This window comes from Streptomyces sp. NPDC020983 (assembly GCF_044333485.1).
Taxonomy (GTDB): domain Bacteria; phylum Actinomycetota; class Actinomycetes; order Streptomycetales; family Streptomycetaceae; genus Actinacidiphila.
Map to the genome: position 1 here is coordinate 391,760 of NZ_JBIRRA010000008.1, position 54,552 is coordinate 446,311.

The window sequence follows — 54,552 nt, forward strand, 5'->3', positions numbered from 1 at the left end:
TCGGCCGCTCGGAGTCCGCGGCGCAGGCCGGCGGCGTCAACGTCCGGAAGATGGTCGTCATCAGCATGGTGCTGTCCGGCGCGATGGCGGGCCTCGTCGGCATGGCGACGCTGCTGAACGACGCGCACCAGTACAGCACCGAATTCCCCACCGGCATCGGCTTCACCGGTATCGCGGTCGCCCTGCTCGGGCGCAACAACCCGATCGGCATCGCCGTCGGCGCCCTGCTGTGGGCCTTCCTGGAGCGCTCCTCCAACGGCCTGGAGTTCGAGGGCTACGACAAGGAGATCGTCGGCGTCATCCAGGGCGCGATCGTGCTCGCCGTCGTCATCGCCTACGAGCTGGTCCGCCGCTACGGCCTGACCCGGCAGCAGCGCCAGGTCGGCGCGGAACTCGCCGCCGCAAGCACCCCGACGAAGCAGCAGGAGGTGACGGCGTGAGTGCCACCGCCGTACAGACCCCGCCGCCCGCGGCGCCGCGCGCGCCCGGCGCCAAGGCCGGCCGCCGCAGGCTGTCCGTGCCCGTGCTCCTGCTCGTCATCGCCGCCGCGGTCATTGTGGTCTCCGCGGTGCGCGCCGTCGCCGGCGCCGACGACGTCACGTCCTCCGGGCAGATGGCCGGAACGCTCACCGGCGCCGTACCGATCGCGCTGGCGGGCCTCGGCGGCCTGTGGGCGGAGCGGGCGGGCGTCGTCAACATCGGCCTCGAGGGCATGATGATCCTCGGCACCTTCTTCGGTGCCTGGGCCGGCTGGGCGATGAACCCGTGGATGGGCGTGCTCGCCGGCGTGCTCGGCGGCATGGCGGGCGGTCTGGTGCACGCGATCGCCACCGTCACCTTCGGCGTCGACCACATCATCGCCGGTGTCGCGATGAACATCCTGGCCGCGGGCGTCACCGCCTACATGGCCAAGCGGATCTTCAACGTCGGCAAGGCCGCGTCGGAGGGCGGCACGCCCAAGCAGTCGCCTCCGATGGAGGACATGAAGACCTTCACCGTGCCGGGCCTGTCGAGCGGGCTGGCGAAGCTGGAGAAGCACCACTGGTTCGTGGTGTCCGACGTCGCCGGGGTGCTCGGCGGCCTCGTCACCCGCATCTCGTCGCTGACGCTGCTGACCGTGGTGCTCTTCGTCGCGACCTTCTTCGTGCTGTGGCGCACGTCCTTCGGCCTGCGGCTGCGCTCCTGCGGCGAGAACCCGGTGGCCGCGGAGTCGCTGGGCGTCAACGTCTACCTCTACAAGTACGTCGCGGTGATCGTCTCCGGCGGCCTCGCCGGGCTCGGCGGCTTCTTCCTCTCCGTCGGCACGCACTTCTACCTCGAAGGCCAGACCAGCGGCCGTGGCTACATCGGCCTCGCCGCGATGATCTTCGGCAACTGGCGGCCCGGCGGCCTGGCCATGGGCGCGGGCCTGTTCGGCTACACCGACAGCCTCCAGCTGCGCAGCGGCACCGACTCCGTGCACGCGCTGCTCCTGCTGCTGGCGATCCTGCTGCTGGCCATGGCGGTGTGGAAGTACCTCCGCAAGGCTTACGTCTCGGCGGGCTTCGCGCTGGGCTTCGCGGTGCTGCTGGCACTGTGGTACGTGACCACCGACTCCGTCCCCTCCGAGGTCGTCCAGGCCTCGCCGTACGTCGCCACGCTGCTGGTGATGGGCCTGTTCTCGCAGCGGCTGCGGATGCCGAAGGCGGACGGGCAGCCGTACCGGAAGGGGCAGGGCGGATGAGCCAGGACAGCGGCGCGTGCGGTGACCGCGGCGCCTCCGCCGTCACCGATGTGGACTGGAAGGCGCTGCGCGCCGCCGCCCGGGAGGTCATGGAGAAGGCCTACGCGCCCTACTCCGGCTTCCCGGTCGGCGCCGCGGCGCTCGTCGACGACGGGCGCACCGTCGTCGGCTGCAACGTCGAGAACGCCGCGTACGGGGTCGCGCTGTGCGCCGAGTGCGGCCTCGTCTCCGCGCTGCACGCCACCGGCGGCGGCCGGCTCACCGCCTTCGCGTGCGTCGACCGGCGCGGCGAGCCCCTCATGCCGTGCGGGCGCTGCCGCCAGCTGCTGTGGGAGAACGGCGGCCCCGCGCTGCTGGTCGACACCGCGGCCGGGGTGCGCCCGATGAGCGAGATCCTCCCCGACGCCTTCGGGGCCGACGACCTCGGCCGCTAGGGCGCAGAACCAGGACCGGTCCGCGCGGGGCACCCCCGCGCGGACCGGGCACGTCACCCGTCACCGGCCGCCACGCGCGGCGAGGAGCATCCCCATGGACGTCATTTCCGTCATCCGCGCCAAGCGGGACCGCGCCCAGCTCAGCGACGAGCAGATCGACTGGGTGGTGGACGCGTACACCCGCGGCGAGGTCGCCGACGAGCAGATGTCCGCGCTCGCCATGGCGATCCTGCTCAACGGCATGGACCGTGCCGAGATCGCCCGCTGGACGGCCGCGATGATCGCCTCCGGGATGCGCATGGACTTCTCCGCCCTCGACCGCCCGACCGCCGACAAGCACTCCACCGGCGGTGTCGGCGACAAGATCACCCTGCCGCTCGCCCCGCTGGTCGCCGCGTGCGGTGCCGCCGTGCCGCAGCTGTCGGGCCGCGGCCTCGGCCACACCGGCGGCACGCTCGACAAGCTGGAGTCGATTCCCGGCTGGCGGGCGGCGCTCAGCAACGCCGAGATGCTGGACGTGCTGCGCGGCACCGGCGCCGTCATCTGCGCCGCGGGTGACGGCCTCGCGCCCGCCGACCGCAAGCTCTACGCGCTGCGGGACGTGACGGGCACGGTCGAGTCGATCCCGCTCATCGCCTCCTCCATCATGTCCAAGAAGATCGCCGAGGGCACCGGCTCGCTCGTGCTCGACGTCAAGGTCGGCTCCGGCGCCTTCATGAAGACCCTGGAGGACGCCCGCGAGCTGGCCGCCACCATGGTGGGCCTGGGCACCGACCACGGGGTGCGCACGGTCGCGCTGCTCACCGACATGTCCGTACCGCTGGGCCTGACCGCGGGCAACGCCCTCGAAGTGCGCGAGTCCGTGGAGGTGCTGGCCGGCGGCGGCCCCGCCGACGTCGTCGAGCTCACGCTCGCGCTGGCCCGCGACATGCTCGACGCCGCCGGGCTCCCCGGCGCCGACCCGGAGAAGGCCCTCGCGGACGGCTCGGCGATGGACGTGTGGCGCCGCATGATCCGCGCCCAGGGCGGCGACCCCGACGCCCCGCTCCCCACCGCTGCCGAGCAGCACGTCGTCCCGGCCCCCGCCACAGGTGTCCTGACCGCGCTGGACGCCTACGCGGTGGGCGTCGCCGCCTGGCGCCTCGGCGCGGGCCGCGCCCGCAAGGAGGACGCCGTCCAGGCGGGCGCGGGCGTCGAGATCCACGCCAAACCGGGCACCCTGGTGCGCGAGGGCGAGCCGCTGCTGACCCTGCACACGGACACTCCCGAGCGCTTCCCTTACGCCGTGGAGGCGCTGGACGGCGCGGTGACGGTCGCGGCGGAAGGCACGGATTTCACGCCGGGCCCGATCGTCCTGGACCGTATCGCCTGAAAACCCTTGCGCGGAGAGCCCGTTCGGCGGCGAAACGGAACCGGACCGCGGGCGTGTGACATCCTCTCTGCCAGTACGGCGCCGGCCTCGGCACGCGCGCAGCATCCACAACGGGGAGGAAAGAACACGTGGGTGAGTTCTCGGGCATAGACGCGACAGCCCTGCAGAAGATGACGGACTCCTTCAAGAAGGACAAGGACCACCTCCGGGACCGGGCCTCGTCCTACAAGTCGGATTTCGCGGGCCACGGGCTGGACACGTCGCCGTTGTCCGAACTGGTCGGGATCTGCGGCTGGCTGGACGACCAGATGCCGATGCTGACACGGCGCTACCATCTGGCGATCGCCGCCGACAAGCCGTACCCGGGCCAGAAGGGCATGGTGGAGATCGACGAGAGCATGGTCGGCACCACCGCCCAGTCGCAGAAGGACGGCAAGGCGCTCGCTGACCAGTTCGACAAGTCCCTCGACGACGGCGACGACCCGGGCGAGGACCTGTTCGCCGCGCTGAAGGCGCACGCCGACGACCCGGACTTCCTCAAGGCCTTCTACGACCAGCTCGGCCCGCAGCGGCTGATGCAGCTCACCAACGACCAGGCGGGCACCCCCTACGGCCGCTACGGCGACCACAAGGACCAGGCCGCGGCCGACCGCGACATCATCGCGAAGACCTTCGGCACCTACACCAAGGTGGCCTTCGAGGGGCAGACGGCGGAGCAGAAGCAGGCCAGCTGGAACAAGTGGTTCGACAAGTCGATGTTCCCGAACCAGGCCTTCCGCGCGGACTACATGACCGCGCTGCTGCCCGGCGGCTCGCAGGACAAGGACTTCCTGGTCGCCCTCGGCAACCGCGTCTGGGACGACAAGCACCCGACCCAGAGCGGCAGCCAGTGGATGGGCGGCAGCGGCGGCAAGGGCCCCTTCGACGGCGACCACTACACGCAGCTCTTCAACGCCATCGCCGGCAATCCCGAGGCGTCCGGCGAGTTCATGGACCACAACTACGACAGCCTCCAGGTCGTCATGTACCCGCACGGCCCCTGGGACCTCGGCCAGCCGCCGTCCCGCGCCCAGGCGTTCGCGGACATGCTCAAGTCCGGCACGATCGACCTGAAGTCCACCAACCGGCCGCTGGCGGAGAAGCTGACCGGCCGCATCATGATGGACAACTACCGCCACCAGAACGGCTCCAGCAAGGACATCCACACCTACGACCCCATCGACGTCTACTACGGCCAGCTGGTCACCGCCAACTGGAGCGACATGGTCTACGGGATCACGTCGCCGACCGGCAACAAGCTGTGGGGCGCCGACGCCACGGCGGGCGGCTTCAACGAGAAGATGTCGAAGTGGGACGAGAAGGCCTTCCTCGCCGGCCAGGACCCCAACCGGCCCGGCCTGGAGGTCGGCGCGCCGCTGTGGCAGGCGCTGCTCAACGAGTCGGCCCGCAACCCCACCGTCGCCGGGCAGGAGAGCGCCCTCTTCGACTCCTTCCGGACGCAGATCACCAACGAGGTGGGCAGCGCGGAGCGGGACACCGACGAGCACGCGCAGGACTACCGCATGATGGAGAGCGGCATGATGATGAAGGCCTACAGCCAGGCCTTCGAGTACGCCAAGGGCACCATGGCGGACGACGCCGCGAAGTGGGCCGAGGGCGTCAACAGCGCGCGGACGGCACTTATCTCGGGCGCCGCCGACCTGGTGGAGGCGGGCGCGACCGGCGGCACCACGGCCATCACCGAGCTCGGCACGGCGAAGGCCGGTGAGCTGGGCGGCACCGCCAAGGACCTGCTGGTGAACTTCATCGCGAGCGGGATCTCGGTCAAGCCCGAAGAGGCTCCCGGCGGCCTGGCCGACAAGTACAAGAAGATCAACGACTCCAAGCTGGACACCAGCTGGCAGAACAACTACCAGTCCCTGGCCAACGCGCAGCTCCACAACGGGGGTTTCAGCCCCACGGTGACCGCCCCGGTCACCATCCACCCGCGCGACGGCAAGGCGGTCACCTACACGGGCGACCCCAAGGGCTACATCAAGGCGCCGGAGGACAACTTCCTCGACGACAACGGCGAGGCCAAGAACATCGACGACATGACGCCCCGGCAGCGGACCGCGTACAGCAACTGGCTCATGGACCCCGCGGTCGTCAACCACGTGGACTCGCGCGGCTTCACGCAGCAGGAGCAGTTCCAGCACCTCCAGGAGTAGCCGGTCCCGGGAAACACGTGAGCGCCGCCCGGAAGGTCGACGGGCGGCGCTCGGGGGCTCTTCGGCTCAGGACTTCTTCGGCTCGATCTTCAGGGCGGCGAGGAAGGCTTTGAGGTTCGCGGCGGTGTCGTGATCGACGGTGATTTTGCCGTTGACGGCCGGTTTGAAGGTGACGGTGGCATCTTTGCCCTGCCAGGCGCAGGTCGTGTAGGTGATGGTCCGGAAGGTTTGGTCGACGCACTGGATCGTGCCGCCGGACGTGCCCGCCGGGTAGTCGTGGACCCCCTTCATGTTCTCCACGCCCAGGAGCATTTCGGTCATGCTGTCCGACCCGCGGTTGTAGTCGATGCCGTCGTGCGTGGCGAAGTACGCCGGGTCGAGGTCGATCGAGACCCCGATGTCCTTGCCGCCCGGGGCGAGGTAGGTGAGGCGCACTTCCTGCTTCGACTGGTCGAGTTGCTCGCCCCCGATGGACTTCCAGTGGGATTCCTCGGGCTTCGTCGCCTGCGTGTACTCCCCGAACGCCTTCGGGATCACCGCCGTGTGCTTGACGGGCTCGTCGTCACCGCCGCCCGCGACCACCACCCAGGTCGTGATGCCTGCCGCGATGACGACGACGGCCGCCACGATGCCGATGACGCGGTTGCGGCGCCGGCCGCGCTCGCGGTCGGGAACGGTGAGGGGGGTGAAGGCGATGGGCTCGTCGGAACCGCGTTGCGTGCCCGCGCCCCCGCTACCCGCCCTGTCCCCTGTGGCGTTGTCGGTCACGGCATCCTCCTGGGAAACGGCTGGCGCTATGATATGCGTGGCGCAATAGCGCTCGTACAGAGCAACTTCAGCAAGCGGCGGACAAGCGGCGGACAACGCCACTACGGGGGTAGTGACATGGGCGGACCGGCTCAGCAACAGGCGACGGTACCCAATCCGGCGATCACCGATCTCAAAAGCCTCAAATCCCGGCTCATGGGTGAGATGGCCACGCTCAACGACACGCTGAAGCAGACGAATTCCGACATGGGCGGAAAGACGGTGTGGGTCGGGAAGACCGCCGACACCTGGGCCTCGGACATCTCGGGCCGCCGCAACCGCATCCAGCAACTGCTGGGCAAGCTCGTGCCCATCATCGACGCCGAGATCAACAGCCTCCCGGAGAAGGTCACTCCGACCGAGGCGAAGCTCTACAACATGGACCGCTACCGCTGACCGCGCCCGCCCACCGGCGCCGCCCGGCCGGACTCCCGCGCTACGCGCGCAGAGCGCGGCCGAAGCCCGACGCCAGCGGCATCCGCAGGCCCAGCGGCGGGGGAGCGGCGAGCGCGTCCGCCACGGGGCGGGCGTAGGGGCGGTCGAGGAGCGAGCCGAGGACGAAGTCGGCGGCCAGCGCGAAGACCTCGGAGCGGTGCTGGTGCAGGCTGTGCCCGTCGGAGTGCACCTCGAAGCGGCAGACCTCGCGGTTGATCTTCTTGGCCCGCTCGGCGAAGCGGAAGGACAGCTCGGGGTCGGTGGACTCGTCCTGCGTACCGTGCACGAGCAGCACCCGGCGGCCTATCAGCTGCTTGACCGGCTCCGGTTCCGGATCGTCCGGCAGCCACGGGGACAGCGCCACCACCGAGCCCACCGCGGGGTGCGCGGCGGCGTGCAGCGCGGCGCGCGCGCCCATGCCCGTGCCGACCAGGCACACGGGCACGTCGCCGTAGCGCCTCACGGCCTCGCCCACGGCCCACTCGGCGTCCTCCGCGGGATGCGCGTGGCCGCCGTTCCAGCCGCGGAAGCGGTAGTGGACGACATGCGCCGCGACCCCGCCGTCCGCCCCTTCGCGCACCAGGTGCCGGGCCAGCGGCCGGATCACCGCGGCGGCCAGCGGCGAGCGCCGCCGTGTGCTCAGGGCGTCGCCGCCGGGCAGGACGAGCACCACCGCGCGCACGGTGCCGTCGTCCGCGCCCTCGCCGTCCCGCTCTCTGCGTCCCGCGCGCTGCCCCCACCGGGGCGCCGGCACGAGACCGGGCGCCACCGGGTGCCCGAGGCGTGCGCCACGCGCCGGTAATGCTTGTGAAGCCATGGCGTAACGATGGCAGACGCAGGCGTGTGCGCAGTATGGCCGAGCGGAAAATACTTGCCCCGGCCGCGAATTCTACGCGCGTAGGGACTATCGTTCCGACCATGCAGAAGCCGAAACCCGGCACACCGTCCCGGGACCAGATCCGCCGCGCCCCGAAGGTGCTGCTCCACGACCACCTGGACGGCGGTCTGCGGCCCGGCACCATCGTCGACATCGCCCGCTCGACCGGCTACGAAGACCTGCCCGAGACCGATCCCGACAAGCTGGGGACGTGGTTCCGGCAGGCCGCCGACTCCGGCTCGCTCGAACGCTACCTCGAAACCTTCACCCACACGTGCGCCGTGATGCAGACGCGTGACGCGCTGGTCCGCGTCGCCGCGGAATGCGCCGAGGACCTCGCCGCCGACGGCGTCGTCTACGCCGAGGTGCGCTACGCCCCCGAACAGCACCTGGAGGGCGGCCTGACGCTCGACGAGGTCGTCGAGGCCGTCAACACCGGCTTCCGGCTGGGGGAGCGGCGCGCCCGCGAGGACGGCAACCGCATCCGCGTCGGCGCGCTGCTCACCGCCATGCGGCACGCCGCCCGCTCCCAGGAGATCGCCGAACTCGCCAACCGCCACCGCGACTCGGGCGTCGCCGGCTTCGACATCGCCGGAGCGGAGGCCGGTTACCCGCCCACCCGGCACCTCGACGCCTTCGACTACCTCAAGCGCGAGAACAACCACTTCACCATCCACGCCGGCGAGGCCTTCGGGCTGCCGTCGATCTGGCAGGCCCTCCAGTGGTGCGGCGCGGACCGGCTCGGCCACGGCGTCCGCATCATCGACGACATCGAGGCCGGCCCGGACGGCGAGGTGTCGCTCGGCCGCCTGGCCGCGTACGTCCGCGACAAGCGCGTGCCGCTGGAGATGTGCCCGACGTCCAACCTCCAGACGGGGGCGGCCACGTCCTACGCCGAGCACCCCATCGGGCTGCTGCGGCGGCTCTATTTCCGCGTCACGGTCAACACGGACAACCGCCTGATGTCCGGGACGAGCATGAGCCGCGAGTTCGAGCACCTGGTCGAGGCGTTCGGCTACACGCTCGACGACATGCAGTGGTTCACCGTCAACGCGATGAAATCGGCGTTCATCCCTTTCGATGAACGTCTTGCCATGATCAACGAGGTGATCAAGCCCGGTTACGCCGAGCTCAAGGCGGAGTGGCTCTTCGAGCCCGGCGGCCTCGAAAGGCCGCTGGCCAGCGGTTCCGCGTCCCGCGAGGGCTGAGTCACGGGCGCCGCCCGCGTTCTTCGCCGGGCGGGCGGCGCGCGCCACGCCGTTTGCACGCGGTGTGATCGCGTCGATACGTTCCGATGTCATGCAGACTCGAACCAAGAAGACCCTCGCGACCGGTGCGCTCGGACTCGCCTTCGCCGCCGCCGCGGCCGGCACCGCAAGCGCGGCCGCCCCCACCGACGTCCTGGCCGGCCTGCCGGTCGGCTCCGCCGCCAACCTCGTCCCCGGCGCCGGCAGCACCGCCGCCGGGGCGCAGAACGCGCTCGCCAACGGCACGAACGCCCTGCCGGCCAACCCGCAGAGCCTCCTGCCCTCCGGCAACCACCTCGACGGCAACCAGATCGCCCCCGTCGGGGGCCTCCTCGGCGGCCTGCCGCTCGGCGGCTGAACAACCCGGCCCGGGCGCGGTCGCCCTGCCGGGAGGGCCGGGAGCGCGGGGTGCCGCGCGAGCAGCCCGGTGGGGGCCGGTGGTCCGGCACGGACCGGGACTCCCCGCCGGGCCGGTGACGGCCCGCAGCCCGGTGGGGCCGGCCGCGCGGTTCCCCGCGCCCCCGCGGACGCTCATGCGGCGCGGCGGCGCGAGCGCCCGCCCCGCAGGGGCCCTTGCCTGCGCACGGCGACGGGCCCCCGGGCGGCATCCCCCTTGCCGCCCGGAGGCCCGTTCCCCCGTTACCCCCCCCGATCCGGAAAACCGGTGAACCTGTCAGGCCACCAGCTCACCGAAGACGTCGGCCTCGTTCCGGCCGAAGGCCAGCGCCTCGTCGTCGCGCAGGCGGCGCAGGGACCGCCAGATGCTGCTCTTGACCGTGCCGACGCTGATGCCGAGGATGTCGGCGATCTCCGGGTCGGTGCGGCCCTCGTAGTAGCGCAGCACCAGCATGGTGCGCTGCTGCTCGGGGAGCCGGGCGAGCGCCTGCCACAGGACGGCGCGCAGTTCGGTGCCGCCCATCTCGTCCGTGTCGCCGACCGTCTCCGGCAGCTCCTCGGTCGGGTATTCGTTGAGCTTGCGCCGCCGCCAGGCGCTGATGTGCAGGTTGGTCATGGTGCGGCGCAGGTAGCCGCCGACCGCGGCCTTGTCGCTGATCCGGTCCCACGCCCGGTAGGTGGAGAAGAGCGCGCTCTGGAGCAGGTCCTCCGCCGCGTAGCGGTCGCCGGTGAGGTGGTAGGCCGTCGCGTACAGCGACGCGCGCCGCTCCTGGACGTAGGCGGTGAACTCGGCCGCCGAGTCCTCGGAGGGCTGCGCAGGCCTCCCGGCCGGCTCCAGCGGCGTGATGTAGGCGGGACGCTGCCGGACCACCGACGTCGACGCGGTGGCGGACGTGCGTCCGGCGCCGCGGGCGTACCCCCGTCCGTTCGCGGCGCCGGACAGTTCGGTGGACCTGGCAGCGCGGTGCGTCGTCGCTCGCGGCGAGTGGACCGCGGCGGTCGCGGTACCCAGCAGTGCGTTCATGTCGCGCCCCCCTCAGTGGAACCTTCGGCCTAGCTCTCGGCGTCGCAGCTTGTGCGTCCTGCGCTCTCCCGATGTGACCAAAGCCTGCCGGGCCAGTTTCATGGGGACGTCCGTCGAGTGTCACAGGCCCGTCACAGAGGTCCGGCGCCCCGTGACCCCGGACGCGGTCCGGGTACGGGCCCGGGGTGAAGGTGCCGGGTACGAGTTGTCCCCACGCTTCATGCGGCCGCCCGCGGTAGGCAACAATGTCACGGTGCCTTTCCTGTTGCTGATCGAGGATGACGACGCCATCCGCACCGGTCTCGAACTCGGCCTGTCCCGGCAGGGTCACCGCGTGGTGGCCGCGGCGACGGGCGAGGACGGCCTGAAGCTCCTCAAGGAGCAGCGTCCCGACCTGATCGTGCTCGACGTCATGCTGCCCGGCATCGACGGCTTCGAGGTCTGCCGCCGCATCCGCCGCACCGACCAGCTGCCGATCATCCTGCTCACCGCGCGCAGCGACGACATCGACGTCGTGGTGGGCCTGGAGTCGGGCGCCGACGACTACGTCATCAAGCCGGTGCAGCCGCGTGTGCTGGACGCCCGGATCCGCGCCGTGCTGCGCCGCGGCGAGCGCGACAGCACGGACTCCGCCGCCTTCGGCTCGATCGTGATCGACCGCAGCGCCATGACCGTCACCAAGGACGGCCGCGACCTCCAGCTCACCCCGACCGAGCTGCGGCTGCTGCTGGAGCTGAGCCGCCGTCCCGGTCAGGCGCTGTCCCGCCAGCAGCTGCTGCGGCTGGTGTGGGAGCACGACTACCTGGGCGACTCGCGTCTGGTGGACGCGTGCGTGCAGCGGCTGCGGGCCAAGATCGAGGACGTGCCGTCCTCGCCGGTCCTGATCCGCACCGTCCGCGGGGTCGGCTACCGCCTGGACACGCCGCAGTGACCTCACGCCCCGCACGCTGGGGGAGCGGCATATTGCGCTGGACGAGTCTGCGGCTGCGGCTGGTCGCCGTCTTCGCGGCGGTCGCGCTGACCGCGGCGGTGTCGGTGTCCGGCATCGCCTACTGGCTCAACCGCGACGCCGTCCTCACCCGCGCGCAGAACAGCGCGCTCAACGACTTCCGCGACTCGCTCCAGCGCAACGCCGCCTCGCTGCCCGTCACGCCCACCTGCTCCTCGCTCGACACCGCCGCCGGGCGGATAGGGGACGCGGACACGTACGAGGTGGTGCTGCTCGGCAAGGCCTCGGACGGCCAGGACTGCGCGGCGACGTCCGACCGCGACGTCTTCACCCTCGACGACGTGCCGGCGACGCTGCGCAAAGCCGTCAACACCCGGCACCTGAAGGACGACGGCAAGTACCACCTGCACTGGGAGCGGATCTCGCTCCAGGGCCGCCCCTACCTGGTCGCCGGCGCCCAGATCAACGGCGGCGGGCCGACCGGCTACATGCTCAAATCGCTCGACGCCGAGCGCAAGGACCTCAACTCGCTGGCCTGGTCCCTCGGTATCGCCACGCTGCTCGCCCTCATCGGCTCCGCGCTGCTCGCGCAGGCCGCGGGCGCGGCGGTGCTGCGCCCGGTGCGGCGGCTCGGCGAGGCGGCGCGGGCGCTCGGCGAGGGCAAGCTCGACACCCGGCTGAAGGTCACCGGTACCGACGAGCTGGCGGAGATGTCGCAGACCTTCAACAACGCGGCCGAGGCGCTGGAGAAGCGCGTCGAGGAGCTGAGCGCGCGCGAGGCGGCGAGCCGCCGCTTCGTCGCGGACATGTCGCACGAACTGCGGACCCCGCTGACCGCGATCACGGCCGTCAGCGACGTGCTGGAGGACGAGGCGGACGCGCTGGACCCGATGATCGCACCGGCCGTCCGGCTGGTCGTCAGCGAGACCCGGCGGCTGAACGAACTGGTGGAGACACTGATGGAGGTCACCCGGTTCGACGCGGGAACGGCGAAGCTGCGGGTCGACGAGGTGGACGTCGGCGAGCAGGTCATGGCGTGCATGGACGCCCGCGCGTGGCTGGACTCCGTCGAACTGGACGCGCCGCGCGGCGTGCTCGCCACGCTCGACCCGAGACGGCTGGACGTGATCATGGCGAATCTGATCGGCAACGCGCTCAAGCACGGCGGCTCGCCGGTCTGCGTCAGGATCCAGGAGGACCCGGACGCCCCCGGCGACGGGGGCGACATCGTCGTGGCCGTCTCCGACAACGGACCCGGCATCCCGGAGGACGTCCTGCCGCACGTCTTCGACCGCTTCTACAAGGCCGACGCCTCCCGCCGCCGCTCCGAGGGCAGCGGCCTGGGCCTGTCCATCGCGCTGGAGAACGCCCACATCCACGGCGGCGACATCAGCGCCGCCAACCGCCCCGAGGGCGGCGCCGTCTTCACCCTGCGCCTGCCGCGCCGCCCGCGCGCGGGCGGCCAGAACGGCGGCGGCCAGGCCGCGCAGCCCTACGACGCGGTGAACGGCGGGAACGCCGAGAACGGCGAGGGCCGTCCGAACGGTTCCTCCGGCGAGGGCCCGGCGGGGGGTGCGCAGCAGTGAGAGCGCCCTTCGGCTCCCCCCGTGCCGCGGCCGGCGTGCTGCTCGCGGCCGCCGCGCTGCCGCTGGCCGGAGCGTGCGGCATCCGCTCCACCACCGTGCCGGTCGACGCCGGGCCCGCGCCCTCGCGGGTCTCCTGCCAGACGCCGGCCCCGGACAACTCGCCGGGTGCCGTGGACGCCCAGATAGAGAAGATCTACCTGGTGTGCGGGGGCCAGACCACGCCCGTACGGCGCACGGTCGTCGTCCGCCCGCAGGCCGCGAACCGGGTCGAGCAGGTCAACGAACTGGTCCGGCAGCTCCAGCGCAGCGTGCTGGGCGAGGAGGCCAAGGCGGGCTTCTCCAGCGCCGTGCCGGGCAGCCTCCAGATCCTCGGCCCGGCGCCGGGCGACCCCGCCGACGCGCTGCGGCTCAGCCAGTCCATCGAGGACCTCCCCTCCTTCGCGCTGGCCCAGATCGTCTGCACGGTGGCCGAGAGCCCGCTCGCCTCGCCGCCCCGCACGGTCGTGCTCGGCGGCCCGGAGCGGTCCAGGTCCGTCCGCAGCTACCAGTGCACGGACGACCTCCAGACGCGCCCGGAGGCCGCGGAGAACGCGGGCACGGAGACCGGCTGAGCCGCGCCTCGCCCCGCCGGGCGCCGCGCGTACGGCCCGGCGGTGCCTGTCCGCGGCGGGCTCGCGGTGCGTGCCCACCCCGGCCCGGCGGGGCGGCTCCGCTTCGTACGCCGGCGCACCGCCCGTGCCGCCGGAACGGCGCGTACGGCCGCGCAGCCGTACGGCCGTACGCCGGCCGCAACCGGCACGCGACCAGGGGCGCAGGGCCCGCCTACGGCCGGCGTGCGGCCCGTCACACCCACCGGACGGGAACCGTCCGCCCGCGGGCCGCGTCTTGGGCGGTGTGCAGCACGAAGGCTCCATATACCGGGTGCGCGCCGCCGGCCTCCTGCTGACGGCGGCCTACCTCTCGTTCACCGGGTGGCTGCTGCTGCGACCTCACTACGTGGCATGGGTGCCGTCCCCGAACCTGCGCCCGTTCGGCACCATCCGCGACGACCTCCGGCTCCCGCCCGTCACCGCCGCCCGCCACCTGCTCGCCGGGCTCGGCCTGCTCGCCCCGCTCGGCTTCCTTCTCCCGATGGCCGGCGGCCGCCTCCGGACCTCGGCCGTCGCGTCGTTCCTGCGCACGGTCTTCGCGGGTCTGATGATCTCGCTGTCCGTCGAGTTCACCCAGACCATGGTCCCGGGCCAGCTCTTCGACGTCGACGCGCTGATCCTCAACACCGCGGGCGTGGCCCTGGCCCACCTGCTCGTCGTCCCCACCACCCGCCGCCACCTCCGCCGCCGCCGGACGGCCTCCCCGCCACCGCCCCCGCCGGGCGCCCCGGCCTCGCTGGCCCCTACCGGGGTGGGGGCTCCGTAACCCCCTCCCACGTGTGGGACCCCGGGTGCGCGGCGAAGTACCCGCAGGCCTCTCCGCGGGCGAGCGGCCGGGGCAGTCCGCCCGCAGCCAGTACGTGCCGGGCGGCTCGCCGTCCGCCCAGCGCGTCCAGAGCGCGCCACCCGGAGGGGCGGGGAAGTCGTCGTAGACGACGGCGAAGTGCTCGCCGCGCGGGTGGGCCCCGAGCGCGCAGACCAGCTCGTCACAGACCCGCCGCCGGTCGGCGGCGGGGTGGTCCGCGAGCAGCGCCGCGCGCAGACCGGGCGGCAGGAGCACGGCGGCTTCACAGAGCACCGTGCTCTCGGCGCCCGCGGCGTTCCCGGCGCCCGCGGCGCCCGCAGTGTTCCCGGCGCTCTCGGCGGTCACCGCGCCACCTCGCCCCACACGGACTTGCCCGCGGCCCCGAGGACGACCCCCCACCGCTCGCCGGTGCACGCGCCCACGAGCAGCAGCCCGCGCCCCCGTACGTCCTCCCCGCCGGCCGGGTCCGGCACCTGCGGCAGCCGCCCGCCGTCCGCGTCCAGCACCTCGATCCGCACGCCGTCCGTGCCGGGCAGCCGCCGGAAGCAGGTGCCGACCGTGCGGTCGGGGCTGTCCGCGTGCTGGACGGCGTTGGCCAGCAGCTCCGAGAGCACGAGGACGCAGTCGTCCGCGAGGTCCGCCAGCTCCCAGCGGCCCAGCGTCTCCCGCAGCATCCGCCGCGCCTGCCCGACACAGGCGGGCGTCTGCGCCCACCGGTGGACCACCGTGTCCCCGGCCCCGGGCGGGGTTTTTCCCGGCGAGGCCGGGGATGTCATCTCGTACATGGCTGGACCCTCTTCTCCCTGCGCGCGGTCCGGCGAGGCGCGCGGCCGGAACGGCCTTTTCTGCCGGAGGTCGCCGCAGATCAGGCATTTCCGGGCGTGTCCGCGCCTCTCCGTAGCAGAATCGCTACCGAGGCGTTCAGACTGACCGATCGTCAGGAACGCGTTCAACTGATCGATCGAGCAAGGAAAGTTGGCGAGGCCCCCTGTGAATCGCAAGGAATTGGAGCCGGGAAAATCGCCCCGAGCGTCGTTCGGCGTGCATCTGCGCACGTCACGGGAGCAGCGGGGCTGGACGCAAGATGAGCTGGCCGCCGAGATGGGGTATGCGGGGTCCCACGTCTCCGCCGTGGAAACTGCGCGCAAACCTCCAACCTTGCGCTTCTCGCAGAGTTCGGACCGCGCCCTGGGCACGGGCGACAAGTTCGAACGCTTGTGGCGGGAATTGCGCAACGGTGCACTGCTGGAGGGATTCCCGGAATACGTGGGGTACGAGGGGCGCGCGGTCGAGATCCGGCTCTACGAGATCGGCATCGTCCCGGGGCTGCTGCAGACGCCCGCCTACGCGCGCGTGCTGGCCGACAGCGCCGTCCGGCGCGGGGCGATCACCCAGCAGTACGCCGAGGAGCGACTGGCTTTCCTCGCGGAGCGGCAGGAGGCGCTGGCGCGCCACCGCCCGCCGACGGTGCTCGTGGTGATGGACGAGAGCTGCGTCCGGCGGCTCGTCGGGGGCCCGGAGGTCATGGCCGAGCAGCTCGACCAGCTGGTGGCGTGCGCCGCAAAGCCGTCCACCGTGCTCCAGGTGATCCCGTTCGAGTCGGGCGAGCGCCGCCCGTTCGACCTGCCCGTTTACCTACTGACGATGCCCGACCGTTCGATGCTCGCCTACGCCGAGTCCCAGACCCGGGGGCACCTGGACCGTGAAACACCGTCAGTCCTGCCCATGCTGGGGGCCTACCATCAGCTACAGGCCGAGGCGCTGTCCCAGGCGGACACGGTGGCCATGATCCAGGAGATACGAAAGGGCATCTCGTGACGACGACGAACGACTCCCCCCGCTGGTTCACGTCCTCGTACAGCAACAACGGCGGCGCTTGCGTCGAGGTCGCGGTGAACGTCCCCGGCACGGTCCCCGTCCGGGACTCGAAGGACAGGTCCGGCCCCGCTCTCGCCTTCACGCCCGCCGCGTGGGCTGATTTCGTAGCGGCCGTGCGGAGTGGGGACATCCCCGGCGTGTGAGTCTCCCCGAGGGCCCCGCGGTCACGTCGACATCGCGGGGTCTTTCAGTGTGGCCGGCGACGCGGAACACTCGTCCATGGAACGGCACTTCGTGCATGCGACGAAAGGACCCTCCGTGATGAGTCCGGCTCCCCGCTGGTTCACGTCCTCGTACAGCGAGAACGGCGGCGCTTGCGTCGAGGTCGCGGTGAACGTCCCCGGCACCGTCCCCGTCCGGGACTCGAAGGACAGGTCCGGCCCCGCTCTCGCGTTCACGCCCGCCGCGTGGGCGGATTTCGTGGCGGCCGTGCGGAGCGGGGACATCCCCGGCGTGTGAGTCAGCCCGAAGGCCCGTGGCCGGACCGGCCTCGCGGGTCTTTCGGTGCGCCCTCAGCGGGCGAACGCGGCCCGCCGGGGCTGCCGGCGTGTTGCTCGGGAGGGAGGGGCGGCAGTCCCGGCGGGCCTGTGGGGTCAGCAGGCGTTCGTGTTGTAGGCGGCTGTCACCCACTTACCGGTCCTCTTGTTGAGGAACGACCAGGCGCCCCCGTCGAAGGGGCGGGTGACCTCCAGAGCGGATTCGACCGGGACGTGGGAGGGCCTGTACCCGACCCAGTACCTCCCGCCGGAAGTGTTCTCGGTCCAGTGCCAGTTGGAGCCGAACGCGATCCCGGCCTCCGTGAAGGTGGCCTTGCCCGCGGAGCCGTCCGCGGACAGCCCCCTGTCCCCCTGCCACTGGGCCGTGGCGGTCTTCGTCGCCGGGCCGAACGAGCCGTCGATCCCGCTCTTGGAGAGGTATCCGTCCAGGTAGAGGATGTTCTGCCAGAAGCAGGTGACGCTCGACACCGTGTTGGTGCTCATGTTGACGGCGCCCTCGTCGTTGAGGTCGTCGGCCGGGGTGTCGGATCCGCTGATGTAGGCGTTGCCGTTGTAGCTGTTGCTCGCGGCGGCGGGCGTGGCCGTCGCGGCGGCGACACCGAGCGCGACGGCGGTGGCCGCCAGCGGCACGGCGATGCGCCGGAGCGTACGGCTCCGGAGCGCGGATGAACTCATGGAATTCCCTCCCGAATGCGGGGCAAGCTTGCGGCGATCACGTGATCACCAGGGAGGACCGTAGACGCCGGGCAGTGCCCTTGTGAAGATCGTGCGGGCTCTCGAAGCCCGCCGCTTTCCGTGCGCTCCGCCGGTCGGCCGCCGTCACGTCCGACGGTCGGCCGCGGTCGCCCGTGGTTGCTGCTCCGTGACGGCTGCCCAGTCGTCCTCCCCGCGGCCGTCGGCGACGGCCTGGTCGAAGACGGCCCGCAGCAGTTCGCCGGTGGGGAGGGGGATGCCGTGGTCGGCTGCCGCGTCGAGCGCGAGGTGGAGGTCCTTGCGGCCCAGGAGGGTGGTGAAGCCGGCCGGCTGGTAGCGCCGTTCGGCGATCATCGAGCCGTAGCCGGTGTGGACGGTTCCCGGGAAGAGTGTTGAGGTGAGCAGTTCGACGAGCTGCCCCGGGTCGACGCCGGCGCCTTCCGCGACACTGACGGCCTCACCCAGCGACTGGATCGCGCAGGCGATCAGGTAGTTCCCGAGGATCTTCACGACGTTGGCCTGCTCCGGGCGCTCGCCGAGCCGCCAGGTCCGCGAGCCGATCACGTCGAAGAAGGGCAGCACCCGGTCGACCGGCCCGTGCGCACCCGCCGCGAGGATGTTGAGGGCCCCGGCCTCGGCGACCGGAACACGGCCGAAGACCGGCGCGGCGACGTAGGCGACACCGTGCCCGGTGTGCACCGCCTCGGCCCGGCGGGCCAGACCGGCGCTCACCGTCGCGAGGTTGACGTGAACGGCCCCGCCGCGGGCGTGGGTGAGGACGCCGGAGTCGAGGAACGTCTCGGCGAAGGCCCTGTCGTCGGACAGGACCGAGAAGACCACCGGCGCGCGCACGGCCTCCGCGACCGAAGCGGCCCGGCGGGCGCCCGCGGCGACGAGTTCGTCCGCAGGCCCGTCGGAGCGGTTCCACACCACGACGTCGTGGCCCGCCCGCACGAGATTGCGTGCGATGGGCCGCCCCATCGCTCCCAGCCCGATGACCGCGATGTCGCCCACGTGGGAACCCCTCTCCATGAACCGTCCGAGACGGTTCATCGTGTCATGGGGCTATGCTCTTGTCGAACCGGCTGAGACGGTTCACCCGAGAGTGCCGCGCGCGGAGGAGGCCGGGAATGACGACCGAGGACGTACGTCGTGTGTTCCGCATGGACAACGAGGTCCTGGCCTTCCGCTTCACCGCCACCGTCAGCGACCGGGCCGGCGCGGCCCCCCGGGAGCGGCTGACCGGCCCCGCCCTGCTGGGGATGTGGCTGCGGGCCGCCGGGCTCGGGGTCACGGACGTGTCACCGCGCGACCTGGACGACGCCGTCGCGCTGCGCGAGGCGATCCACCGGGCCGGCTCGGCTGTCGCGGCGGGCCGGCGGCCCGAGCCGCGGGATGTCCGCACCCTCAACGCGGCAGCGGCCGCCGGGCACGCGAAGGCCGTGCTCGAACACGGCCGCGCGGCCTGGCGCCTGACGGCGGCGGCGCCCGTCGCCGACGCCCTGGGCGTCCTGGCGACGGACGCCGTCCACGTCCTCGGCGGCCCCGACCGCGGCCGCGTCAAGAATTGCGAGGGCCCCGGGTGCGCGGGGCTCTTCCTCGACACCAGCCGCGCCGCCAACCGCCGCTGGTGCTCCATGAACACGTGCGGCAACAGGGTCAAGAAGTCGCGGCTCGGCGGGAGCTGACCCGACCGTCCGACGGGGTTCCGGGCCCGCCGGGATCCCCGGCGGGCGCGGCCCTCGGAGGTCGCGGTCAGTAGTACTGCGAGCTGGGGATGTACGGGAAGCAGTAGTTGTGGCCCCCGTAGTAGGTGTCCTGCTTCAGCAGCAGGGTGCCGGTCGACGGGCCGACGATGCCATCCGGGGTGAGGTAGCTGTACCCGTACGGGAACAGGGTCACAGCGTTCTCGGTCTCCGCGTTCCAGACCCCGTTCTCGCCGATGTCGCGCGTAACGTAGCCGTAGACGTCCCTCTGCACCTTCGCCCAGGCGTTGTAGAGGTGCTGGACGCACCACACCGCGTTGGCGTTGTTCGCGTACCCGTCGCCTATGTACCCGGCGGTCGTGCTGGCCTGCGCGGTGCCGAGGTTCGCCCCGGCGAGCAGCGCCGCCGAGGCGGCGACGACACCGGCCTTCGCCGCGAGACGTTTGAGCATCGGTGTTTCCCCCTGTTCGGCGGACGTCGGCCCGGCGGGCGGTGACCGCCGGGACCGAGAGGCCCGCCGTCAGCCGGGCGGTGACCGCCGGGCCCGCCCCTCGCCGTCAGCCGGGCGGCGTGTGTACCCGTCCGGCAGCGCTCAGCGCCGCGAGGCGGACCGCGGCGGCACGCCGTGCACGCGGGAGTCCCCGACGTCGAACACCATGTGCGGACATGTCGTGCACGAGCGGTGATCGCGCATGCCCGGGCGAACTGCGGGCAGGCCGCCTTCGTAGAGCATGCGGTGGGAGCGGGTGGCCGGTGACCGGCCCCGGCCCCGCCGCCGGCAACGGCAAGGACGGTCGGTATGAGCGAGACATCCACACAACCGCACGAGGCGGCGGGCGCGCCACCGGACAAGCCGGCGCTGCGGCGGGACCTGGGGCGGGTCAGCCTGCTCTTCGCCTGCGTCGGGTCGATCATCGGCTCCGGGTGGCTGTTCGGGGCGCTGAACGCGGCCCGCGAGGCGGGTCCGGCCTCGGTGTTCTCGTGGGGCCTCGCGGCTGTGATGATCCTGCTCATCGGCCTGTGCTTCGCCGAGCTGGGCACCATGTTCCCGCTCTCCGGCGGCGTGGTGCGCTTCCCGCACCTGTCCTTCGGGTCCTTCGCGAGTTACACGATGGGCTGGATCACCTGGATCGCGGCGGCCACCGTGGCGCCCATCGAGGTCGAGGGGGCCTTGCAGTACGCCACGAAATGGGCGGATTTCACCGAATCCCACCCGAGTACCGGCACCCACACCCTGACCGGGCTCGGGTACGCGGTCGCCGTTGTGGCCATGGCTTTCTTCGTGACGCTGAACTACTTCGGGATCCGCTGGTTCGCCCGGGTCAACAACGTCCTGGTGTGGTGGAAGCTCGGCATCATCCTGCTGGTGATCGCGGCGTTCCTGGCCACCTCCTTCCACGGGCACAACTTCGACGCCGCGGAGTACGGCGGCTTCGCGCCCGGCGGCGGCAAGGGCGTCTTCACCGCCATCTCCACCGCCGGGATCACCTTCTCCTTCCTCGGCTTCCGGCAGGCGATCGAACTGGCCGGTGAGACGGACAACCCGAAGCGCAACGTCCCCTTCGCGGTGATCGGCTCGGTGGCCGTCACCGCGGTGATCTACATACTGCTGGAGGTCGCCTTCCTCGCCGCCGTCCCCGGGCACGACCTCGCCGCCTCGCACGGCTGGCTCAGCCTCCAGTTCACCGACGACTTCGGGCCGCTCGCCGCGATCTCCAGCGCCATCGGCCTGGGCTGGCTGGCCTACCTGCTGTACGTGGACGCGGTGATCTCGCCCGCCGACACCGGCCTGATCTACACCACCGTCACGGCGCGGATCTCCTACGCCATGGGCCGCAACCGCAACGCGCCCGAGGCCCTGGCCCGCACCACCCCGCGCGGGGCGCCGCTCATCAGCCTGGTCGTGACGTTCGTGATCGGCCTCATCGTCTTCCTGCCCTTCCCCAGCTGGCAGCAGCTCGTCGGCTTCATCACCTCCGCGACCGTGCTGTCCTTCGGATCGGGCCCCCTGGTGCTGGCCGCGATGCGCCGGCAGCTGCCGGACCACCCGCGGGTCTTCCGGGTCCCCGGCGGCGACGTCATCCCCTTCCTCGGCCTGTACTCCTCGAACCTGATCGTCTACTGGGCCGGCTGGAACACCAACTGGAAGCTCTTCGCCACCATCGGCATCGGCTTCGTGCTGCTGGCCGTCTTCGAAGTCACCGGCGGCGACCGCGCGCCGAAGCTCGACGTGCGGGCGGGAGCGACCTGGCTGCTGCCGTGGCTCGGCGGCCTGGCGCTCGCCAGCTGGGCGGGCGACTACGACGGCGGCCGCGGCTGGATCGGCCTGGGCTGGGGCTTCGTGGCCAACCTGGCCCTCGCCGCGATCGTCTACCTCCTCGCCCTGCGCGTCCGCCTTCCGGCGGCCCGCGTGCAGGAGTACATCAGTGAGGCCGAGGCGGAGTCCCGCACCGAGGAGGAGGAACTGGGCAGGACCCCCTGAGCGGCCGCGTCCCGCCGCCCGGCCACCGCGCCGGGGGGCGGTCCGGGGGGTGGACCGGGGGGCTGTCCCCAGCGAAAGGGGAGGTGGGGGGTGCCTAGGCTCGGGGTGTCCGGTCGCCACGGCTCGATTCCCCGGAGGAACTCATGGCACGCCCGCAGCAACGCATCCTCACCGGCGCGGTGCTCGCCGCGCTCGCCCTCGGCGGGGTGGCCGCTTGTGACGGTGTGCGGTCGAAGACGGCGAAGGACGACACCACGGTGACGGAGAAGGTCACCGCCGTCCGGCTCGACGACAGCGACGGCTTCGTGCGGGTGGAGGGTTCGGCGGGGGCCACCGCGGTGTCGGTGCACCGGGAGGTGCACTACCGCGGGGACAGGCCGGGGGCGAGCTCGCACGTGGAGGGGGGCGTGCTGTGGCTGTCGGGCTGCGGCCACAACTGCGGGGCCGACTACGTCGTCACCGTGCCCGCCGGGCTGCCCGTCGCGGGCGGCACGTCCAACGGCGCGATCACGCTCAGGGGCGTCGGCACCGCGGACGTCCACACCAGCAACGGGAAGATCACCGTCTCCGGCGCCGCCGGCGCGGTGAAGGCCCGTACCTCCAACGGCTCCGTCCAGGTCACGGGCACCAGGGGCGGCGTCGACGCGGAGTCGTCCAACGGGTCGATCACCGTGGCGACGCCGGTCCCGCAGGACGTCCGCGCCCGCACCTCCAACGCGAGCATCACCGTCACGGCGGCGCCCGGCGCCTACCGGGTGTCGGCGAAGACGTCGAACGCCGCGAAGAAGGTCGGGGTCGCCGACGACCCGGCGGGCGCCCACCGCCTGGACCTGTCGACGTCCAACGGCTCGCTGACGCTGCGGCAGGGGTAGCCGCGGTCCCGCCGCGCCCCCTGGCCACCGGATTTGTGGCGCGGATCACGGGCGGAGCTGTCACAGCCGCCGGATGCCCGGTGTCTGGTTCCGTGAAAGGGCCGGACGAACGGGAGTGGACATGAAGATCGCAGTCGCCGGTGGCACCGGGCAGGCGGGGCGGTACGCGGTGGAGGCGCTGCGCGCCCGCGGGCACGACGTCGTGGTGATGTCGCGGGGCGCCGGCGTGGACCTGGTCACCGGGGCCGGGCTGGACGCGGCGCTGGCCGGCGCCGAGGCCCTCGTGGACGCCAGCAACGTCACGAGCGCCCGCAGGAAGACCGTCGCGGCCTTCTTCGACGCCGCCGGGCGCCACCTCGCCGACGCCGCGGCGCGGGCGGGCGTACGGCACCTGGTGGCGCTGTCGATCGTGGGCATCGACCGGGTGAAGAACCCGTACTACGCGGGCAAGCTGCACCAGGAGGAGATCGTGCGGCGCGGTGCGGTGCCGTGGACGATCCTGCGGGCCACGCAGTTCCACGAGTTCGCCGGGCAGACGCTCGCCCAGCTGCCCGGCCCCCTCGCGCTCATGCCGAAGGCACCCGTCCAGCCGGTCGCCGCCCGCGACGTCGGCGAGGCGCTCGCCGACCTGGTGACCGGGGAGCCGCAGGGGATGGCCCCCGAGCTCGCCGGGCCGCAGGTCGAGTCGCTGGTGGACATGGCCAGGCGGCTCATGGCCGCGGGCGGCGCCCGCAAGCGCCCCGTGCTGCCCGTGCACATGCCGGGCGGGATGAGCAGCGGGGGCCTGCTGCCGACGGGTCCCGGCCCGCGTGGCACCCTGTCGTTCGCCGCGTGGCTGGCGGAGCACCACCCCGCGACGCCCGCGTGACCCCCGCCCCCGCACACCCCGAGGCACCGATGAGCGACCACAAGGACGACCCGGTCACCGCGGTGTTCGTCGAGCACCGCGGCCTGATGTTCACCCTCGCCTACGAGATGCTCGGCTCGGTGGCCGACACCGAGGACGTGCTCCAGGAGACATGGCTGCGGTGGTCCGGCACCGACATCGCGCAGGTGCGCGACCCGCGCGCCTACCTGATGCGGATCGCCACCCGGCAGGCCCTCAACCGCCTGCGCGCGCTCAAGCGGCGCAGGGAGACGTACGTCGGGCCGTGGCTGCCCGAGCCGCTGCTCACGGCACCCGACGTCGCCGAGGACGCCGAACTGGCCGAAAGCCTGTCGACGGCGCTGCTGTGCGTGCTGGAGACCCTGCAGCCGACCGAGCGCGCCGTCTTCGTGCTGCGCGAGGTCTTCGACGCCGGCTACGACGAGATCGCCGCCGCCGTCGGCAAGAGCCCGGCCGCCGTACGGCAGATCGCGCACCGGGCCCGGGAGCACGTGCGGGCGCGCCGCCCGCGCACGACGGTCACGACGGCCGAGAACCGCGGAATCCTGGAATCCTTCCGCAGCGCGCTCGAAAGCGGCGACCTGCGCGGGCTGTTCGACGTGCTCGCGCCCGACGTCGTGCTCTTCGCCGACGGCGGCGGCCTGAAGAGCACGGCGCTGCGGCCGATTCTCGGTGCCGAACGCGTGCTGCGCTACATCGCCGGCGGGGCGGGCAGGGCCGAGGCGCGGCTCACGTTCGAGGCGGCGGCCGTCAACGCCAACCCGGCGATCGTGGTGCGCCTGGGCGGTGCGATCGACAGCGTCGTGACCTACCGGCTGGACGGCGACCGGATCACCGGCCTGTACTTCGTCCGCAACCCGGAGAAACTGCGCCGGATCGAGACCGAGACCCCGCTCACCCGCCGCTGAGCGGACCGGCGCCCGCCTCCCGGGCGCCGCCTCAGGCGGCCTGCGGGGCCGTCACCGCGCCGGGTGCGAGGATGCGGGCCAGGGCCTCGGTGAAGTCGCAGGGGGTGCAGCCCAGTTCGAGCTGGCGGGCGACGATCGCGCGCTCCGTGCGGTAGAGGTGCCAGCCCCTGCGCAGCAGGAAGGGGACGGACTTGCGGCCCTCGCGGATGTCGCGGACGAAGCGGCGCCGGGCCGTCGTGGAGGGCCGGCCGCGCAGGCAGACCGCGTCGGCGGGCAGGCCGAGTTCGCGTACCCGGCCGACGATCTCGGCGGCGAAGATGCCCTCGGCGACGAAGACGGGCGAGCCGCCGAGATCGAGCCGGGTGACGCCGGTCGCCGAACTCGTGGCGATGTCGTAGACGGGGGTGTCGGCGACGCCCCGCGTGCACAGGGAGGCGATCGCGGCCACCGCCGCGTCGGCGTTCCAGGACGCGGGCGCGTCCCAGTCCCCGGCACCACCGGGGAGCCGGGGCAGCGTCGGGTCGTCCTCGTCCTTGTAGAAGTGGTCGAGCCCGAGCACGGGCACCCCGGAACGCGCGGCGAGCGTGCTCTTGCCCGAGCCCGAAGGCCCGGCCAGCAGGATCACGCGGGCGGGAAGTGAACTCACGGGAGACCATTCTCCGGCATCCCCGTGCGTACGCTCCCGCCCGGTCCCACAACTACGGTCCGCGTCCACCCGGCGACACCGCAGGTGGACGGCCCGCCGCAGTCCTGTCCACAGGCGTCCCGCTACCATCCGCACCCGATCGGCTACGCTGGGCAGCGAACGTCGTACGTTTCCGAGCAAGGCCCAGGTGTCCCGATGCCCTCACTGCGAACCGCTCTCGCCCTCACCATGACCGCCGCCGCCGCGGTCCTCGCCCCGGCCGCGGCAGCGGTCGCCTCCGCCCCGGCCCCCGCCGCCGCGCCCGACGCCGCCTCCGCGCTGGACGCCCTCCCGGCGTCGGCGGTGACCAGCGCGCTGGGCCCGGCCGTCGCCCCCGTCCGCAACCTCACCCTCGACCCGCTGTCCAACACCGGCGTCGACCCCCTGGACAACGGCCTCGGCTCGCAGGTCGCCGACTTCCGGCCGGTGTCGACGACCACGCTCACCGGCCCCGTCACCCGCGGCGGCTCCCTCGGCACGCTTCCGGTGGTCGGCGAGGTGACGGGGCTGCTGCCGCACTAGGGCGTGCCTGGCACGCCCCAGGGCCCGTCCGGCCCTCCCGCGGTCAGGTCCGGCCCGCCTCCACGCCGAAGCCCAGCGTGCGCATGACCTCCTGCACGTTGGTGTACGACCGGTCGGCCGGCAGGCCGTCCACCAGGGTGATGTAGCCGTCCGGCGCCTGGTGCCGCCGCAGCGCCGTCAGCAGCTCGCCCCGGTCGGCGGGGAAGGCACTCGGTTCCAGGTGCCGGGCGAGCGCGCTGCGGACCTCGACGTCGGTCGGGGTCATCCCGGGCGGCGCGCTGGACTCCGGGCCGCCGGGACGCCACTCCGCCACGGACCGGTCCCCGCCCGCGGGCTCCGGCTCGTACGCCTCCTCCGGCCGCAGCGCGAGGTTCGCCTTCAGCTCGCCCTGGCTCTCGCGCTTGAGCTCGTCGTCCCGGGCGGGACCGGTCCGGTTGCTCCCCTGGTCGGCCATACTGACGCGCCTCCTGCTGCTGAGTCGTGCGTTTCACGCCGCCCGCCCGTGGAGCGCAATGAGCGGGGCCGTGGCGGCCGCCGTCCTTCAGGCGCGGCCGCCCCGTGGCGTCACCCTGCGGCTTGCCGCTCGGCCTCCAGGTGAAACATGCCGCCGGGCCGGCCGCCCCGCCCGCCCGGTCAGACCCCGATCGGGTGCCAGACCGTCTTCGTCTCCAGCCAGGACGTCAGGCGTGACGTGCCCGGATCCGCCGTCCAGTCCTCGGCGGAGGGGCGGCGGACACGCTTGAGGGTGTCGGCCGCGGAGGCCTCCAGCTCCGCCGCCAGCGCGGGGTCGGCGCCGGTCAGGTCGAGAGCGTTGACGTCCTGGTGGGCGGCGAGGGGCGCCGACAGCTCGGCGGTGCGGCCGGAGAGGATGTTCACCACGCCGGAGGGGACGTCGGAGGAGGCCAGGACCTCGCCGAAGCTCAGGGCGGGGAGGGGCGAGCCCTCGGAGGCGACGACCACCGCGGTGTTGCCCGTCGCGATGACCGGGGCCAGGACGGAGACCAGGCCGAGCAGCGAGGAGTCCTGCGGGGCCAGCACCGCGACCACGCCCGTCGGCTCGGGGGTCGAGAGGTTGAAGAAGGGGCCGGCCACCGGGTTGGCGCCGCCGACGACCTGGGCGATCTTGTCCGTCCAGCCCGCGTACCAGACCCAGCGGTCGACCGCCGCGTCCACCGCCGCGGCGGCCCTGGACTTCGACAGCCCCTCCGCCTCGCCGACCTCGCGCACGAACTGCTCGCGCCGTCCCTCCAGCATCTCCGCGACGCGGTAGAGGACCTGGCCGCGGTTGTACGCCGTCGCGCCCGACCAGCCGGGCACCGCCTTGCGCGCCGCGACGACCGCGTCCCGCGCGTCCTTGCGGGACGCGAGCGGCGCGTTGGCCAGCCACCCGCCGCTCTTGGAGTCCGTCACCTCGTACACCCGGCCGCTCTCGGAACGCGGGAACTTCCCGCCCACGTACAGCTTGTAGGTCTTGAAGACCGTGAGTCGCGCCTGCTGCGCGGACTTCTCAGACAGCCCCATTGGTCGCGTTCCCCTTCTCACTCGCCCGCTCGCCCGTCCGGCCGTCCGCTGCCGCGAGGTAGCCCTCCAGGCCGTGGCGGCCGCCTTCACGCCCGTACCCGGACTCCTTGTAGCCGCCGAACGGCGACGTCGGGTCGAACTTGTTGAACGTGTTCGCCCACACCACCCCCGCCCGCAGCTTGCTCGCCATCGACAGGATGCGCGAACCCTTCTCCGTCCAGATGCCCGCCGACAGCCCGTACGGCGTGTTGTTGGCCTTCTCGACCGCCTCCGCCGGGGTGCGGAAGGTCAGCACGGACAGCACCGGGCCGAAGATCTCCTCGCGGGCGATGCGGTGCGCCTGCGTCACTCCCGTGAAGAGCGTCGGGGCGAACCAGTAGCCCGCCGAGGGGAGTTCGCACGCCGGGGACCAGCGCTCGGCGCCCTCCGACTCGCCCGCCTCGGCGAGCGCGGTGATACGGGCCAGCTGCTCGGCGGAGTTGATCGCGCCGATGTCGGTGTTCTTGTCCAGCGGGTCGCCGACCCGCAGCCGGGCCATCCGCCGCTTCAGCGCGTCCAGCAGCTCGTCCTGCACGGACTCCTGCACCAGCAGGCGCGAGCCCGCGCAGCACACGTGGCCCTGGTTGAAGAAGATGCCGTCGACGATGCCCTCGACGGCCTGGTCGATCGGGGCGTCGTCGAAGACGATGTTCGCGGCCTTGCCGCCGAGTTCGAGCGTGACCTTCTTGCGGGTGCCCGCGACGCTGCGGGCGATGGCCCGGCCGACCTCCGTCGAGCCGGTGAAGGCGACCTTGTCGACGTCCTCGTGCGCGACGAGCGCGGCGCCCGCGTCGCCGTAGCCCGGAAGGATGTTGACGACACCGCGCGGCAGCCCGGCCTGGCGGCAGACGTCGGCGAAGAACAGCGCCGAGAGCGGCGTGGTCTCGGCGGGCTTGAGCACCACCGTGTTGCCGGTGGCGAGCGCCGGGGCGATCTTCCAGGCCAGCATCAGCAGCGGGAAGTTCCACGGGATGACCTGCCCTGCGACGCCCAGCGGCCGCGGGTCGGGGCCGAAACCGGCGTAGGCGAGCTTGTCGGCCCAGCCGGCGTAGTAGAAGAAGTGCGCGGCCACGAGCGGGAGGTCGACGTCCCGCGTCTCGCGGATCGGCTTGCCGTTGTCGAGTGTTTCGAGGACGGCCAGCTCGCGCGAGCGTTCCTGGAGGATGCGCGCGATGCGGAAGAGGTACTTGCCGCGCTCGGCGCCCGGCAGCGCGCTCCACGCGGGGAAGGCCCTGCGGGCGGCGGCGACGGCGCGGTCGACGTCCGCCTCGCCCGCGCGGGCGACCTCGGCGAGCACCTCCTCGCTCGACGGCGAGACGGACGTGAAGACCCGGCCGTCGGCGGCGTCGGCGAACTCGCCGTCGATGAACAGGCCGTAGGACGGCGCGAGGTCGACGATCGCCCGGGACTCGGGCGCGGGGGCGTAGGGGAAGAGGCTGTCGGTCATCGCGTTCAGTCCACCGTGACGTAGTCGGGGCCGGAGTAGCGGCCGGTCCTGAGCTTCTGGCGCTGCATCAGCAGGTCGTTGAGCAGGCTGGAGGCGCCGAAGCGGAACCAGTCGGGCGAGAGCCAGTCGTCGCCGACCGTCTCGTTGACCATGACCAGGTACTTGATCGCGTCCTTGGACGTCCGGATGCCGCCCGCGGGCTTGACCCCGACCTGCACGCCGACCGCGTCGCGGAAGTCGCGTACGGCCTCCAGCATGAGCAGCGTGTTCGCGGGCGTCGCGTTGACGGCGACCTTGCCCGTCGAGGTCTTGATGAAGTCCGCGCCGGCCAGCATCGCCAGCCACGAGCAGCGGCGGATGTTGTCGTACGTCGCCAGCTCGCCGTTCTCGAAGATCACCTTGAGGTGCGCGGACGTCCCGTCGCCACGGGCGCAGGCCTGCTTGACCGCGCGGATCTCCTCGAAGACCTGCAGGTACCGGCCGGCCAGGAAGGCGCCGCGATCGATGACCATGTCGATCTCGTCGGCCCCGGCGGCGACCGCGTCCGCGGTGTCCGCGAGCTTGACGGGCAGGCTCGTGCGGCCCGCGGGGAAGGCCGTCGCGACGGACGCGACCGCGATCCCCGAATCCGCGCCGAGCGCCTCGCGGGCCACGCCCGCCATGTCCGGGTAGACGCAGATCGCCGCGACGTGCGGGGCCGTCGCGTCGGTGGGATCGGGCCGACGGCCCTTCGCGCACAGCGCCCGCACCTTGCCGGGGGTGTCGGAGCCCTCCAGCGTCGTGAGGTCGATCATCGATATGGCCAGGTCGATGGCATACGCCTTCGCGGTCGTCTTGACCGAGCGCGTACCGAGGCCGGCGGCGCGGGCCTCCAGGCCGACGGCGTCGACACCGGGCAGCCCGTGCAGGAACCTCCGCAGGGCGGTGTCCGAGGCGGTGACGTCCGCCATGCCGGCGAGGCGGGCGGCTGCGCCGGAGGCGTGGGCGGGAACAACTTTGGGCATGGTCACCGGCCCAGCATATCTACGCGCGTAGCGGTGTCGCTACCCCCCCTCGGCGGAGAGGGACCGCCGTGGGCGGGCCTCCCGCGGGCGCCCCTCGCCCCGGGGGGACGGCGCCCTGCCGGCGTGCGGGCCCCGGGCTCCGGGACGTGTCTAGGGTGGGCGGGATGGAGATCATCGTACTCAGCGGGCCCTCGGGCTCGGGCAAGACCACCGTCGCGGAAATCCTCGCCGGGAGCAGGCTCTTCCCGGCCGTGCACCTGCACACGGACGACTTCTACGCGGCGATCAGGCAGGGGTTCGTGGCCCCGTACCTGCCGCAGGCCCAGGCGCAGAACGACGTCGTCACCGGGGTCCTCGCGCGGGCCGCGGCCGGGTACGCCGCGGGCGGATACCACGTGGTGGTGGACGGGGTGATCGGGCCGTGGTACCTGGACGCGTACCGGGAGGCGGCTCGGGAGGCGGGGGTCGGGCTGGTGTACGTCGTCCTGCGGCCGGACCGTGAGACCGCGCTCACGCGGGGGACGACGCGCTCGCCGCATCCACTGACCGACCGGGAGGTCCTCGGCGGGATATACGACGGCTTCGCGGATCTCGGCCCGTACGAGGAGAACGTCCTCGACTCGGGCGGCCTCACGGCGGAGGAGACCGCGGACGCGGTGCTCCGACGTGTGGAGTCGGCTCACTAGGGGACCGCTTCACTGGTTCAGTGGTATGTTAGTGGACTAATGAACCTACGTACCCCGGGAGCCGAGCCCATGGCACCAGTTCCGGACAGCGGCGGCCCGCTCTTCGCGCAGATCGCCGCCTCCCTCGCGGACCAGATCGCCGACGGCGGGCTCGGCGAGGACGAACGGATCCCGTCCACCAACGACCTCGCCGCCTTCCACCGGGTCAACCCGGCGACCGCCGCCCGCGCGCTGGGCTCGCTCGTCGACGACGGGCTCGCGGAGAAGCGGCGGGGGGTCGGCATGTTCGTCGCGAAGGGAGCACGCGAGCGGCTGCTGGAGGCACGGCGCCGGGAGTTCGCCGAGCGGTACGTGCGGCCGCTGGTCGTCGAGGCCGCGCGCCTCGGGCTCGACGAGGCCGAGCTGCTCGCGCTGGTCCGGGACGAGCGGGGCGCGGTCAGCCTGTCCGCGGGCAGCGTCTCGTGACCGGGCCCGCCGTCATCTCGCTGGCCGGCGTCACCCGCCGCTTCGGCGGCCCCGGCGGCCACCACGCGCTGTCCGGCGTCACCGTCGACGTGCAGGCTCCCGCCGTCGTCGGCCTGCTGGGCCGCAACGGCGCCGGCAAGACCACCCTGCTGCGCACGCTGGCCGGCCAGGACTTCCCCTCGTCCGGGACGGTCCGCGTGCTCGGCGCGGATCCGGTCGAGAACGACGCCGTGCTGCGCCGGACGATCCTCATCCGCGAGGACCAGACCTACCCCGACCTGAAGGTCCGCCAGGCGATCGCGGCCGGCGCGCTCTTCCACCCGAACTGGGACGCGGAGCTGGCCGCCGAGCTGCTGGAGGCGTACGAGCTGCCGCAGGACCGCAGCATCAAGAAGCTCTCGCGCGGTATGCGCGCGGCCCTCGGCATCGTCCTCGGCCTGGCCGCGCACGCCGAGGTGACGCTCCTCGACGAGCCGGTCGCCGGGCTCGACGCCGTGGTGCGGGACATGTTCTACCGGCACCTCCTGGCCGACTTCACCGCCCACCCGCGCTGCGTCATCCTCTCCACCCACCTCATCGACGAGGTCGCCGACCTGCTGGAACGCGTCCTCGTCCTCGACCACGGCCGGCTGGTCCTGGACGCCCTCACCGACGACCTGCGCGGCAACGCCGTCACCGTGACCGGCCCCACCGCCGGCGTCGAGCGCTTCGTCGCCGACCGCCCCACGCTCAGCCGCCGGGCGCTGGCCGGGCGGACGACCGCCGTCATGGCCGGCCGCCTCGACGACCGCGACCGGCAGCTCGCCGAGCACCTGCGGCTCGACCTGCGCCCGCTCACCCTCCAGCAGCTCGCGATGCACGCCGCCGACAGCGGCGGCCGCGCCGCCCTCACCCCGGCAGGGACCGTCTGACGATGCCCACGACCTGGCCCACCAGCATGTCCGTACCCGCGCTGCCCGGCGCCTCGCCCGTCCTGACCGTCGTCCGCTACCTGCTGCTGGACCGCTTCACCTACCTCGTCATGCCCTGGGTGTGGGCCGCCTTCGCCTTCGCCCTGGACGCCGTGATCCTCCAGCTCACCCCCGCCGGCCACGCGGCCCACCGCTGGGTGGGCGGGCTGGCCGCCGTCTTCCTCGTCGTCTTCGCGATCGCCGTCCAGACCGTGGCCAGGGCCCTGCCCTTCGGCATCGCGCTCGGCGTCAGCCGCCGCACGTACTTCCTCGGGGCCGCGCTGCTGGCCGTGGCGCTCGCGGTGTGCTTCGGCGCCGCCGTCGCGATCGGCCAGGCCGCCGAGCGCGCGACCGACGGGTGGGGCATGAACATGGCCTACTTCCGCGTCCCCGGAGTCCTCGACGGCTCGTGGTGGCAGACGTGGCTCGGCGCCGCGGCCGCCTTCGTCATGCTCTTCGCGTACGGCATGTGGTACGGCCTGGTCTTCCGCCGCGCCGGGCTCATCGGCACGGTCACCTTCGCCGGGGCCCAGGGCGTGCTGCTCACCCTCGCGGCCGCGGTCGTCACCTGGCTGCACGGCTGGACCCGGTTCGCGCACTTCTTCACCGTCACCGCGCTCTTCCCCGCCGTCATGGCAGCGGTGGCGGTGATCCTTCTGGCCGGCGGACTGGCCACGGTCCGCCGGCTGTCCATCTGAGCGCGCCGCCGGTGGCGCTGCCGGTTAGCGCCGCCGGTGGCACCGGCCACCTGAGCGTGCTGCCGGTGGCGCCACCGGTCGAGACGGGAACGCAACCGGGTCGTGGCCTGCCGGGCGCCGGCCGTCGGGCACAATCGGTCCTTATGACGAGTCCGAGGTCCGACCGCCCGAGCCCGCCGGACGGCGGCGGCCCGGGGCAGCCCGCGTACGCCGACCGGTCCTACCGCTCCACGGCCGGGATGATCAGCGGTGCCGGCCTGCTCGTCGTCGCCTGCTGGCTCGGCGGCGACGCGATCGCCCACGGCAAGGGCCACACCCCGTGGTTCGCCATCGCCGGGCTGCTGCTCGCCCTGCCGATCGTCATCGCCCTCACGCTGCGCCCCGCCGTCTTCGCGAACTCCGAGCGGATCCGGGTGCGCAACCCCTTCCGCACCATCACCGTGCCGTGGACCGGCGTCGACGGCGTGCGGTCGTCGTACACGACCGAGCTGCTGGCCGGTGGCAAGAAGTACCAGCTCTGGGCGATCCCGGTCTCGCTGCGCGCGCGCAAACGGGCCGCGCGGCAGGACGCCCGGGCGAAGGCCGCGGGCGACGACGCCTTCACACCCGGCCGCAGCGGCGGCCGCCCGCCCTACGGCCGGCGCCCGGCACCCCTGCCCGGCGCAGACCAGACGATCCGGGCGTGGTCCGACCAGGCCCTGGCCGAACTGCGCGAGCTGGCGGAGGCCCGCGAGGGCACCGGCGACCCCGCGGCCCCGGAATCGGCACCGGTGGTGCGCTGGTGCTGGGAGGTGCTCGCCCCGGCGCTCGCGGGCGCGGTGGTCCTGATCGTCCTGTCCGCGATCAGCTGACCCGGCCCTCCCGGCCTGCGCGGGGCCCGGCTCCCTGCGCGGGGCCCGGCTCCCTGCGCGGGGCCCGGCTCCCTGCACGGGGCCGGCCGCCCCGTGCAGGAGGCGGCCGGACCGCCGGACGATCAGATCAGGCCCTGGGCCAGCATCGCGTCCGCGACGAGCTCGAAGCCCGCGATGTTGGCGCCCACCACGTAGTTGCCGGGGCTGCCGTAACGCGCCGCCGTGGTGTAGCAGGAATCGTGGATGTGGCGCATGATCTCCGCCAGCCGCTCCTCGGTGTGCGTGAAGGTCCACGAGTCGCGCGAGGCGTTCTGCTGCATCTCCAGGGCACTGGTGGCCACACCGCCGGCGTTCGCCGCCTTGCCCGGCGCGAAGGCGACGCCCGCCTCCTGGAAGACCCGCACCGCCTCCGGCGTGGTGGGCATGTTCGCGCCCTCCGCGACAGCCTTCACACCGCCCCGCACCAGCGCCAGGGCGTCGGTCTCGTGCAGCTCGTTCTGCGTCGCGCAAGGCAGGGCCACGTCGCAGGGGACGTGCCACACGCCCGCGCCCTCCACGTACGACACGCGCGAGCCGCGCCGCTGCGCGTACTCCGACACACGGCCGCGGCCGACCTCCTTGACCTCCTTCAGCAGACCAAGGTCGATGCCCTCGTCGTCCACCACGTAGCCGGAGGAGTCGGAACACGTCACGACGGTCGCGCCGAGCTGCTGCGCCTTCTCGATCGCGTAGATCGCCACGTTGCCCGAGCCCGAGACGGCGACACGCTGCCCCTCCAGCGACTCGCCGCGGCTGCGCAGCATCTCGGCGGTGAAGAGCACGCAGCCGTACCCCGTCGCCTCCGTACGCGCCTGCGCGCCGCCCCAGCCCAGGCCCTTGCCCGTCAGGACGCCCGACTCGAAGCGGTTGGTGATCCGCTTGTACTGGCCGAACAGGTAGCCGATCTCCCGGCCGCCCACGCCGATGTCGCCCGCCGGCACGTCCGTGTGCTCGCCGAGATGGCGGTGCAGCTCGGTCATGAACGACTGGCAGAAGCGCATGACCTCCGCGTCCGAACGGCCCTTCGGGTCGAAATCCGCGCCCCCCTTCCCGCCGCCGATCGGCATGCCCGTGAGCGCGTTCTTGAAGATCTGCTCGAAGCCCAGGAACTTCACGATCCCGAGATTCACCGAGGGGTGGAAGCGCAGCCCGCCCTTGTACGGCCCGAGGACGCTGCTGAACTCCACCCGGAAACCGCGGTTGACGTGGATGTCCCCGTTGTCGTCCGCCCACGGCACCCGGAAGATCAGCTGCCGCTCCGGCTCGCAGATCCGCTCGACGATCCGCGCGTCCCTGAACTCCGGACGCTGCTCCAGCACCGGGCCCAGCGTCTCCAGGACCTCGCGGACCGCCTGGTGGAATTCGGTCTCGCCCTGGTTGCGCCGCAGGATCTCTGCGTAGAGCGGCTCGATCACGCGCATACGGGTGTGCCTTTCGTTACTCGTGGAATCGCGCGCGCTGTGGCACCCCGTCCCCGGGGGTCGCAGCGGCCCCCCGGCGTTTGACACAGCCATTCTCCCTGCCCGGCGGCCCCGCCGGGTGGGCGGACGGGCGCGGGTCGCGCCGTTCCCCGCGCCCGTGACGGGGTTCCGCTTGCGGCGGGCGGTCCGCGGGGTGCTCCGCGGGGGCTTTGCGCTGCGGGGGTGCGTGGTGCGGTTCGCCGCGCGATCTTCTGCCGGTGGGGGCTGGTCGCGCAGTTCCCCGCGCCCCTGAGGGGGTGCCGCTTGCGGTGGGCGGTTTGCCTTTCCGCCGGTGGTGGGTTGCTCGCGCAGTTCCTCGCGCCCCTGGGGTCATCCGGCGGGGCATCGCGCACTCCGTGCGGGGGTGGGGTCGGGTGCCACTCCGGGGGTACCTCCTCGGAATGCGCGTCTGACCTCCCCCGTGTCCGGTGAGGGAGTAGGTGCGCATTCCTGCGGGGGCACCCCCGGATCGTCCCCCTCCCGGCGTCTCGTGGGCGGCTGCCTGCCGGTGGGGGTGAAGTCTCTGCAGGGACTGCGGTTGGCCCCCGACGGCGAATGCGCCCCACAGGTGGACCGTCAGCCGACATCTGTCCCGCACGGGTGGTGGGGGTGGGAGCACCCCGCGCCGCCAGGCGCGGGAAACCCCCACGGCGGGCAAGCCGCAAATGCACCCCGGGCGGGCACCGCCCGAGCGCGGCGGCGCCAGGCGCGGGCACCCCTGCGGCGGGCAGCCGCGAGCTCGCCCCGGGTGGGTACCGCCCGAAACGGCGCCGCCAGGCGCGGGCACCCCTGCGGCGGGGCAGCCGCAAATGCACCCCGGGCGGGCGCCGTCCGACGTACCCCCGGCGGCGGGCAGCCGCGAGCTCGCCCCGGGTGGGTACCGCCCGAAGCGGCGCCGCCAGGCGCGGGAACCCCCGCCGGGTGGGGGGTGGGGCTACAGGCCCGCCGCCGAGGCGAGGGCGGGTTTGAGGGCGGAGAGGAGGGCGGCGGCCCGGGCGCGGGCGGCGGGCAGGTCGGAGTCCGGGTGCAGCACGACCTCCAGGTAGCACTTGACCTTGGGCTCCGTCCCGCTGGGCCGGACGACGACGCGCGCGCCGGCCACGCCCTCGCCGGCGAGGGTGTAGCGCAGGCCGTCCGTGGGCGGCAGGCCGTCCACACCCTCGCGCAGGTCTTCCGCGGAGGTGACGGTCAGGCCCGCGAGCCCGGTGGGCGGGTGGGCCCGCAGGCGGGCCATCGCGCCGGTGATGACGGCGAGGTCGTCGACCCGTACGGAGAGCTGGTCGGTCGCGTGCAGCCCGTGCACGAGGGCGAGCCCGTCCAGCTCGTCCGCGAGGGTGCGGCCCGCCCGCCGGGCCTCCGCGGCCATCTCGGCGATGAGCAGTGCGGCGGTGACGCCGTCCTTGTCCCTGACACCGGCGGGGTCGACGCAGTAGCCGAGCGCCTCCTCGTAGCCGTAGCGCAGGCCGGGGACGCGGGCGATCCATTTGAAGCCGGTGAGCGTGTCCTCGTAGCCGAGGCCGGCGTGGGCGGCGATCTTCGACAGCAGGGAGGAGGAGACGATGCTCGCCGCGAAGACGTCCCGGCCGGGCTTCGCGGCGCCGCGCCGGACGAGGTGGGCGGCGAGCAGCGCGCCCAGCTCGTCCCCGCGCAGCATGCGCCAGCCGGCGTCCGCGGACGGGTCGGGGACGGCCACGGCGCAGCGGTCGGCGTCCGGGTCGTTGGCGATGACGAGGTCCGGGGAGGCGCTCCGCGCGGTCCTGAAGGCGAGATCCATCGCCCCCGGCTCCTCCGGGTTGGGGAAGGTGACGGTCGGGAAGTCCGGGTCGGGTGCGGCCTGCTCGGCGACCGCCAGGGGCGCGGGGAATCCCGCGCGGGCGAAGGCCGCGGTCAGTGTCTCCAGGCCCACGCCGTGCAGCGGCGTGTAGACGGTGGCGAGCTCACGCGCGCTGTCCGGGGCGAGCACGCCGGTGGCGCGCTCCAGATAGGCGGCGAGCACGTCCTCGCCGAGGACCTCCCAGCCGTCCGCCAGCGGTACGGACGCCAGCGGCCCCACCGCCGCGATCCGCGCGGCGATCTCCGCGTCGGCGGGCGGGACGATCTGCGAACCGTCGCCCAGGTAGACCTTGTAGCCGTTGTCCTGCGGCGGGTTGTGGCTCGCCGTCACCATCACCCCGGCGGCGACGCCCAGTTCGCGGATCGCGAAGGCCAGCACCGGCGTCGGCAGCGGGCGGGGCAGCACATACGCGCGCAGGCCCGCGCCCGTCATCACCGCGGCCGTGTCCCGCGCGAAATCCGCGGACTTGTGCCGGGCGTCGTAGCCCACCACGACGGAACCGCCGGGACCGAGATACGCCGCCAGGCCCGCGGCCGCGCGGATCACGACCGCCCGGTTCATCCGGTTCGGGCCCGCGCCCAGCGCGCCGCGCAGCCCCGCCGTCCCGAACTCCAGCGTGCCCGCGAAACGGTCCGCCAGCTCCGCGGACTCTCCCGCGGCGATCAGCGCGGTCAGCTCCGCCCGGGTCTCGGGGTCGGGGTCCTCCGCGGCCCACGCGCGGGCGCGGGCGAGCAGGTCGGTCATGGGAGCCGGTTCCCTTCGTTCGGTGGCGTCAGAGACGGGCGAGCAGGTCCGCGAGGAGCGTGCCCATCCGGGTGGCCGACTCGCGGCCCGCCGCGAGCACCTCCTCGTGGTTGAGCGGCTCGCCCGTCATCCCCGCGGCCAGATTCGTGACCAGCGAGACGCCCAGCACCTCCGCGCCCGCCTCACGGGCGGCGATCGCCTCCAGTGCCGTGGACATGCCCACCAGGTCCCCGCCGATCGCCCGGATCATGCCGATCTCGGCGGGCGTCTCGTAGTGCGGGCCGGGCAACTGCACGTACACGCCCTCGTCGAGCGTCGGGTCTATCTCCCGGCACAGCGCCCGCAGCCGCGGCGAATACAGGTCCGTGAGGTCCACGAAGTTCGCGCCCGCGATGGGGGAGGCCGCGGTCATGTTGATGTGGTCGCTGATCAGCACCGCCTGGCCCGGGCGGTACCCGGGCCGCAGGCCGCCGCAGCCGTTCGTCAGCACCACGGTCTTCACCCCGGCGGCCACCGCCGTACGCACCCCGTGCACCACGCTCGCCACGCCGTGGCCCTCGTACAGGTGCGTACGCCCCAGGAACACCAGCGCCCGCACCCCGCCGACCCGCACCGAACGCAGCCGGCCCGCGTGACCCGCCACCGCGGGGACCGGGAAGCCCGGCAGATCGGTGAAGGACAGCTCGACGTCGGCCGCCCCCAGCGCGTCGGCCGCGGGCACCCAGCCCGAGCCCAGGACCAGGGCGACGTCGTGCGTCTGCGCGCGGGTCAGCTCGCGCAGGCGGGCGGCGGCGGCGTCGGCCGCGGCGTAGGGCTCGGGGTTCACGGAAGCGTTCACGCGCAGAGCGTAGCCTGTTTGCCCCTACGCGCGTAGACGCCCCCTGTGGTTTGCCCGCCCCCACCCCGGCGGCGGGCCCCCAACGCCCCCTCCGCGCCTGCCGGCGCCGCGCCGCTTCGGGCGATGCCCGGTTGCCGTGCGTGGGCGGGTGCCCCGCCGCGGGGTGCCGCGCTCGGCCGGTGGCCGTCCAGGGTGCGTGGGCGGCTGACCCGCCGCGGGGGGTTCCCGCGCCTTGCGGCGCCGCTTCGGGCGGTGCCCGGTTGCCGGTGCGTTGGCGGCTTGCCCGCCGTGGGGGTTTCCCGCGCCTGGCGGCGCGGGGTGTTCCCACCCCCACCACCCGTGCGGGACAGATGTCGGCTGACGGTCCGCCTGTGGGGCGCATTCGCCGTCGGGGGCGAACCGCAGTCCCTGCAGAGACTTCACCCCCACCGGCAGGCAGCCGCCACACCGGCCCGGGAGGGGGACGATCCGGGGGTGCCCCCGCAGGAATGCGCACCCCACCGCCCAACGAACACGTCATGACGTCAGACGCGCATTCCGAGGAGGTACCCCCGGAGTGGCACCCGACCCCACCCCCGCACGAAGCGCGCGATGCCCCGCCGGATGACCCCAGGGGCGCGGGGAACTGCGCGACCAGCCCCCACCGGCAGAAGATCGCGCGGCACACCGCACCAGGCACCCCGCAGCGCAAAAACGGGCGCGGGAACGGCGCGCTCAGCCCCCGCCGGGCGGAAGGCGAACCGCCCGCCGCAAGCGGCACCCCCCGGGGCGCGAGGAACTGCGCGCTCAGCCCCCGCCGGGCGGAAGGCGAACCGCCCGCCGCAAGCGGCACCCCCCGGGGCGCGGGAACGGCGCGCTCAGCCCCCGCCGGGCGAGAGGCGAACCGCCCAGCGCAAGGGGCAGCCCCCCGGGGCGCGGGGGACGTGGGGGGTCAGCCACTACGAGGGGGACAGGCCCGCCGGCCAGGCGTCAGCACGGACGCTTGCGCAGCTCCATCACGTAGTCGTGGGGCGCCCCGGCCGACTCCGCCGCGTCGGCGATCTCGCCGAGGTAGCGCGCGGACGGCAGTCCGCCCTCGTAGTCGTCGAGGACGTACACCCACGCCGGCACGTCGCCGTCGAGCGTGTGGACGCGGACGGTCGTGCGGCGGTACATGCCGAGGGGGACGCCCTCCCACCGGTCGAGGGACTCCTCGTCGATCGGTGCGATGTCGTAGAGGCCGACGAAGACCTGGTGCGCCGGGTCCTCGACGAGCGTGGCGAGCGCGCCTTCCCAGCCCATCTGCTCGCCGCCGAAGGTGAGGCGCCAACCGGTCAGCCAGCCCGTGCCGCGCAGCGGGGAGTGCGGTGCGCGGCGGGTCATCAGCCGCGCGTCGAGGTTGCCTGCGTAGGCGGCGTAGAGCGACATGACGTCGAGAGTACGGGAGCGGTATCGGCGCCGCGTAAGGACGCAGGCGGGGGCCGTGCGGGGGCCGCCCTGCGGCGGACGGGCGAAGGGACGTGCCCCGCGCGGTCGCATCTTGGCGCGTGCGGGACAATGGGGTACGTGACAAGGATCGTGATCATCGGTGGCGGACCCGGCGGCTACGAGGCGGCGCTGGTGGCGGCGCAGCTCGGCGCGGAGGTGACGGTCGTCGACTGCGACGGCCTGGGCGGTGCGTCGGTGCTGACCGACTGCGTACCGTCGAAGACCCTGATCGCCACCGCCGAGGTCATGACGACCTTCGACTCCTCCTACGAGGAGCTGGGCATCATCGTGACGGACGACGCGCCGCCGGAGGCGAGGTCCGCGCGGGTGGTCGGCGTCGACCTGGGCAAGGTCAACCGGCGGGTGAAGCGGCTCGCGCTCGCGCAGTCGCACGACATCACCGCGTCCGTGACGCGTGCGGGCGCGAAGGTGATGCGCGGCCGGGGCCGGCTGGAGGGCCCGCAGACGGCGGAGGGCACCCGGACGGTCGTGGTGACGGCCGCCGACGGTACGGAGGAGCGGCTGACGGCCGAGGCCGTGCTGATCGCGACGGGCGCGCGGCCGCGTGAGCTGCCGGACGCGATGCCGGACGGTGAGCGGATCCTGACCTGGACGCAGGTCTACGACCTGGACGAGCTGCCGCGCGAGCTGATCGTGGTGGGCTCGGGTGTGACGGGTGCGGAGTTCGCGGGCGCGTACCAGGCGCTGGGCTCGAAGGTGACGCTGGTGTCGTCGCGCGACCGGGTGCTGCCCGGCGAGGACCCGGACGCCGCGGCGGTGCTGGAGGACGTGTTCCGGCGCCGCGGCATGAACGTGATGTCGCGCTCGCGCGCGCAGTCGGTCAAGCGGGTGGGCGACGGCGTGGAGGCGACGCTGACGGACGGCCGGGTCATCACCGGCACGCACTGCCTGATGGCGGTCGGCGCGATCCCGAACACCGCGGGGATGGGCCTGGAGGAGGCGGGCGTCAAGCTCACCGAGTACGGCCACGTGTGGACGGACAAGGTGTCGCGGACCAGCGCGTCGGGCGTGTACGCGGCCGGGGACGTCACGGGTGTCTTCGCGCTCGCGTCGGTCGCGGCGATGCAGGGCCGTATCGCGATGTACCACTTCCTCGGCGACGCGGTCGCGCCGCTGAACCTGAAGACGGTGTCGTCGAACGTCTTCACCGACCCGGAGATCGCGACCGTGGGCTACACGCAGGCGGACGTGGACTCGGGGCGGATCGACGCCCGGCTGGTGAAGCTGCCGCTGCTGCGCAACCCGCGGGCGAAGATGCAGGGCATCCGGGACGGCTTCGTGAAGATCTTCTGCCGTCCGGGCACGGGCATCGTGGTGGGCGGTGTGGTGGTCGCGCCGAGGGCCAGCGAGCTGATCCACCCGATCTCGCTCGCGGTCGACAACAGCCTGACGGTGGAGCAGATCGCGAACGCCTTCACCGTCTACCCGTCGCTGTCCGGCTCGATCGCGGAGGTCGCCCGGCAGCTGCACAACCGCGGGAATTAGCGAACGTACGGTCGGTCTGTAGCACTTCGCGGTCTGTTTCGCGCGGAACTTCGCTGTACTGGTGCAAAACGCTGAAAGCAGCGATCGATGGGGTTACTGTCGGTTTCGTGTTCGCTGCAGAACGTCGCCAATTGATCCTGGAAATGGTGCGGGCCAACGGAGCGGTGTCGCTCCGGGAACTCGCCCGTGTCGTCCAGACCTCCGAAGTGACCGTGCGCCGTGATGTGCGGGCACTGGAGGCCGAAGGACTACTCGACCGCCGGCACGGCGGTGCGGTGCTGCCGGGCGGGCTCACCCGCGAGTCCGGCTTCCCGCAGAAATCCCATCTAGCGACCGCGGAGAAGACGGCCATCGCCGATCTCGCGGCCTCGCTCGTGGTCGAGGGCGAGGCCATCGTCGTCGGCGCGGGCACCACCACGCAGGAGCTGGCCCGGCGGCTCGCCCGGGTGCCGGGGCTCACCGTGGTGACCAACTCGCTGCTGGTGGCGCAGGCGCTCGCGCACGCCAACCGGGTGGAGGTCGTCATGACCGGCGGGACGCTGCGCGGCTCCAACTACGGGCTGGTCGGCAGCGGGGCGGAGCAGTCCCTCCAGGGGCTGCGGGTCTCCCGGGCGTTCCTGTCCGGCGCGGGGCTGACGGCCGAGCGCGGGCTCTCGACGTCCAACATGCTCGCGGCCAGCGTGGACCGGGCGCTCGTGCAGGCGGCCGCCGAGGTCGTCGTCCTGGCCGACCACACCAAGCTCGGGGCCGACACCATGTTCCAGACGGTGCCGACCGACCTGATCACCCATCTGGTCACGGACGAGCCGCCGCCCGGCGAGGAGCGCGCGGCCACCGAGCTCCAGGCGCTCGCCGACCGCGGGGTGCAGCTCGTCGTCGCCCCGTCGCCCGGGGCGGTCCCCGAGGCGGCGCCGCGCGAGCCGCTGCCGGCGCCGCGCCGCCCGCACGGGCTGCGGCCGCCCGCCGTGCCGCGGCTCGCGGACCTGCGGCCGCACTGAGCGGGCCGCAGCGGGCGGGCCGCGCGCCTCAGGTGCCGGGGGTGACGATGCCGCGGACGGCGAGGTTCATCAGGCGGTCGAAGGTGCCCTTGTCCTCCGGGTTCTGCTCGGCGATCGTGATGAGCCCGGTGGTGAGCCTGAGCAGGTCGCTCATGGAGACGTCGGGCCGCACCTCGCCGGCGTCCTGCGCGCGGGCCAGCAGGGTGTTGCCCGCGTCGTGCAGCAGCACCTTGCACTGCCGCATGTGCCCGTCGGAGTCGGCGGCGATCCGCGCGGACAGCCCGCGGTAGGCGGTGGCGTGCACCGCCACCGCCTTCAGCCATGCCAGCAGGGCGGGCAGCGGCTCCTCCTGCTCCACCAGTTCGCGGGCGCGTGCGGTGAGCGCGTCCAGCTCGCTGACGAAGACCGCGCTCATGAGCGCCGACCGGTCGGGGAAGTGCCGGTAGAGGGTGCCGATGCCGACGCCCGCGTGCCGGGCGATGTCCTCCAGCGCCGCATCCGTGCCGTGCACGATGAACGCCTGCCGGGCCTCCTCCAGTAGCCGGTCGTAGTTGCGTTGCGCGTCTGCCCGCATGCGGTCCTGCCTCCCGGCCTCGGGGACGCCGTCCCGGCGGTCGTGTGCCGGGTCCGGAGAAGTCCCTCCCGGAAACGATGGTAAATCCGGAGGCTCCCTCCGTATATTTATCGGAGGCAACCTCCGTTTCTGCTGCCCGATCTCTCCGCTGGAGGCCACTCCGTCATGCCCTCATCCGTTCTGCGCGACCGGGACGGCCACGACGCCGCCACCCGCACGCCGCCCCCCGGCCGCGCGCACGCCCTGCTCGCCCTCGCCGCCATCCTCGGCACCCAGCTGATGCTGCTGCTGGACCTGACGGTGGTGAACGTCGCCCTGCCCGGCATAGGCACCCACCTGGGCTTCTCCGCCACGGGGATGTCCTGGGTGCTCAACGTCTACGCCCTCGCCTTCGGCGGTCTGCTGCTGCTCGGCAGCCGCATCGGCGACCTCGTCGGGCGGCGCACGGCACTGGTCTGGGGCGTCGCCGCCTTCACCCTCGCCTCGGTGCTCGGCGGCCTCGCGAACGACGCCACCACCCTGCTGGTCGCCCGCGGCCTCCAGGGCGCCGCGGCCGCGCTCGCCGCCCCCAGCACGCTCGCGCTCATCGCCACGAACTTCCGCGAGGGCGCCGAGCGCAACCGCGCCCTCAGCGTCTTCTCGGCCGTCGCCGGCGCCGGGTCCGCGGTCGGGCTCACGCTCGGCGGCATGCTCACCGACTGGGGTTCGTGGCGCTGGGTCTTCTTCGTCAACATCCCGATCGGCGCGGCCGTCGTCCTGCTCGGTCCGCGCTACATCACCGAGACCGCACGGCACCGCGGCGGCCGCTTCGACGTCGCGGGCGCCCTCACCGGCACCCTCGGCACGGCCTGCCTGGTCTACGCCTTCATCCGGGTCGGCGAGAGCTCCTGGGGCGACGCCCGCGCGCTGACCGCCTTCGCCGTCGCGGGCGCGCTGCTCGCGGCCTTCCTCGTCAACGAGACCCGGGCGCCGCACCCGCTGGTGGTGCTGCGGCTGTTCGCCGACCGCAACCGCTCCCTGGCGTACGCGGTGATGGTGCTGGTGCCCGCCGCGATGTCCAGCATCTTCTACTTCTCCACCCAGTACCTGCAGGGCTACCTGCACTACAGCCCGCTCAGGACCGGCGTCGCCTTCCTGTCGCTGGCCCTGCCGCTCTTCGTGGCCGCGCGCCTCGCCCCCCGGCTGCTGGCCCGCTTCGGCGCCCGCAACGTCGCGGCCTCCGGGCTCGCGGTGACGCTGGCCGGGGCCGTCCTGATCACCCGGCTCGGCGCGTCCGACGGCTTCGCGCGGGGTGTGCTGCCGACGATGGTCCTCATGGGCTTCGGCATCGGCTGGACGATGATGCCGCTCAACACCGTCATCCTGTCGGGTGTCGCGCCCGCGGACGCCGGGTCGGCCTCCGGGCTGCTCCAGACGATGCAGCAGGTCGGCGGCAGCCTGGGACTGTCGGTGCTGGTCACCGTCTTCGGCACGGTCTCCCGGCACCACCGGCACGACCCGTTCATCCACGGGGTGGACGCCGCCTTCCTGCTCGCGGTCGTCTTCGTCGCCCTCGCGCTGGCCTTGGTGCTCGCGCTGCGGCTGCCGCCGCGCAAGCCCCTCGCCACCGGCGGCTGACCCCCGGTCACGTACGCGCGAACGCGCGCGGCGCGGCGCCCCGTCCGGGGCACCGCGCCGCGCGTGGTGGTACGGGTGCGTCAGTCCTTGATCTCGCAGATCACGGCGCCCGACGACACCGAGGCGCCGACCTCGGCCTTGAGGCCGACGATCGTGCCGGAGCGGTGCGCGTTGAGCGGCTGCTCCATCTTCATGGCCTCCAGGACCACGATCAGGTCGCCCTCGGTGACCTGCTGGTTCTCCTCGACCGCGACCTTGACGATGGTGCCCTGCATCGGCGAGGGCAGCGAGTCGCCGGACACCGCCGCCGCGGCGCGCTGCGTGGCGCGCCGCTTGGGCTTGGCGCCCGCGGCCAGCCCGGTGCGGGCCAGGGACATGCCGAGCGACGCCGGGAGGGAGACCTCCAGGCGCTTGCCGCCGACCTCGACGACGACCGTCTCGCGGGGGCCCTGCGCCTCGTCCTCGTCCACGGCCGAGCCCGCGAAGGGCGGGATCGTGTTGACGAACTCGGTCTCGATCCACCGGGTGTGGACGCTGAAGGGGCCCTTCGGCGGCGCGAACGCCGGATCCCGGACCACCACGCGGTGGAAGGTGAGCGCGGTGGCCATGCCCTCGACCTGGAACTCGTCGAGCGCGCGGGCCGCCCGCTGGAGCGCCTGCTCGCGCGTCGCGCCGGTCACGACCAGCTTGGCCAGCAGCGAGTCCCACGCCGGGCCGATGACGCTGCCGGACTCCACGCCCGCGTCCAGCCGGACACCGGGACCTGACGGGGCGACGAACTTCGTCACCGTTCCCGGGGCGGGCAGGAAGCCGCGGCCCGGGTCCTCGCCGTTGATCCGGAATTCGAAGGAGTGCCCGCGCAGCGGCGGGTCGTCGTAGCCCAGCTCCTCGCCGTCCGCGATCCGGAACATCTCGCGCACCAGGTCGATGCCGGAGACCTCCTCGGTGACCGGGTGCTCGACCTGGAGCCGGGTGTTGACCTCCAGGAAGGAGATCGTGCCGTCCTGGCCGACGAGGAATTCGCACGTGCCCGCGCCCTCGTACTTCGCCTCGCGCAGGATCGCCTTCGAGGCGGCGTACAGCTGCGCGTTCTGCTCCGGCGTCAGGTACGGCGCCGGGGCCTCCTCGACGAGCTTCTGGTGGCGGCGCTGGAGCGAGCAGTCACGGGTGGAGACGACCACCACGTTGCCGTGCTTGTCGGCCAGGCACTGCGTCTCGACGTGCCGCGGCCGGTCCAGGTAGCGCTCCACGAAGCACTCGCCGCGCCCGAAGGCGGCGACCGCCTCGCGCACCGCCGAGTCGTACAGCTCCGGGACCTCCTCCAGCGTGCGGGCGACCTTCAGGCCGCGCCCGCCGCCGCCGAAGGCGGCCTTGATGGCGATCGGCAGGCCGTGCTCCTTCGCGAAGGACACGACCTCCTCGGCGCCCGACACCGGGTCGGGCGTGCCCGCGACGAGCGGCGCGCCGGCGCGCTGGGCGATGTGGCGTGCCGCGACCTTGTCGCCCAGGTCGCGGATGGCCTGCGGCGGCGGCCCGATCCAGTTCAGCCCGGCGTCCAGCACGGCCTGCGCGAATTCGGCGTTCTCCGACAGGAAGCCGTAGCCGGGGTGCACGGCGTCGGCCCCCGACTCGGCAGCCGCCTTGAGCACCTTCGCGATGTCCAGGTAGCTGGTGGCCGGGGTGTCGCCGCCCAGTGCGTACGCCTCGTCGGCCGCGCGGACATGCAGCGCGTCCCGGTCGGGGTCCGCGTAGACGGCTACGCTGGCGATCCCGGCATCCCGGCAGGCACGGGCGACGCGTACTGCGATTTCACCGCGGTTGGCGATGAGCACCTTGCGCACGATGGCTCCCTCCATGAAACAAGCCGAGTTTAGGTACTGGCCACACTCGATGCCGAGGCACCCCTGCACGTGAGCTTGCCCACACGGAGGGTGATCCGCGAACCACCGCACCCACGTGAACTCCAGCTCAGTCCACGGTACGGCCCTGCTCCCGCCCATGTCCCGCTCTACCGGGCGCGGGTCGAATCTCGCTCGGAGTCCATGCATGGAGTTGACGCTTCTTTGTGGGAACCCCACGAAGAGTCCGCGGAAAGTTTGCGGCCGGGTCCGTCCTGACGGGTGACGGCGCGCCGCGGGTGAGCCGGGCGTGTCCCCGCGGCCACCGGACGGGCGGTCACGGTTGCGCACCGGTGCGCCCGCGCTCTTGCCGCGACCCTTGCCGGGCCTCTTACCCGTGAGTAGCCTGCGACCCCATGGACGGCCGTCGGAGGGGGGACAGGGTGCGCAGAGGGATAGCCGTGGCCACGGCGGTGGTCCTGGTGCTCGAAGCCCTCGGGGTCGCCTTCCTGAACTGGGTCCTCGGCCTCGCCGTACGCCACCAGGACATGTCGCTCGGCGGCCTCGACCCGGACGCGATGGCGGTCGGCTCGTGGATCGCGGGCGGCCTCTTCGCCCTCTTCCTGCTGCTGTGCGCGTTCCTGACCGCCCGTACGGCGGCGCGGCAGGGGCCGGCCTCGCCGGCCGTCCGGATCGTGCTGATCGTCTGCGCGGTGGTCCACGGCGTGGTCGGCGCGGTCGTCGTCGGCCTGGTGGGCTGGTTCGCGTTCGTCGCGCTCATGGCCGTCCTGGGACTGCTCGTCGGCACCCTGCTGCTCTACGCGCCCGACAGCGCCCAGGGCGCGGAGGGCGGCGCGGACGGCACGGGGGGCGGCTCCGCCCCGCAGAACCCGCCGCCCGCCGCCCCGCCCGCGGCCCCGCTGCCGTCCGCCGGGCCCTGAGCCGTGCCGCGTACGCCCCGGGGCCTCACGCCCACAGGTCGGTGACGCGCACGTCCAGCTCGGCCAGCAGGCGGCGCAGCAGCGGCAGCGACAGGCCGATGACGTTGCCCGGGTCGCCGTCGATGCCGTCCACGAAGGGCGCGGAGCGTCCGTCGAGCGTGAAGGCGCCCGCGACGTGCAGCGGTTCACCGCTGGCCACGTAGGCGGCGATCTCCGCGTCGTCCGGGCGGCCGAAGCGCACGGTCGTCGAGGCCGTCGCCGAGACCTGGCGGCCGGTCGCCCGGTCGATGACGCAGTGGCCCGTCTGCAGCACGCCCTCGCGGCCCCGCATCGCCTGCCAGCGTGCGGTGGCCTCCGCGGCGTCCGCGGGCTTGCCGAGCGCCTGGCCGTCCAGCTCCAGGACGGAGTCGCAGCCGACGACCAGTTCGTCGCCGTCGTCGAGCATGCCGCCGCTCGCGACCGCCGCGGCCTTCGCCTCGGCCAGCACGCGCGCCAGCTCGGCGGGGTCGGCGGCGGTGACCGCCTTCTCGTCGACACCGCTGACCACCACCCGGGGGGCGAAGCCCGCCTGCTTGAGCAGGCCGAGGCGGGCGGGGGAGGCGGAGGCGAGGACGAGCGCGCGGCGGGGCGTGGTCGGCGAGGTCATCGCACCATCGTAGGGGCGGTGCGGCGGCCGGACGGGCCGCCCTCCGGCGTCCTCGCAGCCGGGGGGAGCCTCACACCCGCAAGGTCGCGATGACCATCACCAGCGCCGCGACGAGCGCCGCCACCACCATCGCGCGGCGCAGCTTGCGCAGCGCCTCGCGGGCGTCCTCGGACGGTTCGTCACGGCGTTCGTCGTCGGGCCACAGCATGTCCCCCAGGGTGCTCGCGGGACGCCCGTGGCGCCTGAGTACGCGTACTCAAGCGGAACGCCCCGCTCGGCACGGCGGCGGCCCGTCCCGCGGGCCGCCGGGTCAGGAGGGCCAGGCCGACATCCGCCAGGCGCCCGCCGCCGGGCGGGGGAGGGCCCGCGGCAGCCGGCGGCCGGGCGCCGACCAGGCCGAGGGGCGCGCGGCGGGCGACGGCTCCGCCTCGGCGGTCCCGGCCGCGGCGGCCCGTGCCTGGACCAGCGCCACGACGGCGGCCAGCTCCTCCGGCGTCGGCCGGCCGCGCTCCACCTTGATCTCCACCACGATGAACTCCCTCCTCCGGCGCGGGCCTGCTACAGCGGGATGTTGCCGTGCTTCTTCGGCGGCAGGCTCTCGCGCTTGTTGCGCAGCGCCCGCAGCGCCTTGACCAGCTGCACCCGGGTCTGCGACGGGGCGATCACCGCGTCCAGGTAGCCGCGCTCGGCGGCGATGTACGGGTTGAGCAGGGTGTCCTCGTAGTCCGCGATCAGCCGGGCCCGCAACTCGTCGGCCTCCTCCGGCGTTCCGGCCTCGGCGAGCGTGCGGCGGTGCAGGATGTTGACCGCGCCCTGCGCACCCATCACCGCGATCTGGGCGGTGGGCCAGGCCAGGTTGAGGTCCGCGCCGAGGTGCTTGGAGCCCATGACGTCGTACGCGCCGCCGTACGCCTTGCGCGTCACGATCGTGATGAGCGGCACGGTGGCCTCGGCGTAGGCGTAGATGAGCTTGGCGCCGCGGCGGATGATGCCGTCCCACTCCTGGCTCGTGCCGGGCAGGAAGCCGGGGACGTCCACGAAGGTCAGCACCGGGATGTTGAACGCGTCGCAGGTGCGCACGAAGCGCGCGGCCTTCTCCGACGCCTTGATGTCCAGGCAGCCCGCGAAGTGCAGCGGCTGGTTGGCGACCACGCCGACCGGGCGGCCCTCGACGCGGCCGAAGCCGGTCACGACGTTCTGGGCGTACAGCGCCTGCGTCTCCAGGAACTCGCCGTCGTCCACGACGTGTTCGATGACCTTGTGCATGTCGTACGGCTGGTTCGCCGAATCCGGGATCAGCGTGTCCAGCTCCAGGTCCTCGTCGGTGACGGCGAGTTCGGCCTGCGTGGCGAAGGCGGGCGGCTCCTCCAGGTTGTTGCCCGGCAGGTAGGACAGCAGCGCCTTGACGTACTCGAAGGCGTCCTTCTCGTCCGCGGCCAGGTGGTGGGCGTTGCCGGACGTGGAGTTGTGGGTGCGCGCGCCGCCCAGCTCCTCCATGCCGACGTCCTCGCCGGTCACGGTCCTGATGACGTCCGGGCCGGTGATGAACATGTGCGACGTCTGGTCGACCATCACCACGAAGTCGGTGATCGCGGGCGAGTACACCGCGCCGCCCGCGCACGGGCCGGTGATCAGGCTGATCTGCGGGATCACCCCGGAGGCCAGGGTGTTGCGGCGGAAGATCTCGCCGTACAGGCCGAGCGAGACGACTCCCTCCTGGATGCGGGCGCCGCCGGAGTCGTTGATGCCGATGACGGGGCAGCCGGTCTTCAGCGCGAAGTCCATGACCTTGACGATCTTCTCGCCGAACACCTCGCCGAGCGCGCCGCCGAAGACCGTGAAGTCCTGCGAGAAGACCGCGACCGGACGGCCCTCGACGGTGCCGTAGCCCGCCACCACGCCGTCCCCGTAAGGGCGGTTGGCCTCCAGGCCGAAATTCGTCGAGCGGTGCCGCGCCAGCTCGTCCAGCTCCGTGAACGAATCGTCGTCCAGCAGGAGTTCGATCCGCTCGCGGGCGGTCAGCTTGCCCTTCGCGTGCTGCTTCTCCACCGCGCGCTGCGAGCCCGCGTGCGCCGCCGCCTCGATGCGGTGGCGCAGGTCCGCGAGCTTGCCCGCTGTGGTGTGGATGTCGTAGTCCGGCTCGGCCATGGCTCGGCGGCTCTCCTGCTCTCGGCTGCTCTCGGGCGGCTCACTGTGGTGCGGGTCTTCTTAACCGGTCAGTAACGCTGTGCTCGGTAGCGTAACGGCGACTCTCCGGTACGGGCACTGCGGCGTTCACCACACTGCACCACCATTGCCCGCGCCACCGGTTGTGCGGCACGGGCGGCGGCGGCGTGTCCCGCGCGGACGTGCGCGCACCGGCGGCTCGTAGGGTGGGCGCATGACGCCAAGCCGCTGGTCCGACCTCGACCGACCGCCGCTCAACGAAGCCGCCCTGCGCCGGGCCGTCGTCGGCTCCCCGCTGTGGGCCTCGCTCGACGTGGTCGACGCCACCGGCTCCACCAACAGCGACCTCGCCGCGCGCGCCGCCGCCGGGGCCCCCGAGGGCACGGTGCTCGTCGCCGAGGAGCAGACCTCCGGGCGCGGCCGCCTCGACCGCCGGTGGAGCGCCCCGCCGCGCTCGGGCCTGTTCTTCTCGGTCGTGCTGCGGCCGGGTGAGGCCGGGGCCTTCGGCAAGCCCGTGCCCGTGCACCGCTGGGGCTGGCTGCCGCTGCTCGCCGGGGTCGCCACCGCGACCGCGCTGTCGCGTGCCGCGGGCGTCGACACCTCGCTCAAGTGGCCCAACGACCTGCTGCTCACCGTCGGCGGCGAGGAGCGCAAGGCGGGCGGCATCCTCGCCGAGCGCACCGGTGAGACCGGTGTCGTCGTGGGCATCGGCCTCAACGTGTCGCTCAGTGACGACGAGCTGCCCGTCCCCACCGCCGCCTCCCTCGCCCTCGCGGGCGCCGCCACCACCGACCGCGACCCGCTGCTGCGGGCCGTCCTGCGCTCCCTCGCCGACTGGTACGAGGCCTGGCGCACGGCGGGCGGCGACCCCGACGCCTCCCGGCTGCGCCAGACCTACGCGGCCGGCTGCGCCACCCTCGGCCGCGACGTCCGCGCCGAACTCCCCGGCGGCCGCGACCTGTCCGGCACCGCGGTCGGCGTCGACGACGACGGCCGGCTCGTCATCTCCGGCCCCGAGGGCGAGCAGGCGGTGGGCGCGGGGGACGTCGTGCACCTGCGGCCCTCGGCCTGAGCCGGCCCTCGGCCTGAGCCGGCCCGCCGCCGCCCGCCCAGCCGCCGCCGGCCCGGCCCGGGGCCGGGGCGCGCCGGTCCGGGGCCCGCGGCGGGGGTGCCCGCCGGTCCGCCGCTCCGCGCGGCCGGGCGCGTACGGGCCGGTGACCGCCGTTGCGGTGACCGTGCGGCGGGGAGCGCCGCCGCACCGGCGAGATCCGGCTCCGGTGAGAGTGAGCTGCGGCACACCTGCCGTATCGTTGACTCGCTGCGTCGTCTCGATGATCGGAAGGGCTGTGCGCAGGGATTCCACAGGGGCCGTACGGTGAGCGCGGACGACCCGGGCCCCCCCGCCCCGGAGCCGGGCCGCGCCGCGGGTTCCCGTGGCGACCACGAGGCCGCGGGCCGCGAACCCGGGCCGGACGGGGAGGCCGCAGGCCCGGGCGAGCCACCGGAGCCCCCGCCGCTCGCCGTCGAGTCCGCCGAGCCCGAGCCCGTCCGCGCCCCCGGGGAGCACGGGATGCCCGCCGCGTACGGCAGGGCGGGCGAGGCCGCCGCCGAGGCGGGGGAGCACCCGCTCGCGCTGCGGCTCGAACAGCTCATCCTCGGCGCGCCCCGCCGCTACACGCCCTTCCAGGCCGCGCGCACCGCGGGCGTCTCCATGGACCTGGCGGCCCGCTTCTGGCGGGCCATGGGCTTCGCCGACATCGGCCAGGCCAAGGCGCTCACCGAGGCGGACGTCCTCGCGCTGCGGCGGCTCGCGGGTCTCGTCGAGGCGGGCCTGCTGAGCGAGTCGATGGCCATCCAGGTGGCCCGCTCCACCGGCCAGACCACCGCGCGGCTCGCCGACTGGCAGACCGACTCCTTCCTCGAAGGCCTCACCGAGCCGCCCGAGCCCGGCATGACGCGCGCGGAGGTGGCCTATCCGCTGGTCGAGCTGCTGCTGCCGGAGCTGGAGGAATTCCTCATCTACGTGTGGCGCCGCCAGGTCGCGGCGGCCACCAGCCGGGTCGTCCAGTCCGACGACGAGGAGGCCGTGGACCGGCGGCTCGCCGTCGGCTTCGCCGACCTCGTCGGCTTCACGCGGCTCACCCGGCGGCTGGAGGAGGAGGAGCTCGGCGAACTGGTCGAGGCCTTCGAGACCACGGCCGCCGACCAGGTCGCCGCGTACGGCGGGCGGCTCATCAAGACCCTCGGGGACGAGGTGCTCTTCGTCGCCGACGACCCCGGCACCGCCGCCGAGATCGGCATCCGGCTCATCGAGACGATGACGGGCGACGAGATGATGCCCGCGCTGCGCGTCGGCATGGCCTTCGGCACGGTCACCACCCGGATGGGCGACGTGTTCGGTACGACGGTCAACCTCGCCTCCCGGCTCACCTCGATAGCCCCCCGGGATTCCGTCCTCGTCGACGGGGACTTCGCGGAGGCGCTGGGCGAGGCGGGCGACGCGCCGCTGTCCGAGGCGGACGTCGACCCGGAGGCGGCGGATTCGGAGAAGTACCGCTTCGCCCTCCAGCCGATGTGGCGGCGGCCGGTGCGCGGACTCGGCGTCGTGGAGCCCTGGCTGCTCAGCCGCCGGTAGGCGGGCGCCCCCGGCGTGGGCGGGCGCCCTTCCCGCCCTTGGGGGGCGTGGCTCCCCGCGCCCGTTCGGTACGGGGCGCCGTCCTACACCAGGCCCAGGGCCGGGGGGACGGCGGACAGCGGGACGTCCGACGCCGCGGCCTCGCAGAGGACCGCCTCCAGGCCGGAGAGGACGGCGGGGATCGCCGGGGCCGGGAGCAGGCGGGTGTCGGCGAGGAGGGACACCTGGCAGTCCGGGCCCTGCTGGGCGAGGGCGAGGCAGAAGGCCATGTCGTTGGAGTCGTAGCCGCGGACGAAGGCCGGACCGCGGGCGGAGCGCGGGTACGGGCCGGGGGCCGGGGGGAGCTGCCAGTCGCGGCTGAGGCGGGCGTCGTTGAAGTAGCCGGTGAGGTCGAGCGGGTGGGTCCGGGCCGCGTCGATCTCCGCGGTGAGCGCTTCGAGGGACGCCGGGTGGAAGGCGGCCCGCAGGTAGGTGGCGGCCGAGCGGCGGTAGACCGCGCGGACGGCGTCGTCCAGGGTGGCGGCCGCCGTGCCGTCGTGGACGTACAGCCCGTCCTGGGCGGTCGCGGCCATGTAGCGCTGCTGGCGCTCGGTGACGCGGTTGCCGGTGATGAGCAGCATCGGCACCGTGGACTGCCCGCGCAGCGCCGCCAGCGCGGTGGCCGCGAGCGTGAGCATCACCGCGGAGCTGGAGGTGCGGGTGCGCTCGGCGACGGCGACGGAGGCCGCGGCGAGCGCGGCCGAGGTCAGCCACCACTGCTGGAACCTCGGGGACGCGGGCGCGTGCGGCGGCCGCGGAGCGGTGTCGGGCACCTCCGCGAGCCGCGCGCGGAAGTGCCGCATCGCGCGGGCGTCGTCGCGCAGCCCGCGCTCGGACCGCTCGTACGCGGCCTGGTCCAGCGGCTGCCACTCCGGTGCGGTGACCCGGCCCCCGGCGAGCAGCCGGCGCAGCGCGGTGCCGACGAGATCGGCGGACCAGCCGTCGAAGGTGAGGTGCGAGCACACGACGGCCACGGCCCGGACCTCACCGCCGCGGCAGACCAGACTGAAGCGCACCGGCCACTCGTGGCTGTGCCGGAAGGGCTCGGCGGCGAGCTTGCGCGTCCGCCGCTCCGCGAACGCCGCGAGCGCCCCGGCACCGGCGTCCGCCCCCAGCTCGCACACCTCGACCAGGTGCGTGCCCTCGGCCGCGGCGGTCTGCCACGCCTCCCCGGCACGGTCGCGGAAGCGGGTGCGCAGCACCTGGTGCGTCTCGACCAGCCGCCGGATCGCCGCGAGCGCCTCCGGCACGCCGGGGCCCGGGGCCGGGAGCGCGACGACCTGGCGCAGGGTGAACGTCGCGAAGGCCGCCCCGTAGCGCAGCAGCGGGCGCCACATGTGGAACTGCCCCCAGGCGAGCGGCCCCTCGCCGCCCTCGGCCGAGAACGCCACGGGCTCCCAGACCACGCGGGGCGGTGCCGGGCGGCCCGCGGCCGGGGCGGGTGGTGCCTCGGTCACCGGGTCTCCAGGTGCGCGGCGAGCGCGTCGAGGTTGTCGACCAGCTCCCAGCCGTCGCCGTCGAGGTCGATCTCGACGTCGTACTCGTCCTCCACCGCGTCGACCAGCCGCATCCGCGACAGCGACGACAGGCCGAGGTCGGACAGCGGGGCCGCGCTCGCGAGGGCCTGGTCGGCACTGATCGCGCCGTCCGAGGACTCCGCGACGAGCTGGGCCAGACGTTCCTTGATCGCCGGGGTGGTCATGCTGATCCGTCCATTCCTTGGGTGCTCCCGCCGAGCAGTTGGTCGGCTTGGGCGTCGGTGAGTTGGTGGAGTTCGGCGAGGAGTGCGTCTTCGAGGGTGCGGGCGACTGCTTCGACGGTGCCGTTGTCGAAGAGGGTGCGGATGGGGAGGTTGATGTCGGTGGCGGTGCGGAGGCGGGCGATGACTTTGACGGCGAGGAGGCT

The 54,552-nt window shown here is 73.4% G+C and carries 57 protein-coding genes (1 of these 57 running past the window's edge); 32 read left to right on the forward strand and 25 right to left on the reverse strand.

Translation table 11 applies throughout. The features are described 5' to 3' along the window. The 5 genes from ACH4SE_RS20835 to ACH4SE_RS20855 all read left to right on the forward strand — a co-directional run. A protein-coding gene (locus ACH4SE_RS20835) for an ABC transporter permease (RefSeq protein WP_398544872.1) crosses the window boundary here: on the forward strand, positions 1-440 show its final stretch. The gene continues 673 nt to the left of window position 1, outside the view; only the last 440 of its 1,113 coding nucleotides appear in the window; its start codon lies beyond the left edge, outside the window; its stop codon occupies positions 438-440. Then, positions 437-1,723 (forward strand): ABC transporter permease, encoded by a 1,287-nt coding sequence (locus ACH4SE_RS20840; RefSeq protein WP_398544873.1) that lies wholly within the window; start codon positions 437-439, stop codon positions 1,721-1,723. The genes ACH4SE_RS20835 and ACH4SE_RS20840 overlap by 4 nt, the downstream gene beginning before the upstream one ends. Further along, entirely contained in the window at positions 1,720-2,157 is a 438-nt protein-coding gene (locus ACH4SE_RS20845; protein ID WP_398544874.1) for a cytidine deaminase, read from the forward strand. The genes ACH4SE_RS20840 and ACH4SE_RS20845 overlap by 4 nt, the downstream gene beginning before the upstream one ends. Before the next feature lie 88 nt (positions 2,158-2,245). Further along, a complete protein-coding gene (locus ACH4SE_RS20850) occupies positions 2,246-3,529 on the forward strand; it encodes a thymidine phosphorylase (RefSeq protein WP_398544938.1) in 1,284 nt (427 codons plus the stop codon). A 128-nt stretch (positions 3,530-3,657) separates the two neighbouring features. Continuing rightward, entirely contained in the window at positions 3,658-5,739 is a 2,082-nt protein-coding gene (locus tag ACH4SE_RS20855; protein ID WP_398544875.1) for a hypothetical protein, read from the forward strand. Between the two features lie 66 nt (positions 5,740-5,805). Here ACH4SE_RS20855 and ACH4SE_RS20860 read toward each other — a convergent pair whose 3' ends face one another. After that, the gene (locus ACH4SE_RS20860; protein WP_398544876.1) at positions 5,806-6,507 is read right to left on the reverse strand and encodes a hypothetical protein; all 702 of its coding nucleotides are present in this window, start codon (positions 6,505-6,507) and stop codon (positions 5,806-5,808) included. 195 nt (positions 6,508-6,702) lie between these two features. Between ACH4SE_RS20860 and ACH4SE_RS20865 the strand changes: the two genes are divergently transcribed. Beyond that, complete coding sequence (locus ACH4SE_RS20865; protein WP_398544877.1) at positions 6,703-6,942, forward strand: hypothetical protein; 240 nt, start codon at positions 6,703-6,705, stop codon at positions 6,940-6,942. A 40-nt stretch (positions 6,943-6,982) separates the two neighbouring features. On the opposite strand, the gene ACH4SE_RS20870 is transcribed toward ACH4SE_RS20865, so the two are convergent. Next, positions 6,983-7,798 (reverse strand): alpha/beta hydrolase, encoded by an 816-nt coding sequence (locus tag ACH4SE_RS20870; protein ID WP_398544878.1) that lies wholly within the window; start codon positions 7,796-7,798, stop codon positions 6,983-6,985. 101 nt (positions 7,799-7,899) lie between these two features. On the opposite strand from ACH4SE_RS20870, the gene ACH4SE_RS20875 reads away from it, so the two are divergent. Beyond that, a complete protein-coding gene (locus tag ACH4SE_RS20875) occupies positions 7,900-9,066 on the forward strand; it encodes an adenosine deaminase (protein ID WP_398544879.1) in 1,167 nt (388 codons plus the stop codon). A 91-nt stretch (positions 9,067-9,157) separates the two neighbouring features. After that, positions 9,158-9,463 (forward strand): hypothetical protein, encoded by a 306-nt coding sequence (locus ACH4SE_RS20880; RefSeq protein WP_398544880.1) that lies wholly within the window; start codon positions 9,158-9,160, stop codon positions 9,461-9,463. Between the two features lie 315 nt (positions 9,464-9,778). Here the strand turns inward: ACH4SE_RS20880 and ACH4SE_RS20885 are convergent, their stop codons facing one another. Continuing rightward, positions 9,779-10,525, reverse strand: a complete 747-nt coding sequence (locus ACH4SE_RS20885; RefSeq protein WP_398544881.1) for a SigE family RNA polymerase sigma factor — start codon at positions 10,523-10,525, stop codon at positions 9,779-9,781. A 253-nt stretch (positions 10,526-10,778) separates the two neighbouring features. Here ACH4SE_RS20885 and ACH4SE_RS20890 point away from each other — a divergent pair, with 253 nt between their 5' ends. From ACH4SE_RS20890 to ACH4SE_RS20905, 4 genes are all read left to right on the forward strand, one after another. Continuing rightward, on the forward strand, positions 10,779-11,456 hold the full coding sequence (locus tag ACH4SE_RS20890) for a response regulator transcription factor (protein ID WP_199923381.1): 678 nt from the start codon (positions 10,779-10,781) through the stop codon (positions 11,454-11,456). 32 nt (positions 11,457-11,488) lie between these two features. Next, entirely contained in the window at positions 11,489-13,060 is a 1,572-nt protein-coding gene (locus ACH4SE_RS20895; protein ID WP_398544882.1) for an ATP-binding protein, read from the forward strand. Further along, positions 13,057-13,671: a hypothetical protein gene (locus ACH4SE_RS20900; protein ID WP_398544883.1), complete on the forward strand. Its 615-nt coding sequence runs from the start codon at positions 13,057-13,059 to the stop codon at positions 13,669-13,671. The genes ACH4SE_RS20895 and ACH4SE_RS20900 overlap by 4 nt, the downstream gene beginning before the upstream one ends. A gap of 283 nt (positions 13,672-13,954) precedes the next feature. Further along, positions 13,955-14,476 carry a VanZ family protein gene (locus ACH4SE_RS20905; RefSeq protein WP_398544884.1) on the forward strand — a complete coding sequence of 174 codons (522 nt, stop codon included), beginning with the start codon at positions 13,955-13,957 and terminating at the stop codon, positions 14,474-14,476. Positions 14,477-14,856: 380 nt separating this feature from the next. Here ACH4SE_RS20905 and ACH4SE_RS20910 read toward each other — a convergent pair whose 3' ends face one another. Continuing rightward, positions 14,857-15,300, reverse strand: a complete 444-nt coding sequence (locus tag ACH4SE_RS20910; RefSeq protein WP_398544885.1) for an ATP-binding protein — start codon at positions 15,298-15,300, stop codon at positions 14,857-14,859. A 205-nt stretch (positions 15,301-15,505) separates the two neighbouring features. Between ACH4SE_RS20910 and ACH4SE_RS20915 the strand changes: the two genes are divergently transcribed. From ACH4SE_RS20915 to ACH4SE_RS20925, 3 genes are all read left to right on the forward strand, one after another. Then, on the forward strand, positions 15,506-16,333 hold the full coding sequence (locus ACH4SE_RS20915) for a Scr1 family TA system antitoxin-like transcriptional regulator (RefSeq protein ID WP_398544886.1): 828 nt from the start codon (positions 15,506-15,508) through the stop codon (positions 16,331-16,333). Continuing rightward, on the forward strand, positions 16,330-16,536 hold the full coding sequence (locus ACH4SE_RS20920) for a DUF397 domain-containing protein (protein ID WP_398544887.1): 207 nt from the start codon (positions 16,330-16,332) through the stop codon (positions 16,534-16,536). The genes ACH4SE_RS20915 and ACH4SE_RS20920 overlap by 4 nt, the downstream gene beginning before the upstream one ends. 118 nt (positions 16,537-16,654) lie before the next feature. Further along, a complete protein-coding gene (locus tag ACH4SE_RS20925; protein WP_398544888.1) occupies positions 16,655-16,852 on the forward strand; it encodes a DUF397 domain-containing protein in 198 nt (65 codons plus the stop codon). 134 nt (positions 16,853-16,986) lie between these two features. Here the strand turns inward: ACH4SE_RS20925 and ACH4SE_RS20930 are convergent, their stop codons facing one another. Continuing rightward, a complete protein-coding gene (locus tag ACH4SE_RS20930) occupies positions 16,987-17,565 on the reverse strand; it encodes a peptidoglycan-binding protein (RefSeq protein ID WP_398544889.1) in 579 nt (192 codons plus the stop codon). Positions 17,566-17,709: 144 nt separating this feature from the next. After that, a complete protein-coding gene (locus tag ACH4SE_RS20935; RefSeq protein WP_398544890.1) occupies positions 17,710-18,597 on the reverse strand; it encodes an NAD(P)-dependent oxidoreductase in 888 nt (295 codons plus the stop codon). 116 nt (positions 18,598-18,713) lie between these two features. Here ACH4SE_RS20935 and ACH4SE_RS20940 point away from each other — a divergent pair, with 116 nt between their 5' ends. Then, complete coding sequence (locus ACH4SE_RS20940; RefSeq protein WP_398544891.1) at positions 18,714-19,271, forward strand: CGNR zinc finger domain-containing protein; 558 nt, start codon at positions 18,714-18,716, stop codon at positions 19,269-19,271. A 67-nt stretch (positions 19,272-19,338) separates the two neighbouring features. Here the strand turns inward: ACH4SE_RS20940 and ACH4SE_RS20945 are convergent, their stop codons facing one another. Continuing rightward, complete coding sequence (locus ACH4SE_RS20945) at positions 19,339-19,740, reverse strand: hypothetical protein (protein ID WP_398544892.1); 402 nt, start codon at positions 19,738-19,740, stop codon at positions 19,339-19,341. Between the two features lie 348 nt (positions 19,741-20,088). On the opposite strand from ACH4SE_RS20945, the gene ACH4SE_RS20950 reads away from it, so the two are divergent. From ACH4SE_RS20950 to ACH4SE_RS20965, 4 genes are all read left to right on the forward strand, one after another. Then, positions 20,089-21,771 (forward strand): APC family permease, encoded by a 1,683-nt coding sequence (locus ACH4SE_RS20950; RefSeq protein WP_398544893.1) that lies wholly within the window; start codon positions 20,089-20,091, stop codon positions 21,769-21,771. A 143-nt stretch (positions 21,772-21,914) separates the two neighbouring features. Continuing rightward, positions 21,915-22,643, forward strand: a complete 729-nt coding sequence (locus tag ACH4SE_RS20955) for a DUF4097 family beta strand repeat-containing protein (RefSeq protein ID WP_398544894.1) — start codon at positions 21,915-21,917, stop codon at positions 22,641-22,643. A gap of 121 nt (positions 22,644-22,764) precedes the next feature. Next, positions 22,765-23,511 (forward strand): SDR family oxidoreductase, encoded by a 747-nt coding sequence (locus ACH4SE_RS20960; RefSeq protein WP_398544895.1) that lies wholly within the window; start codon positions 22,765-22,767, stop codon positions 23,509-23,511. A 29-nt stretch (positions 23,512-23,540) separates the two neighbouring features. Next, positions 23,541-24,437 carry an RNA polymerase sigma-70 factor gene (locus tag ACH4SE_RS20965; protein ID WP_398544896.1) on the forward strand — a complete coding sequence of 299 codons (897 nt, stop codon included), beginning with the start codon at positions 23,541-23,543 and terminating at the stop codon, positions 24,435-24,437. A 31-nt stretch (positions 24,438-24,468) separates the two neighbouring features. Here the strand turns inward: ACH4SE_RS20965 and ACH4SE_RS20970 are convergent, their stop codons facing one another. Beyond that, entirely contained in the window at positions 24,469-25,083 is a 615-nt protein-coding gene (locus ACH4SE_RS20970; protein ID WP_398544897.1) for a uridine kinase, read from the reverse strand. 195 nt (positions 25,084-25,278) lie between these two features. Between ACH4SE_RS20970 and ACH4SE_RS20975 the strand changes: the two genes are divergently transcribed. Further along, positions 25,279-25,644, forward strand: coding sequence for a hypothetical protein (locus ACH4SE_RS20975; RefSeq protein WP_398544898.1), 366 nt, complete (start codon positions 25,279-25,281; stop codon positions 25,642-25,644). Between the two features lie 43 nt (positions 25,645-25,687). Here ACH4SE_RS20975 and ACH4SE_RS20980 read toward each other — a convergent pair whose 3' ends face one another. The 4 genes from ACH4SE_RS20980 to deoC form a co-directional block, all read right to left on the reverse strand. Further along, positions 25,688-26,098, reverse strand: a complete 411-nt coding sequence (locus tag ACH4SE_RS20980; protein WP_398544899.1) for a DUF2795 domain-containing protein — start codon at positions 26,096-26,098, stop codon at positions 25,688-25,690. A 179-nt stretch (positions 26,099-26,277) separates the two neighbouring features. Further along, complete coding sequence (locus ACH4SE_RS20985; RefSeq protein ID WP_398544900.1) at positions 26,278-27,165, reverse strand: aldehyde dehydrogenase family protein; 888 nt, start codon at positions 27,163-27,165, stop codon at positions 26,278-26,280. Then, entirely contained in the window at positions 27,152-28,651 is a 1,500-nt protein-coding gene (locus ACH4SE_RS20990) for an aldehyde dehydrogenase family protein (RefSeq protein WP_398544901.1), read from the reverse strand. The genes ACH4SE_RS20985 and ACH4SE_RS20990 overlap by 14 nt, the downstream gene beginning before the upstream one ends. Before the next feature lie 5 nt (positions 28,652-28,656). Further along, positions 28,657-29,655, reverse strand: a complete 999-nt coding sequence (gene deoC / locus ACH4SE_RS20995) for a deoxyribose-phosphate aldolase (protein WP_398544939.1) — start codon at positions 29,653-29,655, stop codon at positions 28,657-28,659. 164 nt (positions 29,656-29,819) lie between these two features. On the opposite strand from deoC, the gene ACH4SE_RS21000 reads away from it, so the two are divergent. The 5 genes from ACH4SE_RS21000 (at position 29,820) to ACH4SE_RS21020 (ending at position 33,305) form a co-directional block, all read left to right on the forward strand. Then, complete coding sequence (locus ACH4SE_RS21000) at positions 29,820-30,341, forward strand: AAA family ATPase (protein ID WP_398544902.1); 522 nt, start codon at positions 29,820-29,822, stop codon at positions 30,339-30,341. Positions 30,342-30,410: 69 nt separating this feature from the next. Then, positions 30,411-30,806 (forward strand): GntR family transcriptional regulator, encoded by a 396-nt coding sequence (locus ACH4SE_RS21005; protein WP_398544903.1) that lies wholly within the window; start codon positions 30,411-30,413, stop codon positions 30,804-30,806. Then, positions 30,803-31,717: an ATP-binding cassette domain-containing protein gene (locus ACH4SE_RS21010; protein WP_398544904.1), complete on the forward strand. Its 915-nt coding sequence runs from the start codon at positions 30,803-30,805 to the stop codon at positions 31,715-31,717. The genes ACH4SE_RS21005 and ACH4SE_RS21010 overlap by 4 nt, the downstream gene beginning before the upstream one ends. A 2-nt stretch (positions 31,718-31,719) precedes the next feature. Continuing rightward, entirely contained in the window at positions 31,720-32,454 is a 735-nt protein-coding gene (locus tag ACH4SE_RS21015; protein WP_398544905.1) for a hypothetical protein, read from the forward strand. Positions 32,455-32,597: 143 nt separating this feature from the next. Then, on the forward strand, positions 32,598-33,305 hold the full coding sequence (locus ACH4SE_RS21020; RefSeq protein WP_398544906.1) for a PH domain-containing protein: 708 nt from the start codon (positions 32,598-32,600) through the stop codon (positions 33,303-33,305). Positions 33,306-33,427: 122 nt separating this feature from the next. Here ACH4SE_RS21020 and gdhA read toward each other — a convergent pair whose 3' ends face one another. The 4 genes from gdhA to ACH4SE_RS21040 form a co-directional block, all read right to left on the reverse strand. Next, positions 33,428-34,765 carry an NADP-specific glutamate dehydrogenase gene (gene gdhA, locus ACH4SE_RS21025; protein ID WP_398544907.1) on the reverse strand — a complete coding sequence of 446 codons (1,338 nt, stop codon included), beginning with the start codon at positions 34,763-34,765 and terminating at the stop codon, positions 33,428-33,430. A 973-nt stretch (positions 34,766-35,738) separates the two neighbouring features. Further along, entirely contained in the window at positions 35,739-37,382 is a 1,644-nt protein-coding gene (locus ACH4SE_RS21030) for a phospho-sugar mutase (protein ID WP_398544908.1), read from the reverse strand. A 28-nt stretch (positions 37,383-37,410) separates the two neighbouring features. Beyond that, positions 37,411-38,220, reverse strand: a complete 810-nt coding sequence (locus ACH4SE_RS21035) for a purine-nucleoside phosphorylase (protein WP_398544909.1) — start codon at positions 38,218-38,220, stop codon at positions 37,411-37,413. 969 nt (positions 38,221-39,189) lie between these two features. Then, the gene (locus ACH4SE_RS21040; RefSeq protein WP_398544910.1) at positions 39,190-39,627 is read right to left on the reverse strand and encodes a gamma-glutamylcyclotransferase; all 438 of its coding nucleotides are present in this window, start codon (positions 39,625-39,627) and stop codon (positions 39,190-39,192) included. 129 nt (positions 39,628-39,756) lie between these two features. Here ACH4SE_RS21040 and ACH4SE_RS21045 point away from each other — a divergent pair, with 129 nt between their 5' ends. Continuing rightward, the gene (locus tag ACH4SE_RS21045; RefSeq protein ID WP_398544911.1) at positions 39,757-41,193 is read left to right on the forward strand and encodes an NAD(P)H-quinone dehydrogenase; all 1,437 of its coding nucleotides are present in this window, start codon (positions 39,757-39,759) and stop codon (positions 41,191-41,193) included. A 107-nt stretch (positions 41,194-41,300) separates the two neighbouring features. Then, positions 41,301-42,191 (forward strand): DeoR/GlpR family DNA-binding transcription regulator, encoded by an 891-nt coding sequence (locus ACH4SE_RS21050; RefSeq protein WP_398544912.1) that lies wholly within the window; start codon positions 41,301-41,303, stop codon positions 42,189-42,191. Between the two features lie 28 nt (positions 42,192-42,219). On the opposite strand, the gene ACH4SE_RS21055 is transcribed toward ACH4SE_RS21050, so the two are convergent. Beyond that, entirely contained in the window at positions 42,220-42,765 is a 546-nt protein-coding gene (locus ACH4SE_RS21055) for a TetR/AcrR family transcriptional regulator (protein ID WP_398544913.1), read from the reverse strand. A gap of 165 nt (positions 42,766-42,930) precedes the next feature. Here ACH4SE_RS21055 and ACH4SE_RS21060 point away from each other — a divergent pair, with 165 nt between their 5' ends. Next, positions 42,931-44,382, forward strand: coding sequence for an MFS transporter (locus tag ACH4SE_RS21060; protein ID WP_398544914.1), 1,452 nt, complete (start codon positions 42,931-42,933; stop codon positions 44,380-44,382). A gap of 80 nt (positions 44,383-44,462) precedes the next feature. On the opposite strand, the gene ACH4SE_RS21065 is transcribed toward ACH4SE_RS21060, so the two are convergent. Next, positions 44,463-46,223, reverse strand: coding sequence for an acetyl/propionyl/methylcrotonyl-CoA carboxylase subunit alpha (locus tag ACH4SE_RS21065; RefSeq protein ID WP_398544940.1), 1,761 nt, complete (start codon positions 46,221-46,223; stop codon positions 44,463-44,465). 458 nt (positions 46,224-46,681) lie between these two features. On the opposite strand from ACH4SE_RS21065, the gene ACH4SE_RS21070 reads away from it, so the two are divergent. After that, positions 46,682-47,161, forward strand: a complete 480-nt coding sequence (locus tag ACH4SE_RS21070) for a hypothetical protein (protein ID WP_398544915.1) — start codon at positions 46,682-46,684, stop codon at positions 47,159-47,161. A gap of 25 nt (positions 47,162-47,186) precedes the next feature. Here the strand turns inward: ACH4SE_RS21070 and ACH4SE_RS21075 are convergent, their stop codons facing one another. The 4 genes from ACH4SE_RS21075 to ACH4SE_RS21090 all read right to left on the reverse strand — a co-directional run bounded on the left by ACH4SE_RS21075 (position 47,187) and on the right by ACH4SE_RS21090 (position 49,955). Next, positions 47,187-47,807, reverse strand: a complete 621-nt coding sequence (locus ACH4SE_RS21075) for a nucleoside triphosphate pyrophosphatase (protein WP_398544916.1) — start codon at positions 47,805-47,807, stop codon at positions 47,187-47,189. 70 nt (positions 47,808-47,877) lie between these two features. After that, complete coding sequence (gene mmpB / locus ACH4SE_RS21080) at positions 47,878-48,015, reverse strand: morphogenic membrane protein MmpB (protein WP_398544917.1); 138 nt, start codon at positions 48,013-48,015, stop codon at positions 47,878-47,880. A gap of 102 nt (positions 48,016-48,117) precedes the next feature. Continuing rightward, positions 48,118-48,336, reverse strand: coding sequence for an acyl-CoA carboxylase epsilon subunit (locus tag ACH4SE_RS21085; protein WP_398544918.1), 219 nt, complete (start codon positions 48,334-48,336; stop codon positions 48,118-48,120). 29 nt (positions 48,337-48,365) lie between these two features. Further along, complete coding sequence (locus ACH4SE_RS21090) at positions 48,366-49,955, reverse strand: acyl-CoA carboxylase subunit beta (RefSeq protein WP_398544919.1); 1,590 nt, start codon at positions 49,953-49,955, stop codon at positions 48,366-48,368. Positions 49,956-50,187: 232 nt separating this feature from the next. Between ACH4SE_RS21090 and ACH4SE_RS21095 the strand changes: the two genes are divergently transcribed. Together ACH4SE_RS21095 and ACH4SE_RS21100 are read left to right on the forward strand one after the other, a co-directional pair. Continuing rightward, positions 50,188-51,045: a biotin--[acetyl-CoA-carboxylase] ligase gene (locus ACH4SE_RS21095; RefSeq protein ID WP_398544920.1), complete on the forward strand. Its 858-nt coding sequence runs from the start codon at positions 50,188-50,190 to the stop codon at positions 51,043-51,045. A gap of 498 nt (positions 51,046-51,543) precedes the next feature. After that, a complete protein-coding gene (locus ACH4SE_RS21100) occupies positions 51,544-52,608 on the forward strand; it encodes an adenylate/guanylate cyclase domain-containing protein (protein ID WP_398544941.1) in 1,065 nt (354 codons plus the stop codon). 83 nt (positions 52,609-52,691) lie between these two features. Here the strand turns inward: ACH4SE_RS21100 and ACH4SE_RS21105 are convergent, their stop codons facing one another. From ACH4SE_RS21105 to ACH4SE_RS21115, 3 genes are all read right to left on the reverse strand, one after another. Continuing rightward, on the reverse strand, positions 52,692-54,104 hold the full coding sequence (locus tag ACH4SE_RS21105) for a condensation domain-containing protein (protein WP_398544921.1): 1,413 nt from the start codon (positions 54,102-54,104) through the stop codon (positions 52,692-52,694). Further along, entirely contained in the window at positions 54,101-54,349 is a 249-nt protein-coding gene (locus ACH4SE_RS21110; RefSeq protein ID WP_398544922.1) for a phosphopantetheine-binding protein, read from the reverse strand. The genes ACH4SE_RS21105 and ACH4SE_RS21110 overlap by 4 nt, the downstream gene beginning before the upstream one ends. Continuing rightward, positions 54,346-54,552: phosphopantetheine-binding protein (locus ACH4SE_RS21115; protein WP_398544923.1), on the reverse strand; the 207-nt coding region annotated here is incomplete at its 5' end. The genes ACH4SE_RS21110 and ACH4SE_RS21115, both read right to left, overlap by 4 nt.

Coding starts and splice junctions, on each gene's coding strand:
- ACH4SE_RS21090 (WP_398544919.1), bottom strand. CDS start 49,955: ATGGCCGAGCCGGACTACGACATCCACACCACAGCGGGCAAGCTCGCG.
- ACH4SE_RS21030 (WP_398544908.1), bottom strand. CDS start 37,382: ATGACCGACCTGCTCGCCCGCGCCCGCGCGTGGGCCGCGGAGGACCCC.
- ACH4SE_RS20875 (WP_398544879.1), top strand. CDS start 7,900: ATGCAGAAGCCGAAACCCGGCACACCGTCCCGGGACCAGATCCGCCGC.
- ACH4SE_RS20880 (WP_398544880.1), top strand. CDS start 9,158: ATGCAGACTCGAACCAAGAAGACCCTCGCGACCGGTGCGCTCGGACTC.
- ACH4SE_RS21045 (WP_398544911.1), top strand. CDS start 39,757: ATGGGGTACGTGACAAGGATCGTGATCATCGGTGGCGGACCCGGCGGC.
- ACH4SE_RS20940 (WP_398544891.1), top strand. CDS start 18,714: ATGACGACCGAGGACGTACGTCGTGTGTTCCGCATGGACAACGAGGTC.
- ACH4SE_RS21075 (WP_398544916.1), bottom strand. CDS start 47,807: ATGACCTCGCCGACCACGCCCCGCCGCGCGCTCGTCCTCGCCTCCGCC.
- ACH4SE_RS20870 (WP_398544878.1), bottom strand. CDS start 7,798: ATGGCTTCACAAGCATTACCGGCGCGTGGCGCACGCCTCGGGCACCCG.
- ACH4SE_RS20980 (WP_398544899.1), bottom strand. CDS start 26,098: ATGGCCGACCAGGGGAGCAACCGGACCGGTCCCGCCCGGGACGACGAG.
- ACH4SE_RS21020 (WP_398544906.1), top strand. CDS start 32,598: ATGACGAGTCCGAGGTCCGACCGCCCGAGCCCGCCGGACGGCGGCGGC.
- ACH4SE_RS21040 (WP_398544910.1), bottom strand. CDS start 39,627: ATGTCGCTCTACGCCGCCTACGCAGGCAACCTCGACGCGCGGCTGATG.
- ACH4SE_RS20975 (WP_398544898.1), top strand. CDS start 25,279: ATGCCCTCACTGCGAACCGCTCTCGCCCTCACCATGACCGCCGCCGCC.
- deoC (WP_398544939.1), bottom strand. CDS start 29,655: ATGCCCAAAGTTGTTCCCGCCCACGCCTCCGGCGCAGCCGCCCGCCTC.
- ACH4SE_RS21015 (WP_398544905.1), top strand. CDS start 31,720: ATGCCCACGACCTGGCCCACCAGCATGTCCGTACCCGCGCTGCCCGGC.
- ACH4SE_RS21095 (WP_398544920.1), top strand. CDS start 50,188: ATGACGCCAAGCCGCTGGTCCGACCTCGACCGACCGCCGCTCAACGAA.
- ACH4SE_RS21055 (WP_398544913.1), bottom strand. CDS start 42,765: ATGCGGGCAGACGCGCAACGCAACTACGACCGGCTACTGGAGGAGGCC.
- ACH4SE_RS20845 (WP_398544874.1), top strand. CDS start 1,720: ATGAGCCAGGACAGCGGCGCGTGCGGTGACCGCGGCGCCTCCGCCGTC.
- gdhA (WP_398544907.1), bottom strand. CDS start 34,765: ATGCGCGTGATCGAGCCGCTCTACGCAGAGATCCTGCGGCGCAACCAG.
- ACH4SE_RS20965 (WP_398544896.1), top strand. CDS start 23,541: ATGAGCGACCACAAGGACGACCCGGTCACCGCGGTGTTCGTCGAGCAC.
- ACH4SE_RS20990 (WP_398544901.1), bottom strand. CDS start 28,651: ATGACCGACAGCCTCTTCCCCTACGCCCCCGCGCCCGAGTCCCGGGCG.
- ACH4SE_RS20910 (WP_398544885.1), bottom strand. CDS start 15,300: ATGTACGAGATGACATCCCCGGCCTCGCCGGGAAAAACCCCGCCCGGG.
- ACH4SE_RS20960 (WP_398544895.1), top strand. CDS start 22,765: ATGAAGATCGCAGTCGCCGGTGGCACCGGGCAGGCGGGGCGGTACGCG.
- ACH4SE_RS20985 (WP_398544900.1), bottom strand. CDS start 27,165: ATGGGGCTGTCTGAGAAGTCCGCGCAGCAGGCGCGACTCACGGTCTTC.
- ACH4SE_RS20945 (WP_398544892.1), bottom strand. CDS start 19,740: ATGCTCAAACGTCTCGCGGCGAAGGCCGGTGTCGTCGCCGCCTCGGCG.
- ACH4SE_RS20930 (WP_398544889.1), bottom strand. CDS start 17,565: ATGAGTTCATCCGCGCTCCGGAGCCGTACGCTCCGGCGCATCGCCGTG.
- mmpB (WP_398544917.1), bottom strand. CDS start 48,015: ATGCTGTGGCCCGACGACGAACGCCGTGACGAACCGTCCGAGGACGCC.
- ACH4SE_RS20885 (WP_398544881.1), bottom strand. CDS start 10,525: ATGAACGCACTGCTGGGTACCGCGACCGCCGCGGTCCACTCGCCGCGA.
- ACH4SE_RS20865 (WP_398544877.1), top strand. CDS start 6,703: ATGGGTGAGATGGCCACGCTCAACGACACGCTGAAGCAGACGAATTCC.
- ACH4SE_RS21110 (WP_398544922.1), bottom strand. CDS start 54,349: ATGACCACCCCGGCGATCAAGGAACGTCTGGCCCAGCTCGTCGCGGAG.
- ACH4SE_RS20950 (WP_398544893.1), top strand. CDS start 20,089: ATGAGCGAGACATCCACACAACCGCACGAGGCGGCGGGCGCGCCACCG.
- ACH4SE_RS20955 (WP_398544894.1), top strand. CDS start 21,915: ATGGCACGCCCGCAGCAACGCATCCTCACCGGCGCGGTGCTCGCCGCG.
- ACH4SE_RS21060 (WP_398544914.1), top strand. CDS start 42,931: ATGCCCTCATCCGTTCTGCGCGACCGGGACGGCCACGACGCCGCCACC.
- ACH4SE_RS20925 (WP_398544888.1), top strand. CDS start 16,655: ATGAGTCCGGCTCCCCGCTGGTTCACGTCCTCGTACAGCGAGAACGGC.
- ACH4SE_RS21000 (WP_398544902.1), top strand. CDS start 29,820: ATGGAGATCATCGTACTCAGCGGGCCCTCGGGCTCGGGCAAGACCACC.
- ACH4SE_RS21005 (WP_398544903.1), top strand. CDS start 30,411: ATGGCACCAGTTCCGGACAGCGGCGGCCCGCTCTTCGCGCAGATCGCC.
- ACH4SE_RS21100 (WP_398544941.1), top strand. CDS start 51,544: ATGCCCGCCGCGTACGGCAGGGCGGGCGAGGCCGCCGCCGAGGCGGGG.